The organism is Microcoleus sp. bin48.metabat.b7b8b9.023 (assembly GCF_013299185.1).
GTDB lineage: Bacteria > Cyanobacteriota > Cyanobacteriia > Cyanobacteriales > Microcoleaceae > Microcoleus.
In genome coordinates this window covers 1-56,471 of sequence record NZ_JAAFKG010000031.1, presented here as the reverse complement: position 1 = coordinate 56,471, position 56,471 = coordinate 1, and the positions used below count along the sequence as shown (strand labels likewise).

The window sequence follows — 56,471 nt, the reverse complement described above, 5'->3', positions numbered from 1 at the left end:
TTGGTGCGGCTTCTTGTTCCTGTCCAGGAATAATTTCGCCTTTGAAAACCCAAACTTTAATCCCGAGAATACCGTAGATGGTTTGAGCGGTGCAGTAGGAATAGTCGATGTCGGCCCGCAGGGTGTGCAAGGGGACTCTGCCTTCGCGCGTCCATTCGGTACGGGCGATTTCTGCGCCGTTGAGGCGTCCGCTGACTTGAATTTTGATGCCTTGAATGCCGACTTTTTGAGCGCGGGTGATTGCTTGGCGAACTACTCGGCGGAAGGATACGCGCCGTTCTAGTTGCTGGGCGATATATTCTGCGATCAGTGTGGCATCGGCGTCTACGCGCTGAACTTCAACGACGTTGATGCGAATTTGGCGGTTGTTGCCGAGTTGCTGCTGCAAACCGACGCGCAAAGTTTCGATACCTGCTCCGCCGCGGCCTACGACAACGCCCGGTCTGGCGGTGAAGACTTCTAGGTCGATTTGATCGGCTTTGCGCTCAATTCTGACCGAGGAAATACCAGCATTACTGAGGGTTTTGCGGACGTACTTGCGAATTTTAAAGTCTTCTTGCAAGAGTTCTGGATAGTTTTTCGGGTCAGCAAACCAGCGAGAGCGGTGCTCTTGGGTAATGCCGAGACGAAAACCAATTGGATGTATTTTTTGGCCCATAATATTTGATGAGTTAATTGGTAATTGGTAATTGGTAATTGGTAATTGATAGTTACCTGTTTTTTGAACTTTAAGCTGTCTGTACCTTTTACCAAATATCAAGGATGTAAAGCCCCTGCTCGAAGTCGGTGGATTGTTTGAGCGGCTGGGTTTAAATCCCGCTCTCAAAAACCTCGCTGTCAACTGTCAACTGTCAACTGTCAATTGTTTTTTAGTCTTCTAAGAGCGGAGCAACTATTACCGTAATGTGGCAAGTTGGCTTGCGAATTTGGTAGGCGCGACCTTGAGCGCGGGGTCTAAAACGTTTGAGGACTGGGCCTTGGTCTGCGTAAGCTTGAGAGACTACGAGTTTGGTTTTGTCCAATCCTGCGTTGTGTTCGGCGTTGGCTACTGCCGATCGCAAAACTTTAACGATTGGTTCGCAGGCGCGGTAGGGCATGAATTCGAGTAAAATCAGCGCTTCTTGGTAGCTTTTGCCGCGAATTTGGTCGAGGACTCGGCGCACTTTGAAGGGCGATGTCCGGATATAACGGGCGATCGCCTTAATTTCGGATGTGGTATCTATAACCATTTCGATTTGGGTAAGTAGGTAATTGGCAATTGGGGAAAAGGTAATTGGTAATTGAATGAAAAAATTTCGATTACCTATTACCTGTCACCTAATTTGGCTATCTTTTCGCCTTTTTATCACCACTTTTCGCGTGACCTCTAAAGGTGCGAGTGGGGGAGAATTCTCCGAGTTTGTGACCTACCATTTGGTCTGTCAGGTAGACGGGAACGTGCTGTCTGCCGTTGTGAACTGCGATCGTGTGACCTACCATTTGAGGCAGGATTGTGGAAGAGCGCGACCAAGTTTTAATTACTTGTTTTTGGCCTGCGGCGTTGAGTTTTTCAATCTTTGTCATCAGGTGGTCTGCGACAAATGGGCCTTTTTTTAACGATCGAGACATAATTTTGGGAATTGGGAATTGGGAATTGGGAATTGGGAATTGGGAATTGGGAATTGGGAATTGGGAATTAGAAAAGGTAAAACATTTTTTTCCATTCTTCCTTCCTTCTTCCTTCTTCCTTCTTCCTTCTTCCTTCTTCCATTAACTTTGTCTGCCGCCCTTGCCACGCTTGGAAGATTTGCGGCGGCGCCGGACGATTAAAGCGTCGCTGCGCTTGTTTTTGCGTCGAGTTTTGGCACCCAATGCTGGTTTTCCCCAAGGAGTCATAGGCCCCGGACGCCCGATGGGCGCTCTGCCTTCGCCACCACCGTGCGGGTGATCTACCGGGTTCATGACGCTACCGCGAACGGTTGGTCTGCGACCTTTCCAGCGGGTACGGCCTGCTTTACCGAGGCTGATGTTTCTGGCGTCTGTGTTGCCAACTTGACCGATCGTAGCGTAGCAGTCGGCGCGGACTTTCCGTTGTTCGCCGGATGGCAGTTTGAGGGTGACGTAGCTACCTTCTTTTGCCATTAGCTGAGCGCTGGAGCCTGCGGAACGGACGATTTGTCCGCCTTTTCCTGGTACTAGCTCGACGTTGTGGACGCTGGTACCGAGGGGAATGTTCTTCAGGGGTAGGGCGTTGCCAATTTCGATCGGCGCGTCTGGGCCTGAGACAATTACTGTACCGACGTTTAAGTTGAGCGGGTGCAGGATGTACCGTTTTTCGCCGTCTTTGTAGAACAAAAGGGCGATCCGGGCGTTGCGGTTGGGGTCATATTCGATCGCCTTGACGGTAGCAGGAATGCTGTGTTTGTCGCGGCGGAAGTCGATCGTTCTATAAAGCCGTTTGTGACCGCCTCCCCGGTGGCGGCAGGTAATGACGCCTCGGTTGTTGCGGCCTTGTTTGGTGTGCTTGTTGCCGGTTAGAGACTTTTCAGGCTCTGATTTGGTAATCTCAGCGAAGTCCGAGACGGTATGTTCCCGGGTGCTGGAGGTATAAGGTCGGTAAGAACGGATGCCCATAATCGCTTTTAGATTTTAGATTTTAGACTTGGGATTTTGGACTTGACAGTTTTGGATTTTAGATTTGGGATTAAGTTAACTTGCGAGTTTCCTGGATGGGAAGTTTGCATCAGTTAACTGGAATCTAAAATCTAAAATCTAAAATCCAAAATTGGCTAAACTTCTGGGAATAGGAGTTTGCGGATGGAGTCTCCGTCTAGCAGAGTTACTGTTGCTCGCTTGTAGCAAGGTTTAAAGCCGACGAATTTACCTACTCGGCGCTTTTTGCGCGGCGGGTTTTGGGTGTTGACGCCAATGACTTTGACCTTAAATAGTTCTTCGATTGCAGCTTTGATTTGAGGCTTGGTCGCTTTTGGTGCTACGTCAAATGTGAATTGATTTAATTCCATCATTCGGGTAGCTTTCTCGGTGAGAATCGGACGCTGGATCAAATCTGCGTAGTCGCGGGGGTCGATTTTACTCACCGTAAATCTCCTGAATTTTTGCTATGGCTGTAGAGGTGACGATTATTTTGTCAGCCGCGAGAACGTCGTAAACATTCAGAGAAGTTGCCAAGATGACGTTGACTAATTCGATGTTGCGTCCTGACAGGTAAACGTTGAGTTGCGGTTCTGGCAAGATTAACAGAACTTTTTTATGGGCGTCGATACCCCAACGGGCGATCGCACTTAGCAATTCTTTGCTTTTCGGTCTCGGAAATTGCTCTGCAAATTCTTCAACCACAATGATGTCTTCGGTACGGCTAAAGAATGCTGTCCGCAAAGCGAGACGGCGTTCTTTTTTGTTCATTTTGACTTCAAAGTCTCTCGGCTTCGGCCCGAAGATGACACCGCCGCCCCGCCACAACGGAGAACGGATAGAACCTGCTCTGGCTCGACCTGTGCCTTTTTGACGCCAGGGTTTGCGACCGCCGCCTCTAACTTCCGATCGAGTTTTGGTGCAAGCATTCCCTTGACGGGCGTTGACCATTTGCCGTCTCAAGGCTCTGTGAACGATGTGAGACGCATTTTCTTCTTTGGCTACGCGAAGCTCTAAAGTTGTTTCTCCAACTTCTTCGCCTTGCCAATTTCGCACTACACAGTTAACCATATCTTTTGTCCTTTGTCTGTTGTTAGTTGTCTGTTATTATTTGTTGATTGTCAGTTGTTGGTTGTTATTTGTTGATTGTCAGTTGTTAGTTGTTGCTAATAACAAATAACCAATAACAAATAACCAATAACCAATAACTACCACCCAACTTTTTTCTCAGGAACAACATTGACTAAGGCGCCAGCTTTTCCGGGAACTGCTCCCTTGATCAGCAACAAATTCTGCTCTGCATCCACCCGGACAATTGTCAGTTTGCGGACGGTAACTTGAACGTTGCCCATGCGTCCTGCCATTCTTTTACCGGGATAGACGCGTCCGGGAGTGGTTCCAGGTCCGATCGATCCAGGTTCGCGGTGATTCTTAGAACCGTGAGACATGGGGCCGCGTTTGAAGTTGTGGCGCTTTTGAAAGCCTGCAAAACCTTTACCGATGCTGGTACCGATGACATCTACGATTTGCCCCGGTGTAAAAGCGTCTGCTTTTACTTGTTGGCCTAATTCAAAGGAACTGGTATCTTCCAAGCGGTATTCGTGCAAGTGGCGCAATGGATTCGCCCCCGACTTGGCAAGGTGTCCCAATTCTGGCTTGTTGAGAGCCTTTGGTTTTACTTCTTCGTATCCAATCTGAATGGCAGTGTAGCCATCAGTTTGTTTAGTTTTGATTTGAGTTACTGTACAAGGCCCTGCTTGTATGACGGTGACGGGGATTGCTCTCCCTTCGGCGTCAAACACTTGAGTCATGCCTAGTTTAGTGCCAAGAATGCCTACAGACACGGATTTTTTTCCTTTTATTTACGCAAGAGGTTTCGGATTGCGAAGTTTACGTCAATCCGCTTGCTCTTGTGCAGAAACATCTATTTCAGTGTTCCTGCAATTAACTGTTATCAACCAACAGCCTTCCTCGGTGTTTAAAATTTGAGTTTTAAATTTGGGAGCGAGCTTGTGGAAGTCTTGCAAGGGTTGAGATTCTAGGTTTTTTACCTGTTCGATCTCCGACTTTGATTTCGGTCTTGCTTATTTGGGCTAGGACTTGGATAGCAAGCTACTCAGTATCCTTTGACAGCGCCAGTTCACAATAGTACATGAAGTGTTTGCTATTTGTCAAGGCCTATTTGATAACTTTGTCGCCTCAGCTTTAGCATTTATAATACTTTAAGCTCGCAACGGGCGATCGACCAAATTTAAAACAGCAGGCTAGACAAATTTATGGGACTGATTACAACTGGTGCGGATATGATTCGGGATTTGGAAAAGTCGGGGTCGCTAGCCCTGTACGTTCCTTTAGAGGGAGGATTTGAGGGCCGTTACCTGCGACGGCTGCGGGCTGCCGGCTACGGTGCGTACACAATTACGGCGCGGGGTTTGGGCGATTTGGCGATGTATTTGACCGGAGTTCACGGGGTGCGGCCGCCACATTTGGGCAAGAAAACTACTGGCAATGAAGGGGCTGTGGGTTACACCTACTACGTACCTCCGATGTTGCAAACTCAATTAGATAATTTGCCGCCGAAATCAAAAGGACTGGTGCTTTGGATTATTGAAGGGCAGGTTTTGTCGAGTCAGGAAGTTGAGTATTTGACTGTTTTGCCGACGCTAGAGCCGCGAGTTAAAATAGCAGTAGAGATGGGGGGCGATCGAGCTTTTAGCTGGAAGCCACTTAAAAACGCTTTAGTTGCAGCTTAAATTCGGGTATTTGCGATCGCAAATCAACTAAAAAACGCAGCGAGCAACATCAAGCTCAACCGCTTCGGCTCGCTGGTTTTGCTCTTTTTGGGAAAAACTTCTTAATTAACAGGAAAAATAGTATGCTTCAGAACCGCGATTACACAATCATCATTGACAAAAGCGGCAGTATGTACACCAAAGACCAGATGGGGGGAAAAAGTCGGTGGGCGCTGATGCAAGAATCGACTGTCGCACTGGCGAATAAATGCGAAGAACTTGACCCAGACGGCATCACAGTTTACGTTTTTTCTGGTCGCTTCAAACGCTACGAGAATGTAACATCAGCTAAAGTAGTGCAAATCTTCCAAGAAAACGAACCTTCCGGGACTACAAATTTGGCTGCGGTGCTGCTAGATTCTCTCAACAATTATTTTCAGCGCAAAGCATCCGGTAAGACCAAGCCAAATGGCGAAACCATATTAGTGGTGACGGACGGCGAACCGGACGATCGCAAAGAAGTGATGAAAACGATTATAGAGGCATCGCGGAAGCTCGATCGAGATGAAGAGCTGGCGATTTCCTTCATTCAGGTAGGGAATGCCCCGGAAGCGACTAAGTTTCTCAAGATATTGGATGACGAACTGCAAAGCGCTGGGGCTAAATTCGATATCGTTGATACAGTGACGATGGATGATATCGAAGGAATGACCCTGACGGAAGTATTGCTGAATGCAATAACTGATTGAGGAGGCTGTGCGTTGTTTGCGAGATTATATTTGTGCCTGGTTCCTGGGCAGGATTTTTTAAAGGGGGTTTTAAGTCATGGAATCGATCGATCGCTTGTTAGCTGAACTTAGGGCAGAATATCAAGCATCTCAAAAAAATCGCGACGTGCCAAGTCAGCCGCCAGTGGAAGCACAACCGCTTTCCCAACCAGCAGCAGCACCGTCAAATCAAACATTTAAAACAGCAGATATTAAGTATCCTGGTAATCTTGACAAAGATTTAGCTGAAATTAAGGCTGAATACGCAGCACAAAATAAAGCTCGGGAAGTGGCTGCACAGGAACCGCTTCAGCCTCTGCACGAAGCAGAAAATAAATCTCAGGAAGTGACTGCACTAACACCGAAACCCCCAGAAAAAATTGTGCCGTCAGAGTTAGACGTGCAAACGCACAGGCAAAAAGTTAGGCAAGCTCAGGTTTGGCTGAAAAATTTAGATAAAAATTCCGATGAGAGATATTGGTTCGATCAGTTTGCTTTTAAGTATAGTTCGAGGATAGATGCGGCGATCGACTATTTGCAAGCTGTCAATGAGTTTGATTGATCTGGTTAGTAGTGAGGACTTTAGTCCTGATTGGATGCGGACTAAAGTCCTCACAGGTTAGTAGTGAGGACTTTAGTCCTGATTGGATGCGGACTAAAGTCCTCACTACGAACCGAATGGTCGATCGTCTTTAGGCACAGATGTAGCATTCAGCAGAAATGAAGCCGATCTTTTTGCTGTACTTTCAGATAGCTTAATTTGTTTGAATTCAACAATACCATCGGCAATAAAAGAATCTCTCAACTCAGCTTTTTCTCCGCTGTTAAAAACAGTTTCGTAAAATACTTCGCGAATGCCGGCGGAAATAATTAATTTCAAACAATAAATGCAGGGTTCTAAAGTCACGTAAATACTAGCCCCAGCCGTAGATATCCCGTGTTTGGCAGCAGTGGCGATCGCATTTGCTTCAGCGTGAACCGCCCGCGACGGCAAAGTTTTGCTAGCGTCGCAACTGCTCAAACCCGGATAGCAGAAGCCTTGAGCCGTGCAGTGTACCGTACCTGAGGGGGAACCGTTGTAACCCGTAGCTAAAACTTGCCTGTTTTTAGCGATTACCGCGCCGACGGGAAAAGCCAGACAAGTCGATCGAGTCGCGGCCAATTTTGCCAACATTAAAAAGTATTCGTCCCAATTTGGTCTTTGATAAGTTTTCTTCATAAGCTGCTGTATTTTTTTCTGTTCCAAAACGTTTTTGAGTTGGTTCAAAGCATCTTCATAAGTCTGGAATTGAACTTCAGCAATTAGTGTAGGGATACCAAGTGGAAATCTTGATATAACTTTATCTTTTTCATAAATAATCACAATAGGAATGTTATTCGTTTCAGCATAAGCTAGCTCCATTCCCACACCAAAAGAGAAGGAACCAAGATAAGCAATAACTAAATCTGATGTACTTACCTGATGCTTGTCTCTTTCAAATACTTGGCTAGGACTAACATCAGGGTTATTGATAGGATCGGTATACATATGCGGAACATAAGCTTGAAAACCTATTTCCTGGCAAAGCAAACCAATGGCTTCATAGAAACTCTTGACTTCTGCTGGTTTCTCAATTCCTGTTAAAGCACCAGATATATATACTTTGTTCATTGATTTTTACGCTTTCTCAACAGTATTATTTTGGAACCGAGGTTGCTTTAGGAGTGGGTGCTATTTGTGTCTTTGGTGTGATGATTGGTGTTGGATCAAAAGAAGGTGGCGAAGAAGATCTCACAAATGCTATCCATCCTGGAATACCTGCCACAATTGCTGCTAATGCCCCGATAATCCCAGTCCAAACCATCGGCTCCCACTGTGGCCAATGCTTACCAACTAAACGGTAGCCGATAGATTTTTGTTTAAGCTCATCCTTGGCTGTTTGATATTCTGGTGATGCCTCTAACATTTTCCTAATATCCTCAGGGTGTCCTTGTCGCCAACGATTTTGTGGATCATCGTTGAACAACCAGTCACTAAGTTTTTTCGGTCTTCGACATCCTTCAGGAATAGCATCATTAACCTTGCCAGGAGACTCCCTAGACTGCGACGGAAAAGAAGATTTTGAACTCAACCTATGAATTCTTAAATATGCAATAGTCTCACCTACTTGAATCTGTATCTCATTGTCTGATAAATTATGGAGAGCTATAGCCATAACACCTCCATAATTAGGATTAACTCTTGTTCCAATATGTCCAAGGCCTTGTGATACTAGCTTTACTGTTGAATGAAGAGAGCCACATAAATAATTACCCAGAAATACTGATTCCTCAGTCCATATTATAGCAGTTTTTCGGCTCGGAATTTTAATAAATTTATTATTATCCTGATCTGTAAAAAGCAAGTCTTGTGGCTCTTGAGTCGGTTCAGCTATGTTAAATGTATAAGCATATTCACTTGCCCTGAGGCATAAACAGCAACCTCTGATGCTCTTTCTTCTCTCGTAGAAAGGATAAATCAATATACCTCTACCTAGCTCGTTGATAATATCCCACTCGCTTAGAACCGACATAAACTATTTCCTATGCTTTAACTTTACGACGCTTAGATTTATTGATCCTGAATATATTTTTTGCCAGTTGCAATGCAGCCAAAAGCCTTCTGGATTTCTAGCCCTAAGTAACCTGAATGTTCGGGCTGTATTGCCGGAGAATTAGCACAAATTTCTCGTAATAGCTTGAGAGGATCTCTGCCACTATAATGCTTGGTAATCTCGCCACTGCCAGGAGTTGTTTGGGAAACAACTATTGCTTTATCCTCCACTTTAATTAAGAAGTTTCCGACTGGATCGCAATCAGAATAAGTTGGATCAAAACAACGCCTACGTTCTGTATCAACAATTTTTTGGTAGTGCTGGTTGATAATCCGGTCAACTGAATCGAAAGTATCATCGTAGATATGGGCACTCTGACTAATGGTAATCAGTGGACCCATCTTTAGATCGTACTCCGATCGCTGAGCGATCGCGTCTCGAATATGTTCTTGCAATTTTCGCAATCCTATAGCGTTAGCGGGCCAAGCGCTAAACATATCGTTACTGCGGAAAGTAGCAGTCATTGACAGTTCGTTATCCACAACTCTTAGCCAGATATGGTTAAGGCATGGACTACCACCTGAATCGTGATCGGCTACATCCCACAGCGACATAACTGCACTAGCAGCGTCAATCTCACCTATTAATTTATTAATAACTTGTTCAATCTGGTCGCGTCCACCAAACCAAGAACGAAGACGCTGCCCATAAGTGTATTTAACACCTTCTCGTTTCACTGAATCATCTAATATTTGTGAAGTGTATTCTTGAACAAAAGGACGATCAATGGGCAGATAATTTGGTTCCGGGAAATAAAAGCCTGGTGGCTCATTTTTCACCACAGCTATTAAATCAATTAATTCTTGCCATTTGCCATCGTAGCCAGTCGGTCGAATTGTACCTGTTGTTTTGATGCGATGAATAATTTTAACCCAAGTTTCTGCAATAGTTGTTCCTTCTATCCGATGACCGTAACGCGGTCCAGGTTGAATAGTAGGAACGATTTCAGAGATAGGAAATTCTAAGTAATTACCCCAGGGTTCAAGTATGTTCTGTTGTGAATAAGACTTGACAGAGGCTACAGCTTCAGAAATGGATTTTGCTTCTACAGGTTCTTCTATAGATTGTCGTAATTGTTCCAAAGCATTAGCTGGAATTTCAATATCAATATACCCAGTAATGGGAGATTTAATCACCCAACATTTTCGTCCGGTATCACTGGTTCCTTCTGTAAACCCATTACGGAAGAAGTCCAGCAGGCACTTACATCCACCAGCATTGAGGTCTTCTTTTGTAGCGTTCATTATTACTAAAAAGCGGACATGGGGATTGAATAAAAGATTCCGAATCAGAAAGCTAATTCCACGAGTTGAACTGTACAACTGTCCAATCACAGCAAACTCATGGGGGTCAAGGCGTTTGGCGATCGCTTGCTTTACAGTCCACCCAGTCACTACAGCGGTTTGACCAGTTCCGCAAATCAGTTGATTTGGCTTGTGTAGTGGTTTGTACTGGAATAGGGTTGCCTGCTGACTCATTACTGTGGTCAAAAAAAACTGCTAGAACAGCTTAACAAACTTTGAGGACATTTTTGCTAAAATTTTACCAAGATTTTTATGAATGAACCGCATGGTAGAGGGTGCAGAGGGTGCAGAGGAGGAGAAGAGAGAGATTAAGCAATCATTAATTTCAATAAAATCTGAATATTTAGCAAAACAATTTAAGTTTTTTTAAATGAGTAGTTCACTGACAGCTACGCTAAAACCTGTAAGTACCCTTTGAGTGTTAACAACTTCATCTGGATTAAACAACAGCCAGCGTTCCCCTGCATTTACAAATATCAATCTCGCTTCAGGAAACAGCAACCAAACTTCTAAACATCCCGATGCCAAATATTCTTGACCTTTTGCAAATAACTCTTCGGCACTATCTTCAGGAGATGCAATTTCTGCAATGAGTGGGAAGCTTTGGGAAAATGATGTAAAATTTCCTGATGGTGGCAAAAGTTCAGGAGTGATGTAAGCGACATCGGGACGGAGACCATTTTTGCCAGTGTAGCAAAGTATTTCGGTAATAACTTCTCCTCCCTGTCCGCTGGAATTTTTATAATTTCTCCAGTCAGTAGCTAGATTAACTTGAGCGAGACCGTGTTTGAATGTCATTCCTGTTTTCTCTACTAAGTTGCCGTCAACCCACTCCATTTTATCACGAGGTCTGACTAAAAACTTTTCTAGAGGTATGACTTTATGGGAGTCTGATTTTGGCTGATTTTCTGCTGTATTTACTGATTTTGACGGCGGTTCTGTATCTAATTTTTGGTCGGCATTTTTAGGTATAGTTGTAGTAGCTGTCACGATCGCAACCTCTCTTTGAATATTTTAAGTTTACAGGAGATTAGCCTTTGATGACTGGATTAAATAAGGTAACTTCTATGATACTATCAAACCGTTTTTCTGAAGCCCTCACCTATGCCGCAGAATTGCACGCAACTCAAATCCGCAAAGGTTCTGGCGTTCCCTATATCGCTCATTTGTTGGGTACTGCTAGTATAGCTTTGGAATACGGGGCAAATGAAGATGAGGCGATCGCAGCTTTGCTTCATGATGCGATCGAAGATCGAGGTGGCCCGCCTACCCGCGAAGCCATCCGCAGCCGCTTTGGCGATACTGTGACAGCAATTGTAGACGGCTGTACCGACAGCGACGCGACGCCCAAACCCCCTTGGCGCGATCGCAAACAAGCTTATATCGATCGCATTCCTCAAGCTTCCCACTCCGTCAGATTGGTCTCGGCGGCTGATAAACTTTATAATGTGCGATCGATCCTGAAAGATTACCGTGAATTAGGAGACTTAGTTTGGGAGCGCTTCAAAGGCAAAAAAGATGGTACTCTTTGGTATTATAATGCTTTGGTAGCAGCATTCCGCCAAGCTAAATTAACGCCGATCGTTGAAGAATTAGACCGCACAGTTTTAGAATTAAACAAGCTTTCCGAAGACAAAAGGTAAAAGCCATAGGACTAAGGCCAACTGGCACATATGGTAAGGTGCGTCAGATCTGAAACCCTAGATAATCATTGTATAACTTCATCTGACGCACCCTACAATTCTAACAAATAACTAATAACCAGTAACTACTAACAAATAACAATGGCAAATGTTCGCTTAGAAAATATTACCAGACGCTACCAAAATGTCACCGCGATTGAAAACATCAGTTTCAAAATCCCGGATGGGGAATTTTGGGTATTAGTCGGGCCCTCCGGCTGCGGAAAGTCTACAATTATGCGGACAATTGCAGGTTTGGAAACGGCAACTTCTGGCAATCTTTATATTGGAGATAATTTAGTTAATAACATTCCGGCGAGACAGCGCGATGTCGCAATGGTATTTCAAAATTATGCGCTTTACCCGCACATGACAGTCGCCGAAAATTTGGCTTTTGGATTGCGGATGCGGAATGTCGATCCGAGTAAAATTCAAGCACGAGTCGAAATTGTAGCCCGATCGCTCTCGATCGATCGCCTCCTCAACCGCAAGCCGAAACAGCTATCAGGCGGACAGCAGCAGCGGGTAGCACTCGGAAGGGCGATCGCCCGCGAACCCAAAGTATTCCTTTTAGACGAACCGCTTTCTAACCTCGACGCCCAACTGCGAGACGACACTAGGGCCGAACTCAAACAACTCCATCAAAGGCTGGGAATTACCACAGTTTATGTCACCCACGACCAAGTGGAAGCGATGACTTTAGCTGATAAAATTGTAGTTTTAAATGGAGGCAAAATTCAGCAAATCGGAGACCCGCAAAGCATTTACGCTAAACCGGCTAACCGGATGGTTGCCACATTTTTAGGCAATCCTGCTATGAACATTTTACCTGCAATTTATGCTAACGAATCTTTTCAGGTAGGAAGTCAATCTTTAGCCTGTCCGCCCTCGATTCATAAAAGATTGCAGGCGAAAGAAGGACAAGCATTTGATTTGGGAATTCGTCCAGAAAGTATAGAAATCTTTACGCCACAAACAGCAGAAGAGGATGATTTCAATAGGGATATTTGGGCTTTAGAAAAAGTCCCTCTCGATGTAGAGGTAAAAGTAGTGGAACCTCTGGGGCGAGAAATTTTAATCCGGGCGAGTTTACCTGCGTTGGGTGCTGAAACTACTGTACAGTTACAAGTACCGGCGGGTGTTCGCTTGCGTCCGGGCGATCGGCTGACGGTACAGCTTGACTTCGATCGACTATTTATTTTTGACCCATCCACCGGCGAGGCGCTGTATCCCTAACCGCATTAAATCTCAAAGATCAAAATAGATTTGATTTATGCACTTGCAACCTCAGAAACCCGGTTTCTACGAATATTTCTCGTTTCTCGTTGCAAATTTTTCTCAGAAACCCGGTTTCTAGCCCCGGCTTTGGGCGATCGCACTCCCTAACTCCTGTTCCATCTCAAATCTCAAATCTCAAATCTCAAATCTCAAATCTCAAATCGCTCGACTGTTCCATCCACAGGCTAGGTGTCAGTCTTCTTCACAAAACTTTACACTTGACGTTTCGGAATTTACGCAGTAATGATAGAATGATTGTATTGCGAAAAAAAATCATCCCCCTAAAGGCGTACTTTTGTGAACGGGCATCGCGACCAACAACTTCGCATCTGCGCTCGAAAAGCGGCAATCCCGCCGCATAGGGATTAACTGGCGAACCAAAAACTCCGAAAAACTTTCTAGCGGCATTTCTTAGATGAATCCCGATAACCTGCCTCAAATGCTGCAAACTGGATTTCACCTAACTTTAGGTGCAACTTCCTTTTTACTTGAGACATTGCAAGATCCTCAGAAGCGAGAAGAAAATCTGGACAAACTTCGTCAGTCGGATTTAAGTCCACTAGCTTCGGAGTTGTTGGAAAAAGGAGAAATGACCGATCGAGAAGCCCGTAATTTTGTCGATACTATTTTCTCTCAACCAGGCGATCGGGAGAATGCACGCAGCGAGGAATCCGGATCGACACAGCAATCGGATACAGCAACTGACACTACTCCCGAGTTGGTTGTACAGCCTGATGTAAAACTAGAGATTCAAGAATTAACTGCACAGATGGCAGCGCTGAGGGCCGAATTGGAAAATTTGCGCGCCGAAAATTCCCATGATTAAAGAAGTAAGCATCTTTAACACAGCCGGAGTTTAGTTGGAAACAACTTATTGAAGAGAACTAAACTTTAGTCGTTATCCCAGTTTTCAGTACCGATTAAGTCGGCGATGCGATCGCGCAACAAGAAATCGCATTTTTCCAATTCTCCTTCTACGCAAGCCCATTCTCGGGGCGGAATGAACTGACACAGTGTGTAAATAGGCTGTTGCCTGCTGAGTACGCCTTCATGGACGAGGTGGCGTGCTTCGTCTTGGATAACATCTAAAGAGTATTGGATTCTGATAGTTGACTGAATCATAATGCGCCCTCAAGGTTTTACTACTAAAAAATTATGGCCCTGTTAATAATATAATCCAAACTTAGGATTATGGAAGTTAAATTTTTTTCTGTATACTGAGATACTGTTTGCCGATTAATTTGAAAAACTTATAGAGATGATGAGGGAGCAATGGGATCTGCCTGGGGATTTTGAGGGGTGGCAGATGTTGCAGGCTAAGAGGCGAATCTACGGCAAAGCTTTATTCAGGACTTAGAAAGTTGCGACAGATTCCCGGTTTCTGGATGCTGCGCCGCAAAAGCAAAATTTCTGACAGAAACCGGGTGGATCGATTTAAGTGCTGGTGAAGCCAAGGAAAGACTTGGCAGTCTGGCAGATCAAGCATTGCCCGTTTTGTTAATGCCGAATAGCAACTCTACAGTGAGAGATTGAGCTGCGGGCATTTGTCCGAAACAAAATATATAAGGAATAGTCGGAGGCAAGTGTGGCAAAAATTGTTCTAAAACGTAGGGGCTTCCGTAAACTACCACAGCTTGCAGTTCTCCCGTCTTTAATAAATTTTTAAACCAATCTTGAGCCGCTTGGGTTAACCCTGCACTACCTCGGAAGCAATTGCCCCGAATGAAAATTTGCAGCAGTGTCGGAGAAAAATGCTCTGCGCTTGAATTATGACTCAAATCGCCTGTCCGATCGTCAATTAGTTGCAATTCGTAACCAAACTGTTCGGGAATCGCGATCGCCGGGGTGTGTGTTCCCAAAAACTCGCAACCCAAAACATCATCTACAACAATCAAATTCCGCAAAATTTGCTTTTCCGAGGTTTTTTTAGCCACTAAAGGCAAAGCGCCACCAAATTTTAAAGAATCTCGCAAAATATCGGCAGCCGTCGCCCTTGCCTCTGCTGTTGCCAGCAAAATTAAGTCGCTAGAACTACCCCCCTTGCTCAGAGGCGGTTGAGGCGGGTCGAATTTGGGATTTGTGGCTGTTTGGTCGATCGACAAACCCACTTTAATTTTCGCTTTCCAAATTCGCTTGACAGATTCTTTGATTTGTGATATGTCGAGTCGCCCTTGAGTGACAGCTTCGCAGACAGCCAGAATCGCCCCTTCCGGGTCAAGCGGCATCAGCAAAACATCAGCACCAGCCTCGGCAGCCAAAACAGCAGCTTCATTAGGGCCGTACTTATTGGCGATCGCGCCCATCACCAAAGCATCAGTCACAATCAAACCATCAAATCCCAACTCTTGGCGCAGCTTTCCGATCAAGATTTTGCGAGAAAGAGTAGCCGGAAACTCGTCATCCCAAGCCGGAATCAGCAAGTGAGCACTCATCACAGCATCCACCCCGGAGGCGATCGCCCCTACAAAAGGAGGCAACTCAATCTGGGCCAATCGATCGGGCGAATGCGACAAAACCGGCAATTCCAAGTGAGAATCAACCGCCGTATCTCCGTGGCCGGGAAAATGCTTAGCCGTAGTCAAAATCGGGTGTTCGCCTGCGCCGCGAATAAAAGCACTTGCCAATTTGCTGACAATTTCCGGTGTCTCGCCAAAAGCGCGGACGTTAATCACAGGATTGTCAGGATTGTTGTTAACATCGACCACCGGTGCGAGAATCCAATTGAGACCGATCGCCCTAGCTTCGATCGCAGTCACAGCGCCCATTTGTTCCGCATAGCGATCTGCTTTACCCGCATCGTGCCGCGCAATTTCAGCAATAGCCATCGGCGGCCCGAACCAAGTCGCCCCGGCGAACCGCTGGCCGACACCTTCCTCAATATCGGCAGCCAGCAGCAGCGGAAATTTTGCCCAAGACTGCAATTGGTGCGATCGAACGGCCAATTCCGCAGCACTTCCCCCGACCAAAATCACCCCACCCACGCCCAAATTTTCCAGATAATAGCGGAGTTTGTCGGCCGTTGGTTCCCAGGCCCGATAGCGAATTTGGTGGTCAAACAAGTAGCCTGAAGCGCGCACCACGAACATCTGGGCTACAAGTTCGGGTAAGGAAAGATTGTCAATCATGGGAAATTGGGAATTGGGAATTGGGAATTGGGAATCGGGAATCGGGCATTGGGAATTGGGCATTGGAATCATAGATTTGGACACTCGCATTACATAATTCCAATGCCACCGGATTTGAGATTAATCCTCGTCTTCTTCTAAATCATCATCATCATCATCATCATCATCATTGGTCAATTTTTCGCCATCATCCGTCAATTCTTCGTTGTCAAACATACCTGGTTTGCGATCGGCAGAAAGCTGGTTCAGCAAGATCAGCATTTTATCACCCCGTTCCAAAGAACGATCTTCAAGAAATACCACTTCCGGAGTCCGGCGCAGTTGTATCCGGTGGCCTAGCTGGTTGCGGACGTAGCTAGTGGCAGATTTCAAACCTTCCATAGTCTCGGCCTTCGCCTCATCAGTACCGTAGATGCTGACAAAAATCTTTGTATGCTGAAGATCTCCGGAAACAATTACGTCGGTAACGCTAACCATACCCGCACCTACACGATCGTCCTTAATGCCGTTGAGCAACATCAGGCTGACTTCCCGTTTAATCATTGAAGCTACGCGCTCAATGCGACGACTTGTAGCCATAGCAATTATTCCCTACCTCTTCTATAACATACCGATCGGCTGTTTTTATCCCGATTGACAATTGTAGCGCGATCGGTGTCAAAATCGATTTAGTGTCCCGTGCCACCGGAAAGCTAAAGTCATGCGATCGACAACTCTGGAACAACTATCTGCTGCCGATGCCGAAGCCATCCTAAAATACCTTCCCGAACGAATTCGTGCCGCCCTGATTGCCCGTGCGGCTGAAATTGAATATCCGATCGAAATTGTTGTGTCCAGGCCAATTGCTAGCTTCCTCGATAGCGAAGCACTTGGTTTTGCCGATTGCAAACCGGTGCGCGTTCAACAGTTGACAGTTGACAGTTGACAATTGACAGTTGACAATTGACAGTTGACAATTGACAGTTGACAGTTTGAGAGCGACCTCTACCTATAAGTCAGAGGATTGGAGTTGAATAGTCTGATTTTCATTTCTCGGACTCCGGCGGGTGGCTTTCAACCAATTCTTTCTGGTAACTAAAGAATCTGAACTTGAAATCAGAGAATCATGACTCAAACTATCGCCACGCAACACCTTTCGACCGAAGCTATTCATCAGTTAGTCGATTATTTGCCTGACTATATAAAAGCTGCCCTCTTGTCCAAGTCCGCTGAACTTGAATGTCCTCTCGAAGCGGCAATCGAAATGGCAATCTCCAGCTTTTTAGACGAAGAATCCTTTAGCTTTGAGGATTGTTTGCTGGCCAAACGCATGAAAGATACTGTCTGAAATTTCATAGATATCGATCGCACTCCCAGTTAAGCTTAGGTTATGCCGATCGCCAATAAAAACATAAAAACTATGGATAAAGAATTTACCATCGGTCAAAAAGTCCGAGTTGTGGCGATGCCACCTTTCGTGAAAACTGCCGAACCGATGCCGATGCTGCGGCCTGCGAATGTAATTGCGATCGGGGCCCAGGGTGTTGTGATCGATCGGCGTCCCGGCAATTATTGGGGCATTCGCTTTGAAAAAGGTGCTTTTCTCTTAGACAGTCAGTACATTGAAGCTGATATCAGTTGACAGTTGACAGTTGACAGTTGACAGTTGACAGTTGTAAATGAGAATTGGCAATAGGGAATTGATAATGGGGAACTTTCAACCAATAACCAATAACCAATAACCAATAACTACTGACCACTGTCAACTATTCAAGAAGCTAACTTGGTCTCAAAACCCAAAGAATCAACCGAAAATTCCCCCAAAACTTCCTCTACAATAGGAGAGCCAAAATTACAACTTTGAGGCTTTCCCAAATAATAACCTTGACCGTAATCTACCCCAAGTTCCTTGAGTTTATCCATAACTGCTTGACTTTCCACATACTCGGCAATAGTTTTAATTCCCATGGCGTGGGCAATTTTGGTAATAGCTTCCACCATGACAATATCAATAGGATTCTCGGCAAGATTTTTAATAAAATTCCCATCTATTTTGATATAGTCAACAGGCAAATTTTTTAGGTAAGCAAAGGAAGACATCCCGCTACCGAAGTCGTCCAAGGCAAACTGGCAGCCGAGTTCCTTGAGTTTCCAAATTAAGCAGGCTGCTTTGCTGAGATTCGCGATCGCCACGGTTTCGGTAATTTCAAAACAAATTATTTCCGGCGGTATTTGATAGATAGAAAACTGCTCTTGAATAAAGTCGATGAATTTTTCTTCGTTAAGGCTGTCCCCAGAAAGGTTGATTGCATAAAGGCTGGGATGTTTTGTAAATGAAGCTTGTGAATTAGACAAGGAGCAGCAAGCAGGCAAGGTAGCTATTTTATCGCTGTCTGCGCCGGGGTTTTGGACTAAGAGATTTGCCGTGAAAATTTTAGATAAATTGCTAAATAAAGTGCGAATTACCCAGCGATCGATCGCGTGCATCAAGTTGTAGCGTTCGGCAGCCGGAATAAATGCCATTGGTGAGACTAACTGACCGTTCTCAAGCTGGAGGCGGAGGAGGATTTCGCAGTGGGTGCCGGTGGTGGGGAGCTCTCGCAAATGTACGATCGGCTGAGAGTACAAGCGAAAGCGATTCTCTTCTAAAGCTTGATTGATTTCGACTACCCACTGGGTTTCGCCGTGCTGTTTGATTAATTCCCGATCGCCCGCTTGATAAACCTGCACCCGATTGCGGCCTTTATTTTTAGCAGCATAGCAGGCTAGATCGGCCGCGCTCAACACCGCAGAAGTCGATACTGTTTTGGGATTAATTGCCACCAAACCGATACTGACGCCGATCGCAAAAGTTTTGTCCTGCCACGCAAACCGGAATTCCTGAATGTTTTGCAGTAGCAATTTTGCAACATCTAAGCCCTGTTCTGGCGGACAATTGTACAGGAGTACAGCAAACTCATCGCCGCCCAGACGAGCCAAAATATCTGTTTTGCGGATATTGCTTTTAAGTAGCTGGCTGACTTGGCGCAGCATTTCGTCGCCTGCAACGTGACCGCTGGTGTCGTTAACTATTTTGAAGCGATCGAGATCCAGGTAAAGCATCACGTGTTCTTGACCGTAACCTTGAGAACTGTGCAGGGCGTGTTCTAGCTGGTACTCAAATTCGTGACGGTTGACCAATTGCGTCAGCGGGTCGTGAGTTGCCTGCCAGGTGAGTTGTCGCGCTTGAGTTCGCACTTGGGTGACATCTCGAAATACAACGACGGCCCCGACAATTGTGCCGTTACTAGCGTGGATGGGGGCAACGCAATGGTCGATCGCAAATTCGCGGTTGTGGCGCGCAATCAGCAAGCTGTTGTGTCCTTGGTCAACAATCCGACCTTCGTACAAAGCAATTTGGGCGATATTTTCGATCGGCATCCGAGTAGTTTCGTCAACTATTCTCAACACGCCCGCTAGGGGCAAACCTTTAGCTTCTGAGGTTGACCAACCCGTGAGTTTTTCGGCAACTGGATTGAGGGTAGAAATGTAGCCGTTGCTGTCAGTAGCGATTACTGCATCGCCGATCGATTGTAGGGTAACTTGAGCTAGTTCTTTTTCCTTAAAAAAAGCTTGTTCCATGCGCTTGCGATCGCTAATATCGCGCTGCACGGACACCCAGTGAGTCAGGTTTCCCGACTCGTCAGCAACTGGTACGCTGTTGAGTTCCACCCAATAAGTGGAACCATCTTTGCGGTAGTTGATCAATTCCAAGCGCAGGGGTTCTCGGCGAGAGAAAGCGCGGCGAATTTTGGCAACTTGAGCGCCATCGCTGTCGGGCCCGCGCAGACAACTCGGTGTTTGGCCGATAATTTCTGCGGGCCGATAACCGGTCATTTGGGTAAAAGCTTCGTTGACATAGATGATGGTGGGATCGGAGATATCGCTGTATCCCGCATCCATAATCACGATCGCGTCGTTAGCGTTAACTACGGCAGATTCTAACAGTTGCAGCCGCACCTCTGCCTGCTTGCGGGTAACGATTTCCTGTTCCAGTCGGCTGTTAGTCAAGCTTAGAGATGCGATCGCTTTTTGCAATTCGCTAGTCTGTTCTTGGACGCTGGCGTGCAAAATATCGATCGCCCCGGACATTTCCATCGGGTCAAGTACGCTCAGTAAAGTGCTTTGAGTAACTATTCCCAGCAGTTCTCCGCCTTCGGCAGTGACTACTAACCTGCGGACTAAACGCTGCTGCATTTCCTGATGAGCCACCCAAAGCGAGTCTTCTGGCTTGAGACTAAATAAAGGGCTACTCATTACAGTTTCGGCGATCGTCTGCGACAAATCTATATCTAAAGCTTGAAATTCGACAATATCCCGTTCCGTGACTATGCCTACAGGAATTGGGAACGACACATTCATCGATAATTCTGTTGGCGCTGTAATTACCACGCAGCTAACGCGGTGCTGCGCCATCAACTCGGCTAAACTGATAACTGACGAGGTAACAGGCGCTTGAATAACTTGTGCAGTCATTACTTCTTTCACCAGGCGCATTTTTAAGATATTTGCCGGTTGCACCATCCCTTGGCGAATGCTTTCTGGCGTAATTACTCCTAAAAGTTGACCGTCACTGTCTAATACTGGCAAATGGTGAATTCGTTGTTGCCCCAACAGAATTAAGGCGCTAAAAATGTCTCTATCTTCACCTTTCGTCAGAGTTGCTGTCGGCTGCTGCATAACTTCTGCGATCGTAACATTTTTTAAGTTTTTGCCAGATGCAATCAAATCGACGAGATCCCTCTCAGTGAAGATTCCTTGCAATTGAGAATTTTGAGCAGATTGCGAGTCGGATTTTTCGAGGGATTGTTCGACGACAAAGACGCAGATACCTCTGGCGTCTCTGAGGGCGCTTGAGGTGAGGGGATTTGAGATTTCTGTGAGTTGCGGGTAGATATCGGTGGGTGGAATGTCTGGGTTTATAGAGCAACTTCCGCGCCGTTGGCCCATCAGGGTAATTACTTCTGCTAATGGGGTATCGGGCGCAACTGTCAAGGGGGAGCGGTCAATTACTTGATCTAAAGTCGGCAGATGCTTGGAGGAATCATTTTTTATCATAGGATTTAATTCATTTTGGCGATCGCGCGTTAACTCTGCAACCTTGCTAAAAAGCGCTGCTTTCCAATCAATATGTGGATTTTGACAGCGCTGCTGACACGTAATTAAAATTTTTTCTTAAAAATGCACCCCGAACTTAGGCAGGGAAGCTGGCCGATGACGGCTCTGGCTCTACCTATAAAGTTATAACCATATCTTGATTTTAAATGTAAATTTTCTGTCCCGTGACAGTTTTATTATAAATAATGTATTTCTAGGGAACTTTTTGGCAGATAATTAACTCAGACGATCGTCCATCGCAGCGGTAATTATATCCATCTTCGGCAAGAGACGTATGTTCGCTGTCCTGGCTAACCTAGAAAAGATTACTACAAAAACAGACCGTATTAAGTTCGGCAGTGTTAAGTTTTACGATATTAAGTTTTGCGAGCTTTTCTAGACCACCTGCCGGTTGCGGAGGATAATGAATATCACAGCAGGTCTGTGAATTCGATCGCAAATTTGCGAAAACGACCGTGGTAAGCTTGTAGATATAAACAGAAGAACTTAAACATCAAGTCTGGGGAGGAAAAGGGATTATGAAACGCCATTTACTAGCCACAACTTTTTTAATTGCTCCCCTACTGTTTGCCGGGCCCGCTAGTGCTGCAAATCCCGCTCAGGTCAAGCAGCTACTCTCCACTGGGCAATGCTTTGGGTGTGACTTGTCAGGAGCAAATTTGGCGGAGGCTCATTTGATTGGTGCAGATTTGAGAGAAGCGAATTTGCAAGGCGCAAACCTCTCCAATGCTAACCTCGAAGGCGCTGACTTGACCGGGGCTAACTTGACGGGTGCCAACTTAACCGCAGTTTTCCTGACTAACGCCAGTTTAAATGGCGCAGACCTCGATCGGGCAAATCTGACAGCCGCCATCATCAACACCGCTGACGTATCAGGCGCATCAATGGAAAACATGACCATTACTGATGCCAAAATCTACAATACCCAAATCGGCGTAGGCGGCAGCTACGATCAGTAAACTCATTTAACAAATAGTCGGGAACTCCCCCACCTCTGGTAATGAAGCAAGAGCGAAGCAAATTGCGGAATGGCTCATGTGGGGGATGAAAGACGCGGCTGTTTCCGCTATCGCTGCAACAGCCAATTCAGAGTATAATTGAGTTGGTCGTTGACCCACCCGCATGGCTGACCACAAAAGGCTTTTAGCCTGGGAACTAGCATGAGAAACGGGGAAAGAACAAATCCGCTGGCTGACCATTGTCGTAAGTCCTCCATGCGTTGTACGAATAGAAATCAAACAATCTCAGGAAGTGGGATTGCTGCCTGTGGAGGCTGTGTAAGACCAACGCTATGACGGCATAGTAGAGGCAACGGCTGTTGAGACGGGAAACTCCGAAGACGAATAAGACCGTCCTTGTTAGCTCCGGTTGGAAGCCCCAACTTCAGCGAAGCAAGTTGGGGTACTTCACAGAATGCAAACAGGCAATTTTCAATTGAAAAACCCGGTTTCTGTAGAGAAACCGGGTTTTTAGTCTTTAGGTTGGTAGTGAGGACTTCAGTCCTATCTTATTGGATGAGGACTGAAGTCCTCACTACCAACCTGATTGGAGTTATTTTAAATGTGACGAACCCTACCACTAAAACCCCAAATCCACAGCAATTCGATGGGCACAAGCAAACCCAGAAAATGCCACCGCATTTAAACCCTGTCCGGGAAACGTGCTATCGCCCACACAATACAAACCAGGCATAGAAGTTCGATTAAACGGCATCCCCAACAAACCCATTAACTTCTGGCGGGGAATCGGCCCGTAAGTTCCATCTTCGCGGCCCAAAAAGCGGCGGTGAGAACGCGCCGTCCCAACTTCCATATAATCCAAACCAGCATCTAAACCCGGAAAAATCTTTTCTAATCTGTCAATAATTCTGCCGCCTGCCTCTTCTTTTTTCTCCTCGTATTCCTGCTGAGAAAGTCCTTCCCATTCTTCCATCCAGCTAGAAGTAAAAGCATGAACGATATGATATCCTGCCGGAGCTAAATCTGGGTCGAGTACCGTTGGAATTGATACTAAAATAGTTCCTTCTGGGGCTTCCATTTTGTCCCAATCTTCTAACAAAATGTGGTGGCAGGCAGTACCAGCAGGGATGACGCTGGCTTCTACTCCTAAATGCAAGCTCAAGAAACTGGGGGCTTTTTGATAGCGCTGCTGCCATTTCTTCTCGCTAGCTGGCATCTCTTCGGCAGGCAACAATTTCTCGAAAGTATCCCAGCGCGTCGCATTAGAAACTATCCGTTTGGCTCGGTAAACTTCGCCAGTTACTAGCTCGACTCCGACAGCGCGACCGTTTTCTGTGATAATTTTTTTTGCTTTAGCTTTGTACTGAATTGTCCCGCCGCATTTTTCTAATCCTTCTACTAATTTTTGGGCAATTTGACCGACTCCGCCTTTGGGATAATTGATACCGCCGTAATGTCTGTCGGAAAATACCATTCCGGCGTTAATCATCGGCGTTAAGTCTGCGGGTACTACAGACCAGTAGTAGCATTCCATGTCGATAAATTTCAGCAAAGTCGGGTCTTTTATGTAGCGCCGCGCAATGTCGCCAGTATTTTGAGGGAGATATTTTACTAATCCCAAACAGGCTAAAGGATTCTGAAAAAAGACTCGAACTAGATATCCAGGTTCTTCTAGGGATAGCAATTCCATGCCGTTGAGGCAGTTGAATACGCTCCAGCATTCGCCGTAAAATTTCTGGATGCCTTCGCGCTCGTGAGGAAACCTGTCAATTAATTCTTGCAAGTATTTGTCATAAGGCTGGGGAACTTCCAGATCCAGACCTGAGGGTAGGTGATAGTGAAGCTGTACCGGGTCGGGAATTGTTTCTAGGCTGACGTTGACGGCTTTGAGGGCGCGGGTGAGGAGGTTGGTGGTGCCGCGCTGTCCGAACCCAAATATCATGGAGGCTCCAACATCAAATCTGTAGCCTTCTCGATCGAAATATCCAGCACTACCCCCCGGAATTGTGTAGCTTTCGAGTACCAAAACTTTGGCTTTCTTGGCTGCTAGCTGGGTTGCAGTCACGAGTCCGCCAATGCCGGAACCGATGACTATCACATCAAACTCTTGCTCTGTCGGGCGGGAGTTGGCGGAAAATAACTGGGATTGGGTAGGAGCTGACATTTGGTTAAAAATCTTAATATTTATACAATTTTACAGTCGATCGCTCCAGAAGGAAGAAGGAAGAAGGAAGAAGGAAGAAGGAAGAAACTATGCCCTATGCCCTATGCCCTATGCCCTATGCCCTATGCCCTATGCCCTATGCCCAATTCCCTATGCTCCTACGTCAAAAAAATGCGGGAACAGTCTACCATTGCCGACTGCCCCCGTCTGCCGATCCTTTGAGAGGAGAACACTAAAAATTACTATAGCCTTGTTGCTAATTTATGTCAATACTGTTGAAAAAATATTTCAATAAAGTGACGAAGGTCTACAAACAAAGAGACTTATAGCCTTTCTCAGAAAGATGAGGTAAATAAGGCATAGGGCATGGGGCATAGGGCATGGGGCATAGGGCATAGGGCATAGGGCATACCTCACTTTTTCGAGAACCGCTATATAGGATTTTAGATTTTAGATTAAAGAATGGAAGATTGTGATAAGTTGCACAGAGCGATCGTTAGCGAAGCCCGCCCTACGGGGGCTACGCCAACGAAAACGATCGCACCGCATCAAATCCTTCAAATCTAGCAATTTCCCCAATTTCCTCATGCCCCTGCAACTGCGCGTTTACGTTCCGCCCCACCCGTTAATTAAACATTGGCTGGCTGTCGCCCGCGACGCCGCCACCCCATCGGTACTTTTTCGTTCTGCGATGACAGAATTGGGACGCTGGCTCGCCTACGAGGCAATTCGAGATTGGCTACCGACAGTGGAAACAACGGTGCAGACGCCTTTGAGCCCATGTCCGGCGACTTTTATTAACCCGGAAGCTCCGTTAGTTGTGGTACCGATTTTGCGGGCGGGTTTATCACTGCTGGAAGGAATTCAGACGGTTGTGCCGCTGGCTTCGGTTTACCATCTGGGTATGGCGAGGAATGAGGAGACGCTGGAGCCGACTTGTTATTTGAATAAATTGCCGGCGCAGTTTAACCCGGAAACGCGGGTGATAATTAGCGAGCCGATGCTGGCGACTGGCGGGACGATTGTGGCGACAATGCAGGAATTGATTTCACGGGGAGTTAACCCGAGTTTGATTCGGATTATTTCTGTGGTGGCTGCTCCTCCGGCTTTGAAGCGGCTGAGTACGGAGTACCCGAGTTTGGTTCTTTACACGGCAACGATCGACGAAATAGTCAACGAACAGGGGTTTATTGTACCTGGTTTGGGTGATGCGGGCGATCGAACTTACGGCACTTGAACCAGGGAATTTTGGATTTGGGATTTGAGATTTTGGATTTTGGATTTTGGATTGACAGATAACTGTGGGGCTTCTATCCGTGTTTGGGTGAGGTGAGCAGTTTCTGGAATTGGTTGCGGAATCTCCGGAAAAAAAGATGGGTCTGGTTTGGTAAAAGCAGGCACAGAGAAAGTTAAGATCGAAAGTAGAAGTCAAAAATAAATAGCGTTTAGCACTCATTGCCCGTGAAACTTGATTCTGTACCGCCAAACTTGTCTGATTCTGACTCAGAAACCCCCAATTCTGATTTGCCACCACAAGTACAACTACAAAAACTTAAAGATACTTCTGAGATTTGTGCTGCTTTAACCCCTGAGCAGGCAGAAATTTCAGTGAGTGCAAATCCCGATATCTGTCAGGAAGAAAAGCAACTGAAGCCGAAGCATTGGGCAATTTTTGCTTCGACTTTTGCCACTATTTTTTTTGCGGAAGTTGGAGATAAAACTCAAGTTGCGATTTTGTTGATGACGGCTGAATCTCGGAATCCTTGGATTGTGTTTGCGGGTGCGGGTTCGGCTTTGATTGCAACGAGTTTGTTGGGGGTTTTGCTGGGAAGGTGGCTGGCGACTCGAATTGCTCCGCAAACTTTGGAGAGGGCTGCGGGAGTGATTTTGCTGGCGATTTCGGCGGTTTTACTTTGGGAAGTGCTGGGTTAAACGATGTGCGTTTGTAGTGCGGACTTCAGTCCGCTTCGGCGGTTTTACTTTGGGAAGTGCTGGGTTAAACGATGTGCTTTTGTAGTGCGGACTTCAGTCCGCTTTATTATGCTGCGGACTGAAGTCCGCACTACAAACGGTTTTTGTGACGGTAATCAACCGGACACGATCTGACTGATAGTTAACAACATGGGTATGTGGAAAGAAATCGGGTTTCTCGAAGTTTGTGAGTAAATTGTAGATTTCTAAATACCTAACTAAGAACTAAAAAAAATATGGATTGGCAACTTTTAGGAATAACCTTTATTACGGTGTTTTTGTCAGAATTGGGTGACAAAAGTCAATTAGCTGCGATCGCCCTTGGTAGCAGTTGCAACTCGCCGCGGGCTGTATTTTTCGGTACGGCGTCGGCGCTGCTGTTGGCGAGTTTCCTTGGTGTTTTGGTTGGACAAGGTACGGCGGAGGTGTTACCGGAGAGGTTGGTAAAGACGATCGCTGCGATCGGATTTGCGGTGATGGGCTTGCGCCTGCTGTGGCCAAAATCAGATGAGGCTGAAGCTTCCGAGTAGGATTTGCGATCGGGAAACTTGATATAGTTGACGATCGCTAAAATTCCCAAAAATTAACGGCGGGCGTAAATTCACGCCCGCCGCTACAGATTGAGTTTTTTCTCAATTCAACCTTTGAGGATTGTGTGAATTAAACTTGGTTTTGGTAGCACCAGCCCAGCAGCGTACCGCCGACAGCCAACTTTAGCGCTTCCAAAACAAAATATCCTTGGTGGAGTGAATTCATTGCGGCGGGCACTTCTGCTGCGGAGTCGAACAGATTTAGCTGAATTCCCAAAGCGCTCATTTGAGGTGTGAGGCCGTAGGTGTCAATCAGGGCGATCGCCAGAAGTACCAAAGATAATACGATCGCTGTGCGGCTGCGCTTGCCCGAGTCACCCATTAAATTGCTCAAAACCATCAAACCCGTTGCTACCAAGCCCGAACAGATTAACTCAACGCGGTTGAATCCCCAGAACATTAAATTTCCGGCTGCTGCAAAATCAGAAGATACCATCATGCCAGATACATAGAGACTCGGCATAATAACTAGATCGATAATCAGGCTACCGCTGAGCCAGAAAATCAAGGCTACCATGACAATTGCTTGCCAGCGGGGTCTGATTGATTCCACTCTCGACGATGTAATAGCTGTCATATAAATTAGAACCTCTAAAATTTTCTTCTGCCTTTTCTAGAGCTTAACTAACTTTTTTCTCAAATCGTGTTAAGTATTTTTAAATTAATGGTAACTTTTGTGTAACTGAATTAGAAGAATTGTTAAGCTGGTAGGTGTTTCTGTTGGAAGGCTTCGGTAGCTGGCGATCGCACAGCAATAGTTTAAACGTTGTGGCGATCGCAAACAACTATTGATAATTACTCATAGCAATATACCGATAAAATTTATGTGTTATTATTATTACAGTTAAATTGCCAAATATCAAAGATATTAGCCAATGATTGAAATAAACAAAATTCTGGAATTGAGTGCGGCAATAGCCAATCAATTTAAACCAGAAAAAATGATTTTGTTCGGCTCTTACGCCTATGGGAATCCCACGAGCGATTCGGATGTTGATATGTTGGTAATTTTATCTTCAGAAGGTAATAATTTTCGCAAAACTTGGGAAATACTAAGTAAAACTCAACCGAAATTTGCTCTAGATTTATTAGTGCGAACTCCTGCTGAAATTGAACAACGACTAGCTTGGAATGATTTATTTGTCAGGGAAATTATCGAAAAAGGAAAGGTGATTTATGAATCGGCTGACACTTGAATTCATCGAAAAGCTTGCAAACAAATACGGTTGAGGTTTGGTTTGACTCGACAATACCTAAATTATGCTTTAATTTTATTTTAATTCTTCAGTCTGCGGAGGCAGACATCGTTTATACATACCTGGTTTCAACCGCAGACTCTTATAAATTTATAGCCTTTCTCAAAAAAGTGATGTATGCCCGCTAATCCTATGCCCTATGCCCTATGCCCTATGCCCTATCCCCATGAGTACCTCATCTTTCTGAGAAAGGCTATAATATATGCCTAAATTTCAATTCTCATCTTGGCTTCCCCGTCTCCCTACTCAAGTGTGGATTCTCGCCGCCGGCAGATTCCTCTCCCAAAGCGGTAGCGGCTTTACTTTATTTTACGCGCCGATCTTTTTTGTCGATCGCGTCGGCTTGTCTGCAACTGCTGTTGGGATTGGTTTGGGTAGCGGTTCAATCTCGGGAATATTCGGCCGCATTTTGGGCGGTTCTTTTTGCGATTCCCAATTTTGGGGAAGGCGGCGAACTTTATTGCTGGCGGCAATGATTTCGGCTGTCGCTTCTTTTCTGTTGGCGGCGACTCATGATTTTCCAGGTTTAGTTGCTGCTAATTTATTGATGGGTTTTGGTGTGGGTTTGTATTGGCCTCCAACCGAAAGTATGGTTGCGGATTTAACTGAGGGCGCACAGCGACAGGAGGCTTTTGCTTTGACGCGGCTGGCTGATAATTTGGGTTTGCAAGTTGGGATTATTTTGGGCGGTGTTTTGATTGCGGTAACGGGGAATTATCGATCGCTCTTTATTATCGATGGTATCTCGTTTTTAGTGCTGTTTGCGGTGGTTTGGGGCGCAATTTCAGAAACCTACAAACCAGCTAACTCAACGGATACAAGCAAAAAAAATCTCAAAAATGGCTGGATGGTGGCGCTGGGCGATCGCACTTTGCTAGTCTATGCTTTAGTCAATACTCTGTTTACTCTCTACATTTCCCAAATTCAAACCACGATGCCGTTGTATTTTAGTAAGTTTGTGCCGGCGGGGACATCGGGAACAGGCTTTTCTACGGGTACAATTACGGTTTTGTTTGCTTTTAGCACATTTTTAACTGTGGCTTTGCAGATGCCGGTGGTTAAGGCTTTGAGGCGGTTTTCTCATCCGCAAGCTTTGATGATTTCGGCGCTGCTGTGGGGAATGGGGTTTATTGCGATCGGCTTGACGGGAATGGCTGCAACTGGCAATCTATTTTTAGCGGTTGTTGGCTTGACTTTTTTGTCGGTTGCTACTGTTGCTTATACACCTTTTGCTTCGGCTTTGGTGGTGGATTTAGCGCCGGAGTCTTTGCGCGGCGTGTATTTAGCGGTTAATTCTCAGTGTTGGGCTATAGGCTATTTAATCGGCCCGCCACTGGGCGGTTTTGCTTTGGATCGAGGTAAATGGGGGGCGGATAATTTCTGGTTGGGCTTGGCTATTAGTGTGATACTGGCGATCGCAATTTTGCAAAAGGTCGATCGAATGTTAAAAAAAAGTAGTCATTAGTCATTAGTCATTAGTCGTAGGGTGCACCGCCACAAAGAATCCCTTAAAAAAATAGACAATCTCACAGCGACGCACCTTACCATTAGTTATTATTTGTTGGAAATAACAAATAATTAATCACAAATAACTAATAACAACTAACTCATTTATTTTCTCCGATCGCCCAATTTGCGGTAAACCGCCCTCAAATCAACCTGATGGTGAGCCAAAGCAACCAAAGCGTGATAAAATAAGTCCGCAACTTCCCCGGCGATTCCGTCTTTATCGTCATCTTTGCAAGCCATCACAACTTCCGCCGACTCTTCACCAATCTTCTTGAGAATCTTGTTATCCCCGCCCTCGAACAACTTGCAAGTATAAGAAGTTTCGTTAGGATTGTCGCGTCGATCGCAAATTACGTCAAATAATTGAGATAACATATCCCCCGGCGGCGCCACAATTTCCCCGTCAACTTGGTGAAAACAACTTCTTTCACCCGTGTGACAAGCAATATCTCCCACTTGTTCGACAGTCACCAGCAAAGCATCGCTATCGCAGTCGTAACGCAGCCCTTTGACATTTTGAACGTGTCCCGAAGTCGCCCCTTTCGGCCACAATTCGGCGCGAGAACGACTCCAGAACCACGTTTGACCGGTTTCCATCGTTTTTTGCAGCGACTCCCGATTCATCCACGCCATCATCAACACTGTCCCGTCTAAGTAATCTTGGACGATCGCAGGTACTAAACCGCGATCGTCGTAACGGATCTTTTCAATTGGGATCGATCGGCTCAAACTAGACACATCATTAACAGACATAATTTTATTGCAGCTTTTCATATAAATTAACGCTTTCGTGTCGGATATTTTTTTTTTAATTAACCGCAGAGAGCGCAGAGGACACAGAGAGAAGAGAGGAGATTAGGCAAGTGATGGGCAAATTGTCAAGAACTATTTTACAATTTATTACAATTGAGAGCTAGGAGTGCTAGTGCGACAAATCCTAAAAAACCCGAGCTAGTATTGCTACTGATTGGTTTGTATCCTAAAATCTACTACTATAGTTTCCTTGAATCGGCTTAGCCTTTAACCAGAAGTCGCTATATTAAGTATCCTACCAACAACAGACCTTCACTAAGGAGAAAACATTGGTTTCTACAACCTTGAAAACCACCAAATCAGAAGAAATATTCGCCGCCGCCCAGAAATTGATGCCCGGTGGCGTTAGTTCCCCCGTCCGCGCCTTCAAATCCGTAGGCGGACAGCCCATTGTCTTTGACAGGGTAAACGGAGCCTACATTTGGGATGTTGACAGCAACCAATACATTGACTACGTAGGCACTTGGGGCCCCGCCATCTGCGGCCACGCCCACCCCGAAGTCATCAAAGCCCTCCACGAATCCTTAGAAAAAGGTACGAGTTTCGGCGCACCCTCGCTGTTGGAAAACGTACTCGCCGAAATGGTCATCGATGCCGTTCCCAGCATTGAAATGGTGCGATTTGTCAATTCCGGTACCGAAGCTTGTATGGCCGTTTTGCGACTGATGCGAGCCTTCACCGGGCGCGACAAAGTGATTAAATTTGAAGGCTGCTATCACGGGCACGCCGATATGTTCCTAGTAAAAGCCGGTTCCGGTGTCGCAACTCTCGGGCTTCCAGACTCTCCGGGCGTACCGAAATCCGTTACCGCCAACACCCTCAACGCTCCTTACAATGATTTGGAAGCAGTCAAAGCTTTATTTGCCGAAAATCCCGGCGAGATATCAGGTGTAATTCTGGAACCAGTTGTAGGAAATGCTGGTTTTATTACTCCAGATGCAGGTTTTCTTGAAGGTTTGCGCGAAATTACCAAAGATAACGGCGCTTTGTTGGTGTTTGACGAAGTAATGACAGGTTTCCGCATCGCCTACGGCGGAGCTCAGGAAAAATTTGGTGTCACCCCAGATTTGACAACTTTGGGTAAAGTTATCGGCGGCGGTTTGCCCGTGGGCGCTTACGGCGGAAGGCGCGATATTATGGGGATGGTGGCTCCCGCAGGCCCGATGTACCAAGCTGGTACGCTTTCGGGAAATCCTTTGGCGATGACTGCTGGGATTAAAACTTTGGAATTGCTGCAAAAACCCGGCACTTACGAACAGTTGGACAGGATTACTAAAAAACTGTCGGAGGGATTGCTGAAAATTGGTAAGGAAGCGGGACACGCTGTTTGCGGCGGCCAAATTAGCGGGATGTTTGGCTTATTTTTTGCGGCGGGCCCAGTTCACAATTATGACGATGCGAAGAAGTCGGATTTGACGAAGTTCAGCCGTTTTCATCGCGGAATGTTGGAACACGGTATTTATCTGGCTCCTTCGCAGTTTGAGGCTGGGTTCACTTCTTTGGCCCATACTGACGAAGATATCGATCGAACTTTAGCAGCCGCCCGCGAAGTAATGGCAAGTATTTAAGGCTTTGCAGTCAAGAATGCAAGTTCTTAAAACTCAGAGATAAAAAATTAAAGTCCTGACTATTTTTTGCAGTCAGGACTTTGATTTTCAAAGGCTACCCAATCGGCGTTAAAAGCCTCTCGGGGCTGAAACAATAGGCGAGAAATCCGGTTTCTTCGTATATTTCTCGTGACTCGTCACAAAATCTCGTAGAAACCGGGTTTCTGAGGATTTTTTATTTTTTCGATAACCTATTTAATGACAACTGTCAACTGTCAACTGTCAACTGTCAACTGTCAACTGACTAATTTACTCATTAAGAAATTCACCTTCACAGATAATCGAGTCTCTGTTCTCCAAATCCTCTTGATTCCAAATCGCATTTAATGCTGCCGAACTTAAGGAACTTGAGATCGTATTTAATGTGGTGTTGTAGTATTCTACAGCATTATTAAGTTCCATCTGTGGGGCTTCTTTGAAATAGGAATTAATATCAGGCGTGCAGCGCTGGGCCTGATAGTACAAATAAGCTTCAGCATTAATACACATTACGTGGTAAAAATCCCTATTTGCTGTTGCAATATCTCCCAATTTGTACAGCGCTAAACCCCGATTGAGATAAGCTTTAACATAGTTGGGGTCGAGTTCCACTGCTTTGTTAAAGTCTTCAATCGCCATCTCCATTTGTTTTAATTTATAGCGAACGCATCCTCTGTTATAATAGGCATAAACATTGTTGTGGTCGATGCCGAGTGCTGTGTTATAATCGGCGATCGCCTGGGTGTTGTCTCCTAATTGGTGATAACAGAGTCCGCGATTTATGTAAGCTTTGATATATCTGGGATTCAACCTTAGCGTTTCGTTAAAGTTCTCCGTTGCTGCTTGTTTTTCTCCCAAAAGGTAGTAAGCACGCCCTCGGTTGTAATAGGTTTTATAATTTTGCGAATTGATAGAGAGAGCTCGATCGTAGTCTTCTATTGCTTCTTCGTAATGTCCTAAATTAGCAAGTACGAGTCCCCGATTGTTGTAGATAGCGTGGCTGTCAGGCTTGTTTACTAAAGCACAGTTGAGATCGTCAATGGCTTTTTCGTTTTCTCCCAGATGGCGCCAAGCATTGCCGCGATTTAAATAGGCCTCGAACAAATGAGGATTGATATCTAGTGCTTGGCTGAGGTCTGCGATCGCCTTTTGGTAGTCTTTCATATAATAGTAAACCAAGCCCCGATTGTTGTAAGCTTTGGCATCGGCGGGATTGACTTGCAGTATCTGATCGAAGTCCTCAAGCGCCGCTTCGTAGTTGCCTTGCTTGGCGCTGTGCAACCCGCGCTTATAAAAATGGTTGAGGTTCGATTCTTTGATGTTCATAGGTCAACTTTCATTCCTTGCTGGATTCTGGATTGATTCCTTTGCACTCAGTGTTGAGTTCGACAGGGGTTAATCTGTTGAAAGAGCCTCCACACAGCACGCAGATTAACTTCTAACTGATTCCAGGAAATATACCCAAAACAGGATTTTAGGTTTATCTTAACACGGTGGTTTTTTGTTGATTACATACTACCAATGTCTACCGCTATCTTCAAGGAATTTACAAGAAATCGTTTACTATACGAAAGCAGCAATTAAATCCTGTTAAAAGAGCCTGTACCTCGGCTGCATTTACTTTGTAAGTTCGATTTTTTACCGGATAGACTTCAATCTAAAATCGAGTTTTCGTTGGCAATCTCTGTCTTTCGATGGCGGTGCAATAAGCCGATCGCAAAATTCAGCTTGACGCGGCTGCGATCTTACAGATCGCTGCACGTACTTCATCAAGAGTAAAATTTATATCTTGATTGTCAAACTTTGTCTCAGTATTTCCCGCACCCAGTCTCTACAAACTTTGGTTGGGTAATTACCAATTCTCGATTACCAATTACCAATTCTCGATTTAACGATTGATTTCCTCTTCCACATAAACTCTCAATTTCTCCAAATCTGGAAGTTCGACCAATTCTTTTTCCTTTTCCTGAACAGAGATAGGCACCCTGACAGGTGTGCGCTGTTCTATCCAACAACTCGCCAGCGGCAAAGTTTGTTCCAAATCTTCCAAAGGCCTGGGAATTACCATTACGGCGTTCAACTCGCCAATGCGCTCAGCTTCGTACATCCCGGCTTCTACGGCTACTGCGACATCTGCGACTGCACCGCGAATAATTGCTGTGCACAAACCGGCGCCAATTTTTTCGTAGGCGGCCAAGTGTACGTCGGCGGATTTGAGCATAGCATCGCAAGCGCCGACCATTGCCGGAAATCCCCGCGTTTCTAGCAAACCGATCGCCTGATTGCTCAGTCGAGAAAAACTGCCGCTTTCCGACAGTTCAGTCAGGCGAAAGCCGATCGGCAAAACCACTTCCAAATTAGCCAAAGGCCTAGCAATCACCAACTTAGAAACAAACTGTCCGAACTGTTCGGCTGTCTGAGCTCCTGCTTCCACAGCCAAACGCACGTCGGAAATTCTGCCCCGGACGATCGCCGTACAGTGACCGGAACCTATTTTCTCGTATCCTACTAAAATGACCCCTGCGGACTTCAGCATCATGTCAGCAGTCCCGACAATTGCCGGAAAACTCTTGGTAGATACCAAACCCAAAGCGGTGTCTTTGAAATATTCCTGGCGCTGCGATCGCTCGGAGTGACTGCTGTTACGATCTATTTGTCCGTCCATCTTTGATTACCCTTAGAAACTTCCAAACATAAAATTTTGTTGATAGTTTTAGTGTCTCAGATGAGAAGACAAACTGCACGAGCTGCAAGATACATATTTATGCTGCAAGACCTTAAAAATTGCTGAGCTACCAATAATATGAGCTTACCTATTTATATTTTTTGATTCTGCCTTTAGCATAGCTGCATTTTGCACAAATGACCACGCCCCAAAATTAATAGCAGCCCGACGCCATTCGTGGAGAGCAAAACAATTTATACCCCAGTTCAACCTCCCAGATGCAATGCTGCAAGTAAATCTAAAATTCTTCAATTCTTCAATCGACCAATCGCTATCCGGTACCGCCCGAGAGAGTTTGACCGTTTTCCTGCGATCGATTAAAAGCTTGTCGGTGCGGAAACAGCGTCCCCAGCAACTGATTGATGTGAGCTTGACCGTACAGAATAGTTGGAACTTCTCCTGGTTGGGGCGGCGGATTTGCCGCAGTTTCTGGTGATGGATCTGGGGCTGTCTCCGGCGGTGTTTGAGGCTGTGTTTGGTCGGGTTCGGGCGGGTCGATCGGGCGATCGACGGTTGGTTCAACTGGTGGCGTAGTGGCTGTGGTGGTTTCCGGTGCCGCGGTTTGAGCTTCTGCGGTTGGTTCTGCGGCGACTTGGCGGCTGGTATCTCCGATCAGAGAACCTGCTGGCAAAATTTGCATTTGGTCGATCGCAGGATTAATCAGCGTTGTTCCCGCGCCAATACAGGCATTTGCGCCGATCGTCCCCGCACCTACCACCAAAACTCCTGCACCCAGCATTGCGCCCGCCTCGATTTCGAGACTACCTTCACGGGCGTGAAGAATGACTCCCATACCGATACAGGCACCGGCGGCGATCGAGATCCGGCTACCCGGATCTGCTTGGAGGATGACTCCTGGGGCGATCGCCACACCTTCATTCACAACTACATCGCCACTCAGGAAAATCTGAGAGTTGCTACTTAATTGCAGTGGCGATAAATACATTCAACTTCACCTTGGAATGAGCTATGATTTTAGATAAAACGACTTTAATTTATCGCTTTTTAGAATGATTATTTTAACTCTATCAATCTAATAAACGATTATTTACTAATAATTAAAAGCTCGATTTGGACTTACACATTACCAGAAAGAATTGGTTGAAAGCCGGAACCATTTTCAGGAGAAATTCAAATCAGACGATTCATTACTCCAATCCCCTTCCTTCTTTTGTCAACTGTCAACTAAGAGGGCGGGCACGGGGGCACCGCCCCTACCACCGATCGACTGTCAACTCTCTACTGTCAACTGTTAACTGATTCTCCCGCTAGCCCAACGCGAGCACTTAACGGGAGAAAGCAGCTAATTACCTGACAAATTATGGGCGTTGGATAATTTCTTCGAGTACCCGGCGCTTGGCCTTGGAGTCGATACCGAGCAAGCGGACGTAATCGCCACTGTGTTCTGTCATACAGCTTTCGAGAGCCGAAATTACTTCGGATTCGCGGTTGGTGGCGATCGGCGCGCAACTGCTCCAAGAACCGGTGCGGAAACGGCGCGCGTCGGCGTGTTCCGTGCCAATTTTGTAGCCTTGGGAGAGCAGGTTGCGGATTTGGTCGATCGTCTTGCCGGTCAACTTTCCACTTCCAGCCGAACCAGTCGTCGTGGCTTTGAATCCTGATGTTGCACCCGGTTTAGCCGATTGAGCCACAGGGCCGTCGGGACGCTGAATCAGTTCTTCAACTACGCGGCGCTTAGCTTTCGGGTCAATCCCGATCAAGCGCACGTATTCGCCCGGATATTGGTTCATCACAGATTCTAAAGCGGCGATCGCCTCAGATTCGTTTCTGACTTGCAGCGAAGCCCCGCTTTGCCAAGAACTGGTACGGAAGCGGCGGGCGTCGGCGTGTTCTGTGCCCACCTTAAAGCCTTGAGATAGCAAGCCGCGAACTTGAGCCACTGTTTCCGCGCTCAATTTGCTGGATGCGGAACCGCCATTTTGGTAAGCAGTTTGTGCAACTTTACCGTTAGATTTGTGAGTTGTGGCGCCGTTACCGTTAGAGCCGTTTTCTCCCGGTCTTTGGACGATTTCTTCGAGTACGCGACGCTTGGCTTTGGTGTCAATCCCGATCAAGCGGACGTATTCTCCTTGGTGATCGGCCATACAGGCCGACAAAGCTGCGATTACTTCAGAGTCGCGAGTTGAGGAAATTGGGCCGCAAGTGCGCCAAGAACCGGTACGGAACCGACGGGCGTCGGCGTATTCCGCTCCCACGCTGTATCCTTGGGCTAGCAAATTGCGGATGCTATCGGCTAGAGAGGAACTCAATTGGGTGCCGGCATAGGTAGAATAATTCATTTGAGTGATATTTGAGTTTTTAGCTTGCTCGTTGCGAATTGGTGCTAGACAAGCGATGTTGTCAGCGCAGCGATAACCCGTTCTCAGAGCGTCATTGATGCCGATGACGTGGGTCGCAAATTTAACATCTGAATCTTGAACGTCAGGCAGGCGATCGGCTTGCTGCTGATTAGTGATGATGGCTCCCGAAGGTATGTACTTACCGGGGGGAATCTCCACATCTTGAATTAATACGTGCATCATGACAATGCAGCCGTTGCCCACTCTGGCATTGAACACCGTAGAGCGAAAGCCGATAAAGCAATCGTCGCCCACGTATGCCGGGCCGTGAATTAAAGCCATGTGGGTGAGGGAAGTATTTTCCCCGACCCAAACGGAATAGGATTTGTCGTCATCTCCTGTGACTCGACCTTGTTCTAGGCCGTGAATCACTACTCCGTCTTGAATGTTGCTTCCCGATCCGATATTAAACGGAGTGCCTTCATCAGCGCGGATAGATGTCCCGGGGGCAATCATCACATTTGAACCGATATGTACATCCCCAATAATGTTAGAAAAGGAATGTACGTAGGCGGTGTCATGAATTTTGGGCTCAGCCAAGTTTTTCGACCAAGGCGTCGGGGGAGCCGCAACGCTGCGGACTGCCATAAATTAAGTTCTCCTAAACTGAAAAAATTTTTGTTAGTTGTTAGTTGTTAGTTGTTAGTTGTTAGTTGTTAGTTGTTAGTTGTTTACTGTCAACTGCTTTCCCTGTCAACTGTCAACTGTCAACTGTCAACTGCTTTTCGAGTCAACTGTCAACTGTCAACTGTCAACTGTCAACTGCCAAACTAGCGGTACGGGTCGTCTTTTTTACTGTAAATGAGGCGATTTTCTACATTGACAGTATCTATAATGCCTACTACTAGAGCATCGATCGGACGGTCTTCGCTCCCGGGCGCGATCCGGGCCCCGCTGCCGCGGGTGACTAAAACCCATTCATCTATACCAGCGCCCACACAGTCAGCCGCTACTTCATAGCCGGGAACTGGCGAACCTTCCTCATTGATGAATTGCAGCAGTAGAAATTTCGATCCTCTCAGCGTCGGCTCTTTTTGGGTACTGACAACTGTGCCGAGAACTTTGGCCATTTGCATTTTAGGTAATTGGTAATTGGTAATTGGTAATTGTCATTTTTTTTTCCGTCACTTGTCTTTTTTTAGTTAGCTTTATTCAGTCCCATGTCTTCATTTTAGATTTTTTCGTCTAGTAACTAATGACTAATGACTCGTGACTAATGACTCATGACTTATGACTAATAACCAATATCCCACGCTTACCTCAATTAAAAATTAAAAATGCTAAATCAAAAACATCGCGATTTTTAATTTTTGATTTTTAATTTTTAATTACCAAACGCCCCAAACAGCCTTGAGCCTATCTTAAGATCTGTTGAGAGGACGAATGCCGCTCACGCCTTCGCGGAACTGTTCTACAGCTTCGGTGTAGCGAATTGGTAGGACGTACTCCAAGTTTTCGTGAGGGCGAGCGATAATGTGGGTGGACATCACTTGTCCGCCGTTAACGCGCTTCACTGACTCTACTCCAGCGGCTACGGAAGCTTGCACTTCCGAGACATCTCCTCTTACAATGACAGTAACGCGAGCGCTACCGATTTTTTCGTATCCTACCAAGGTGACGCGGGCTGCTTTGACCATCGCGTCAGCGGCTTCTACTACTGCGGGGAAGCCTAAGGTTTCGATCATGCCAACTGCAATTGCCATTGGTTTTACTCCTAATTGAATATTTGGGGAACTAAACTGTTAATTTTTGACGATCGCGCTGCTTTTCGTCAAACGTTTCGTCAAACGAATTTTCAGCGCGCTAAGAACTTAGTAGCCTCGGAACTGCTCTACTGCTTCTGTATAACGAATTGGTAGAACGTATTCTAGGTTTTCGTGGGGGCGAGCGATGATGTGGGTAGAGACGACTTCTCCGCCGTTCACCCGCTTGACGGATTCCACTCCTGCTGCAACTGAGGCTTGGACTTCCGACACGTTGCCGCGCACAATTACGGTGACGCGAGCGCTGCCGATTTTTTCATAGCCCACGAGGGTAACGCGAGCAGCTTTAACCATAGCGTCGGCAGCTTCCACAACAGCGGGAAAACCTTTTGTCTCAATCATTCCCACGGCAATTGACATTTTTGAATCTCCAAGTTGAGGATTAGCGGAATTACCGTAACAAATCTTTGAGAAATCTAAAAATTTGGACGGGGAGGCCCACATTATTTAGGAATGCAGTGTAAAGCTTCCTATCCTTATAGAATAGGGGAAGCTGTCCACCTTGACAATATAAACTAACATCATAATGTTTAATAACAAAAATTAAATTTTTTTATGTTACTTATAATTATTTAATATTTATTTAATAATCTTAATATAAACTGGAGCAGATGCGAAGGGCGAGCTAGCAGTGAAGTAAGTATAAATACCTGTAAACTAGAGTTCGGTGGGTAGGGGCTGGGGATCTCGGTGTCGGTCAACTTCGGGATTTCCCAGGGGGGATCGCGGGTAAACAGACAAAAAAGACAGTCTTGACCGAGATGCGGGCTTTTTTTTTTGAGTGCCGACCCCCAGCAGCCTGTAATTTGGTATTCAGAGAATACTAAGTTTTGATGCTTTAATGTATAGTTAATTTTGGGTGCAAATTATTTTGCTAAAGCTATACGATCGGGTTTAGTCAAAGTTTTACGTTGTGGCGCGATCGCCCGGAACTGCCTTTGTATAAAGGTAGCCGGTAATTTGAAGTTTAACGGATAAATTAAGTCAGTAACTCAGCCCTAAAGGGACTGAGCTTGTAAGAGAAATCGACCAAGCTGTGCTGACCAGCCTAAGATCTTAGAGGTCTACGTTATTGGAGTCACGACACCGGCGAATGCGACGCTAGTTTTGGGCTCTGTCATCTGCAATTAAACAGTATTAAAGTCACTGATACAGTGTTGCAGGTATAAAAAGCTCTTATAACATTGGCGAAGCGAACATTACCCCGAAAGGGAGGCTCTTACCGGAGCAAACATTATGCGTACAGGGTTGCGAGATTTGAGGTGGTAACTGTCCCGCCGAAAGTACATTACAAAAGTACACCAAGTCAAGCAACTCCAAGGCGGTAATGGAGAAAAAAAGATTCAGGGCGGTTGAAACCACCGGGGCGTTTCCCTCTCAGGTCTGAAAACACTGAGTTTCCCACTTACCGACTTTATTTTTATGACAGAATTTCTCCTCCAAACCTGTTGGTGGATACCTTTATATGGCTTAATAGGCGCGATTCTAACTTTGCCGTGGTCTACGGGAACCGTTCGCACAACAGGGCCAAGACCTGCGGCTTACTTCAATTTACTGATGAGCGTGCTGGCTTTCATCCACGGGTCAGTGATTTTTACAGCAACTTGGGATCGAGCGCCCCAACACTTGCTCCTCCACTGGGTGCAAGCAGCAGATTTAGATTTGTCTTTTGCCATAGAAATCTCCACGACCAGCGTCGGAGCAATGGAACTGGTGACAGTTCTGAGTTTGCTAGCACAAATTTACGCACTGGGCTACATGGAAAAAGACTGGGCGCTAGCTCGATTTTTTGGGCTGCTCGGTTTTTTTGAAGCGGCAATTAGCGGGATTGCGATTAGCGACTCGCTGCTGCTAACTTACGGTTTGCTCGAAGTGCTGACGCTTTCAACTTATTTGCTAGTCGGATTTTGGTACGCTCAACCGCTGGTAGTGACGGCGGCTAGAGATGCGTTTTTAACCAAGCGTGTAGGAGACGTACCGCTGCTGATGGGAGTAGTAACGCTTTCAACTTTAGCCGGAAGTTTAAATTTTTCCGATTTAGAAGAATGGGCGGAAACTGCAACTTTATCTCCTTTAGTAGCGACTCTTTTAGGCTTGGCTTTAATTGCCGCACCTACAGCTAAGTGCGCTCAATTTCCGTTTCACCTGTGGCTCGACGAGGCGATGGAAGGGCCCAACCCGGCTTCGATTATGCGGAATACGGTAGTTGTGGGTGGTGGGGCTTATGTTTTGATTAAACTTCAGCCTGTTTTAGCGCTATCGCCGATAACTGGTTTGGTGCTGGTGGTTTTGGGTGCGGTGACGGCGGTTGGGGCTTCCTTAGTGGCGATCGCCCAAATCGATATCAAAAGAGCACTATCGCATTCTACCAGTGCTTCTATGGGTTTAGTGTTTATCGCGGTGGGGCAGAATCACGTTGACATTGCATTGCTGCTGCTGTTCGCGCACTCGATCGCCAAAGGACTATTATTCATGAGCATAGGCTCAGTAATTGTCACAACCAACACTCAAGATTTAACAGAAATGGGTGGGTTGTGGTCAAAGATGCCCGCCACAACAATGGCTTATTTAGTCGGCGCTGCGGGGATGGTAGCCCTATTACCGATGGGCAACTTCTGGGTAATGCGACGGTGGCTGAACGGTTTTTGGACAGTGCCATTGTGGTTGGTAGTTGTGCTGCTGTTAGTTAACGGTTTAACTGCGCTCAATTTAACTCGCGTATTCGCCTTAGTATTTGTCGGAAAACCGCAGCCCAAAACTCGCAGAGCTCCGGAAGTCGGTTGGCCGATGGCTTTGCCGATGGTAATTTTGACGGTGATTGGGCTGTTGGTGCCTTGGATGTTGCAGCAGTGGCAACTTTTAATTAGTTGGACTGGGCCTTGGGCAGAAACTGGGGATTTTGATACTTTAAATTTGCTGCTGAAGACTCTAGATATTCCGCTGTTGGTGTTATCTGGCTTGATTGGGGTTGGCGTTGGCGTGGCGATTTATTGGTACAACGTTTTACCTCGACCGGTACGACTGCCGGTGCCAGCGGTGCAGGATTTGTTTGCTTACGACTTTTATATCGATCGAGTTTACCGCTTGACTGTGGTTTGGGCCGTCGCTTCTATTGCGAAAATCAGCGCTTGGACTGATAAGTATGTAGTAGACGGGGTGGTGAATTTGTTTGGTTTTGCCACAATTTTCAGCGGTGAAGGTTTGAAGTACAGCGGCACGGGTCAATCGCAGTTTTATGTGTTGACTATTGCTGCGGGAGTTGCTGGGTTGCTGGCGCTGATTATTTGGCAATTCTAAACCGCAGATGTTGGTGGATAAACGCGGATCAACGCAGATAAATTGTTTTTGGTTTGTCTGCTTTGTCCCTAGTTTTATTCAAAGTCGATCGGCCACAATTCTCCAACCGGAACTTCCCAACCGGGTAAAAGTTCTGGTATTGAAATCGTGTCGCCGTCTGTCAATACAACTGGCTCGGCTTGGGGAGTGTAAATCGTTACTGTATGTTTGTCGGGGTCGATTAACTACCAGCCGGGAAGTCTAAGGGTATATTTAGAGGGGATTAATCTCAATTGCTGCGCGAAGTACCCCGAATAAATTACCGTAGGGATGTCCAGAAGCGTCGGGTGTCGCGGACGGAAACCGACAATTAGACATTTCAAGTACCTTTAACTTTGATGTACTTTGTCTTACATTAAATCCAAAGAAATGGTACATTAAGGCAGGTCGAAAAAAGGAAGTTAAAAAATGCAACTCACGTACAAATACCGCCTCAAACCTACAAAAGCCCAACTAACAACTATTGTGGCTCATTTAGAACTCTGCCGTCGGCAGTACAACTACCGACTCGGCGAAAGATTTAGGTGGTGGGAAGCCACGAGAACACCTATCAACGCCTGCCCATTGATTGTTTCGATAGTCCCGATTGAGGAAATTTATCAAAATATTCCCTTAACTAGGGTGCAAACTAGGAACGGCAGAAAAAAGGATGAGTCAGGCAATTCTTTGACCAATAAAGGTGATGTTTTCTCGAACATTGAAAGCGGATATGTACAGTGGCAAACGATACAACTTGCCGACCTGAAAAACACCAAAAAACTATTTCCTGACTACAAAGCGTTGGATTCTCAGGTTTTGCAAGATGTCGTCAACAGAGTTGAAACTTCCTTTTCAAATTTCACCACGCCAGATAAAAACGGCAATCGTAGAGGGAAGCCCAGATTCAAAGGGCTTAACTACTACAAATCCTTCACTTATCCTCAACTAGATAACTTAGATATTGTCAAGGACGAGCAAGATAGGATTTGTATTAGTCTCGTCAAAATAGGTCAAGTGCCTATGGTTTTCCACCGTCCAATACCAACAAAGTTCAAAGTTAAGACGGGTACAGTTATCAGAGAAGCGGATGGGTGGTATATTTCCCTAACGCTAGAAGATAAAACGGTTCCCGTAACGGTTGCAGAAATTCAACCGACGGTCGAAAATTCTGTTGGTATTGATTTGGGAATAACCAATTACGTTTACCTATCCAATGGGGAAAGGGTTGAGAATCCTAGGTTTTTAAGGAAGTCGGCTGAGAAATTAGCAAGACTTCAAGCGAAGTTAGCTAATAGAGTTAAGGGTTCTAAGCCTTGGAAAGTTATCAAGGACAAGATTTCCAAACTCCATCAGTTCGTAGCTAGAGCTAGATTAGATTTTCAATTCAAAACTGCACATGAGTTACTTAGCAAGTGTGAAGTTTTAGTTGTTGAAGACTTGAGTGTTAAAAATCTAACTAGACGCGCCCAGCCTAAAACTGACATTGAGAATGGCAATTTGGTTTATTTGCCGAACGGCCAGTCAGCAAAAAGTGGCTTGAACAAATCGATGCTTGATGCTGCTCACGGAAAATTCGCCAGCGTTCTCAAATATGTTGCTGGGAAGTTAGGTAAAACTGTTCTATTTGTTGACCCCAAAGGAACTTCTCAACATTGCTGGGATTGCCTCAACAAAGTTCCGAAAGAATTATCAGATCGGTGGCATTCTTGTCAGTGTGGAGAATCCTTGGATCGAGATGAAAATTCAGCCAAACTTATAAAGAAGATTGGATTGAGTTACGAAAGTGGCGGGGGAACTCCGTCACTCAAAAAAGCCTTTGAAAAAAAGGAAAAAGAAGCCTGCGGTCTAACTGTACTCAGTTGACCGTCAGGTTAGTTCACATATAGTTCTAAATATTGTGTAATAAGGGAAAGTTTTAATTAATGCTCAGTGCTTTAATCTGGATACCAATGTTGGTCGCCGCCCTGATTGGGTTTTGGCCCGGTGCGATCGCCTCTAAAATAGTTCGGAATGCCGCGATCGCCATTGCGGGTGTAACTTTTATTCTATCGGTGTTTGTGGCAGCTCAGTTTGATGCCAACAGCAGCCAATTACAGTTTTCGGAATTTATTCCTTGGATCGATGATTTGGGATTTAATTACAATCTCGGCGTTGATGGTTTGTCTCTGCCCTTGGTAATTTTAAATACCCTACTGACAGGAGTAGCGATTTACGCTACGGATGAGGCGATCCGCAGACCTCGACTTTATTATTCTTTGATGCTGTTAATTAGTGGTGGCGTCACGGGAGCTTTTTTATCTCAAAACTTGCTGCTATTTTTCCTGTTTTTCGAGGTAGAACTAATTCCGCTTTACCTGTTAATTGCAATTTGGGGAGGCGAGCGCCGAGGCTATGCAGCGACTAAGTTTTTAATCTATACGGCATTTTCGGGAATAGTATTGCTGGCTGCTTTCTTGGGTGTAGTTTGGCTGAGCGGTGCTTCTAGTTTCGATATGGTTGGTGCAGCCGGTGCATCGCATTTGGAAGGAGGCTCGCCCTTGCCTTTGGTCAGACAAATTGTATTGCTGGCTGGGATATTGCTGGCCTTTGGAATTAAGATTCCCTTGGTGCCTTTTCATACTTGGCTTCCGGATGCTCACGTAGAAGCTTCGACTCCGGTTTCAGTGCTGCTGGCGGGGGTGCTGTTGAAGCTGGGAACCTACGGGATGCTGCGCTTTGGTATGGGTTTGTTCCCGGATGCGTGGGCGGTGGCTGCACCTTGGTTGGCGAGTTGGGCGGTGGTGAGTGTGCTTTACGGGGCTAGTTGCGCGATCGCCCAAAAAGACATGAAAAAAATTGTAGCGTACAGTTCGATCGCGCACATGGGCTACATTTTGCTAGCTAGCGCCGCAGCTACTGAGATTAGTATGATAGGAACTGTGTTGCAAATGGTTAGCCACGGTTTAATTTCAGGGTTGCTATTTTTGAGTGTCGGGATTGTTTACAAAAAATCCGGCAGTCGCAACATAGATGTGCTCAAAGGTTTGTTCAATCCCGATCGCGGTTTGCCGGTAATTGGCAGTTTAATGATTGTCGGCGTGATGGCGAGTGCCGGCATTCCCGGGTTGTCGGGATTTATTGCTGAATTTTTGATATTTAGGGGCAGTTTACCAGTGTTTCCCATCCAAACTTTGCTCTGCATGATCGGGACTGGTTTGACTTCAGTTTACTTTTTAATTATGGTCAACCGCGCCTTTTTCGGCCGCCTTTCCGATTTGGTAGTCAATTTACCGCAAGTGCGCTGGGGCGATCGCATTCCTTCGCTAGTTTTAGCAGTAATCATCGCCATCATGGGAATACAGCCCGGAGTTTTAGTGGCTTTGAGTGAGAAAACTGCGATCGGCTTAGTATCGACAGTACCCGCACAAGTTAAACAAGTTGCTCAAAACTTAGAGTGATATCTTTCATAGGTATGTAGTTGCGCTTCAGCGCCGGCCGGCGCTAAAGCGCAACTACATACCTAAAACATAGTTATTCAATGTAGTTGTGCGTTGACTCGCTCTCATGAACCCTCAAGCGCAACTACGAACCAAAGCTAAAACATAGTTATTCAATTAAGGTTCAAATCAAATGACAAGTACAGTATTAAAACCATCTTCCCATCCTCTAGCAGCCTACATTGACATCTTGGAATCAGGCAAAGCTTTGCTTCCAGAATCTACCGAAAATGTAGTAGAAGTTGTCGGCGTACTCAAAAGTTACGGTGTAGTTCTAGATGCCTATTCCCGCAATTTAAACTACATCGCCGAAGAACAATTTTTAGTGCTTTTCCCATTTTTCAAATATTTCAACGGAGAAGTGACTGCGCCGAAATTAATGCGCTATTTGTGGCACGATCGCATAAATTTTGAGTATGCCGAATATTGCATGAGAACCATGATGTGGCACGGCGGCGGCGGTTTGGACAGTTATTTGGATACTCCAGAATTTAGCAATTTGGCCGAAAAGGCGATCGCAGCTAAACTCAAAGGCAACTTTTTGATGCAGGGACTGCACAAAGCATTCCCGGAGTTTTTGCCGGAACAAGTGCGGATGTTGGCTTATTACACGGGTTTGGGGCAGTTTTGGCGAGTAATGAGCGATTTGTTTATCGATTTGTCCGATCGCTACGAAGCCGGTACAATTAAGTCGATCGCAGAGATAGTAGATTTCGTCTTAGCCGGTTTAGTAAGCGCCGCAGCGTTACCAATCACCTACAGCGTCAAGATTCGCGGCGAAGTCTACGATATTCTGCCCGCATCTGCCAACTTAACCTTTTTAGCAGATGTAGCAGTACCTTATGTAGAAGCAGTTTTCTTTAGAGGAACAGCTTTTTTTGGCACAGTTTCCTACAACGCGCAAGCACATCAAATCCCAGAAGAACAAAAAGAATTTGCCTACGGGGCTTTGTTTGCAGATCCTTTACCCATCGGAGGTGCAGGAATTCCGCCAACTCAATTGATGCAAGATATGCGGCATTATCTCCCGGATTATTTGCACGAAATTTACCGCACTAGCTGTCGCGGCGAAGACGATGTGCGCGTGCAAATTTGCCAAAGTTTTCAGAAGTCAATGTTTTGCGTAACAACAGCCACTATTTTCGGTTTAGCACCTCATCCCATGAACACCTCCGATCCTGAGGAGAAAAAAGCTAATCGGGCTTATTTAGAAGGTTGGATGGATCGATTTGGCACTTCTCGCTTGGATTGGGCAAATCAGCCAACTATCAGGGCTTGTCAGTTGTTCCCGGAAAGATGAAAGAGGCTGGGTGTCTGTTGTTACGATCGGGAGCGGAGGCAATCTCGATCGCACTTCAGCACGCCACATCTATGAAAAGCTGGGCTTCGGGCTGTTAGCTCTTCTTGAACCTCTAGATTCACATTGCCAAAGGTTGTAGCATTGGTTAGTATGATAATACAGTCATACTCGTCAGTCGCATGAACTTAGTAAGTTATGAGCAAAAAAGTCAGTATTACTTTGGATGACCAAATTCTAGATTTTGTCGATCGGCTAGCAAGCAATCGTAGTAGTTTCATAAATGAAATTCTCTGGAAGGAAAAAAGGAGGATTATGATGGAAGAGCTGGAAAATGCTTATAAAGAGCAGGCTAACGATCCTGATTTTCAAGAAGAGATTTCTGTTTGGGATGTTGCGGTAGGCGATGGTTTAAATGCCTAACGGGACATTAACTTATAAACGAGGAGAAATATGGTGGATCGATCTAGAACCCACGACCGGTCATGAAACCGGTAAGCAGCGTCCTTGTCTAATTTTGCAGAATGATGTTGGCAATCAAAATGGGACAACTACAATAGTTGCCCCTTTATTGCCTGGGAACAAAACTTTTCCATTCGTTGTGAATGTTGTTCCAACCCCGCAAAATGGACTAAACGGAGAACGATACATAAACTTAAGTCAAATGAGAGCTGTAGATGCTCTGAGAATTAAAAACAAACAGGGAGTTTTAGAAGATTTTTATTGGGAAGAAATTGAGAAGGCTGTCGGTATTGAGCTGGGTTTTAGTTGGGTATTTAAAGAGGGATGATTGAGGTTTCGTTTTCTCGCTCGTTTAGGAATGAGAATTAAATAACTTACCATTTGATGATTATTGTGGGATGGGCGTCCCGCCCGTCCTCATCTGGACGGGCGGGACGCCCATCCCACTTTCAAAAGTATAAATTATTTAATTTGCGATTCTAAGTAGTCAAGTTATTAATTTTTTTTCCTAACCAAGGTTTGTAGTGCGGACTTCAGTCCGCTTTATGCTGCGGACTGAAGTCCGCACTACAAACGACTGCTTCTCCGCAGTGAGGGCAGTCATAAAATAGATACCAAACAAGTCGTTTGTCAAAGACAGACTGACCGAAAAACATCTGTATGTCTTTGCCGCAATTCCCGCACAGTCCGTATAAATCGCAATTTATAATTTCCAAATTACCTAGATTCGGACAAGAAGACTCAGGCCGTGAGAATCAGTTCCACAAGTTCCCAGCAAACCATGGGTTTCAGCTAAATCTTTGACTAAAGCAGTTTGTTTGGGACTCGGTTTCCAAGGATTAGGATTGCCGTAAGCATAGTAAACTTCTACGCCGTCAATGCCAAGACGGGCTGCTTCTGGAATTAGTTGATCTGCGATCGATCGATACCGACAAGGATGTGCTAGAACTGCTAAACCTCCTGCTTCCTGAATCGCTTCAATTACCTTGGCTGCGGAATAAGAAGCGTGGCCTTCAGTGCCTTTACCTCGCAAGTAAGGTGTGAGACTGGGATGTTCAGGATCGAAGGCGTAAGCGAGAATGTGTACGTCGTTTTTGAGCAATTCAGCGTTAATTTCAGCGCCCGTCCAAAGAGTCGGCGCTGCGGTACTCCTGTCGGGATGCTTTAATTTCCAGTTATCCAGCCAAATTTGAGCTTGAACGTAGCCTTTGGTGCTGTGGTGATCGGTGATAGCGAAGCCTTTGAGGCCGCCTGCTATGGCTAGTTCCATCAACTTCTCTGGCTGCAATCGACCGTCGGAGTAGACTGTGTGCATATGGAAGTTATAGGAACCCGGACAGCTACCGGCATCAATTGTCTGCCAGACTTGTTTGAGTGCCGAGATATTCTGGGATTCTGGTTTGAGGCTAGAACTTGTTGAGGGAGCGAGATTGACCGTCATAAGCATTATTATAAAAAAAACTAGCTTTGTTAACTATATCTAATTTTTTCTTTAAATGTTGGGGGCGAATCCCCGCAGGTACTTTCAACAGTTGACAGTTGAGAGTTGACAGTTGAGAGTTGACAGTTGAGAGTTGACAGTTGAGAGTTTGAGAGAAACCTCTACCCTTAAGTCTGAGGATTGAAGTAATGAACAGTCTGAGTTTAATTTTTCCCGGGCGGGCGGGCTTTCAACCAATTCTTTCTGGTAAAGCATTAGTCGCACTTTAAACCTGCGGCGGTGGCTGTCGGAAATTCGATCGGCACAAACGTCACACCAAATTGTTCTCTAGGACACGGAACAATGTGCGCTAAAGCTTTAGGAGGGTTTTTTCGATTTCCCGTTGTCAAGTCAAACTCAATTATACCCGTGGCACCATCAGCTTTAAAGTCTGGAGATGCTAGGGTTTTTTGCATTCCTTCACGGCTGGGTTCTGGCTGTAATTCTAGGGATTTAATCAGCGTTTTAGCTGCATCGTAGGTTAAAGCCGATCGAGTATTGACTGGGCCTCCCCACAATTTTTCAGCATTAACTGGAAACTTTTTATCAAAACTGATTAACGGATGCCAAAACACGGATACGGCGAGTTTTTTTACAGACTTTAGCTGTTTTGCTGCTTCTAAAGTTCGCGGATCGTACAGAGTCCAAGGGCCAACAATCCACTTGAGATCGTCGTTGATTTTGATCGTATCGAGGGCGTGTTCGAGAGAATTAGTGACTTGACCGTCGGGAAAGAGAGCTATGGCTGTTATTTTGGCTTTTTCAACTTCTTTGATTGCTGCTTCGGCGTTAAAATCATTTTTAGATAAATCGAAATTACTGGATCTAAAAGTCGAACCTCCTTCGGCTTCAAATTGCTTTTTAAATTCTTCCCACAAGGAAGCGCTAAACGGACTATTGGGATTGTAAAAAACCGCAACTCTTTTTTGACCGACTTTAATCAGTTGATTTGCTAAGCCTTCAGCTTCTTTGCTAGTTGTTGGGGCTGTCCGAAAGAAAAATTTCCGAGGTTTGCGCGTTAGTTCTTCTGTTGTGCTTCCCGGAGAAATGGCGACCAGTTTATTTCGATCGTAAATATCTACTGTTTCTACCGTCATGTCACTGGTGTAGTGTCCGATGACTGCTAGAATATTTGGTTGAGTGACTAGGTAATTTGCCCTTTGAACTGCGTAGGATTTGATATTGGCGTCATCAGCAATGATTACTTTGAGACCTTTTCCTTTAATCGATTTTGCTTCGAGAAAGCCTTGACCGGGAAAATCTCGATCGCTGTTATTTCCAGACAGAAGACCTAAATTCACTTCGGTTTGAGCTTGACCAATACCGCGCAGCAGTTCTTCGGCTAAACTTGCATTGACTATAGTTCCCGTCCCGTCCCGATCTCGGCGAATGGGAACAACAATTGCGATCGTATAATACTCTGCACCTATCGCCTCCAGCAGAGCATTGTTGGTGTAAATTAAAGTTTCTGGATCTCTGCGGTCTTCCCGCCAGGACTGTTTGAACAATTTTAAAGCTTCAGGATAATTTCCGCTGGCAAATTCATTTATTGCCCTTTGTTTTGACCAAAGGGCGGAGGTTTCTACTAGGAGTCTTTCGCCGGAACTTACACGTGGGGAGGGTGTAGGTGAGGATGTAGGTAGGGTTGGTTGCGGCGAATTTGTCTGGATTATGGGAAATTTTTTGATGTTTGAAATTACGATCGCCCCTGCCGCCATTACCGCAACACCCAACAGCAGCCAGCGAAAGCGCGATCGCCCCTGCGGCGGAGTTTTGCCTGACTCGGGTTTTTGGCTGGGTGGTAAATTCGGGTTTGGCGAAACTTCAGTAGCATCAGACGAGATCGAATTCGGCTGAGGTTCGGGTAATAGAGGCGATCGCATATCGTCTAAGTCTTGCAAAACCTCCGTTACAGATTGATATCGATTTATATAGTGGAAGCGAACCATGCGATCGAGAATATTTTTAAAATTATCGCTCACTGGTAGCGGAGTGCGATCGCACGTCGAGTCATGCCAGATTATTTCACCAGCACCATCGTAGTTTTTGAACTCTGTGGGATGCTTTCCGGTGAGAGCTTGAATCACGATCATCCCTACAGAGTAAATATCATTACAAGCATGGGCAGTACGTCCATTTGATTGTTCGGGAGACATATAACCGCTGGTGCCGATCGCCTGCGATGTGAATATTTTACCTGTAGAGTCAGCAGTAAAAGTGCTGATTTCTTTGACAGCCCCAAAATCAATTAAAACAATTTTGTTATCTGTTGTGCGCCGAATTAAGTTAGAAGGTGTAATATCGCGATGAATAATATTTTGTTTATGAACGAACTTTAAAATTTCCAGAATTTCCAGCAACAAGGCGATCGCCCGATCCTCTTCCCAGTGTGTATCTGGAGTGAGTTCTTCCTTGAGCTGATGTCCTTCAATGTATTCTTGAACCAAGTAAAAATGGTCATTTTCTTCAAAGTAAGCGAATAATTTGGGAATGCACGGGTGATTGCCGAGACAACCCAAAGCACTAGCTTCCTTGTTAAATTGCGTCCTTGCCTTCTCCAAGACGTGCAGAGCGTTCGATGAAGGAAAAGAAATTTCCTTAACAACGCACTCGGGATTTCCGGGTTTGGCTAGATCCTTAGCCTTGTAAGTAATCCCAAACCCTCCCAGTCCCAATTGCTGGATAATTTGGTACCTTTCGTGAAGGATATACCCTGGCTCTAGACACATATATTTTTCAGCACCTGTTGACTGGCTCCGGTCTTTGATGTTGATTATACGCTTTTTTGTTCCTAGATACACTGTGGCAACATATCAAGTTCGTCTCTGCCCATATCAAAAACATGATAACTTTCAGCAATTTATCATTTCCAGTTGTCACTGACCAATCAATAATGATGATTGATAACTAATGACTAATAACTAATGACTAATAAGGATCTATTCGATACAACTTCATATAAAAATGGTATCAGTCATACCTCATCTTTTGGAGACAAGCTATATATCAAATCCAGTATCTATAGCCTTTCTCAAAAAGATGAGGTACGTCAGAGAGCTGGTATAACCGCTTAGACGTATAGGGTTCGCATCCCAACAACATACCTCATCTTTCTGATAACCGCTATATATTCTCTCTGTGTCCTCTGTGCTCTCTGCGGTTAAATTATTTTCATATGGCCGCAAACTATATTACCTGTTCGATGGTATAAATATGATAATAATTAATCGCAAAAACAAATTCCCAGGCATGACCTGGGAAGGTAAAACTTTAATAAAAATAATGTTGTTTTAATAAATTGAATTTGCCAGAAAGCGGCGATAATTTGGGTAATAATTGAGCAGCGCTGGTAGATTTGAGAGCGGACTGCGGGGCGGGCATTCCGGTTCCGGTGCCGCACCCGATCGCATTTTCCAATCTCAATAAAACACTTGCGTTCATGTTTGATCACCCGTTATGCTTGGCTGCTGTTGCGAGTCTGGCTTGCCAGATCCAACAGTTGTGCCCAACGTTTTTGGACTTGTTTGGGGGTGCAGTTGAGTGCAGTGGCGATCGCCTTGTCGCATTCTTGATTCCGCTTCATTGCTAACAGTTGTTGTTGTTCGGGCGACAGTTGAGCGCGAAATGTTTCCCATTTGTCGGAAGTCATGCCCAGTTTTTGATCGACATCAGCACCCAGCCATTCGTGGACGAGTTTCCAGTTTTGAGTGCGGGCAAATTTTTCGACGTGGTACTTAAACCGTTGTTGCAAGTAGTCGCGCTGGCGGGAGGACAAACCGAGAACGCGATCGATTTCCGAAGCCGAAAGATCTTGCAATTTCAAAGTCAAGTAGCTCACACATTCGGGCTGATTTTGGGATTCCAGATAGGCGATCAATTCGGTGACTACTCGATCGCGCAACACAGCATCAGCCGGATCGACAGTTTCCGAAACCATTTGTTCGCGCACTTGTTGCAGCGCCGGAGAGCGGCTGTACATTTCTGCATCTTCTCCCTTGCCGGATTCTACAGCCATTTCAATGTCGATCGCAGTTTCGGGAGGTTGGCCCTTAGCAAATCCTTGAGCGCGAAGCACGATCAGGCGTTGGCGGTTGCGGCCGGGTAAACCGATTTGGCGCTTGGCGTATTGTTCGGTAAAAGCCATGTACTCAGCCAATTCAATCTGAGTGCGGGGCTGGTAGGTGGCGTCGAGTTGGTGTTCGCGGCGGAAGGCGCGCAGAGATTCGATGTAAAAGCCTTGCAAAAAGTCTTCAATCATGTTGTAGCGAGCTTGGAAGTTCAAGTTCGATCGGAAAGAAGCAACATGACGGTAAATCATTGATGCGAGGTGAGAGTGCAGTTGAACGCGGCCTTGTTTGGAACCGAGGCGATAGAATTCGAGAGTTTTTTGCAACCGGTGTTCGGCCAAGGTGATTTGCCAAGCTTCAACTTCGCCGGAAACTTGGATGCGATCGCTTTTTTGGCAAATCCGTTCGACTTCCTTAGCAATTCGCATCGCCACTGCTTGAGCGCTGCGGCTGGCAGTTTTCATTTCTGCTTCCAACTCTTTGAGGGCGAATTCAGCCAAAGCCAGGACATCGATGCTGGAAACTGTATTGATTTCGGCGGTTTGTTCGGTGGAGGTAGCCGGAATGAAGTTGAGGTTAGAAACAGTGTTGCAGTTGACGGGGTTGGTGGCAGTTGTGACAGTCATGGCGTTTATCGGGTGGTAGCGCACAGCGTGCGAGGACATTTTTCAGGGAGCGAGGCGGCAGTTGCTGGCGGTTTCGCTTGGCACGGCTGATTCAACTCTCTATGTATTGAATATAGGGAAATACAGATAGGCACAGTGATGCCAGTGTTCCACTCTCTCATGCAACATTTTTTGGCTGCCGAATCTGATTTTAAGCGGTGGCTGTTGAGGATTGATTTTATTGCCTTCAAAGCCTGACTGTACAAGCATTCTGAGCTGTTATGCGGGTGTGGCGATCGCGACAAAGATTGACGGTGTTCCGGGGCCGCTGAGTGGACAATTTAGCAACTGGCCTTTTGAGGGGGTTTTCGGCGTCGGAGATTGCGGAATTGAGACTCGGCAGAATGTAGCGAACTGCACTATCTTCAGAACCTACGCTACAGCAGTTGGGAAACCCGGTCAATTTAGAAATTTTCTTTTAAAAGGGGCAACGGCTTTTTTTGAACGAACCGCGAAGACGCAAAGGACGCAAAGGAAGACAATAGAAGAGTATTCACCCTGCTTCTCTCTCCAACACCAAAGTCACCGGGCCGTCATTATCTATAGATACTTGCATCATGGCTCCAAACAAGCCTGTTTCGACTTTTAACCCGCTCTGGCGCAACTTTTCGACAAATTTGTCATAAAGTTTTTCGGCGGTTTCTGGGGCGGCAGAGCGATCGAACGAAGGGCGCCGACCTTTGCGACAGTCGCCGTAGAGCGTAAACTGACTGACAACGAGCAACTCGCCGCCGATGTCTTGTACGGATTTGTCCCAGCGGCCGCCGTCCCTGGCTGAGTCGGGAAACAAACGCAATTCTAGGCATTTTCGGGCCATCCAGTCGAGTTCTGCTTCGGTGTCGGTGTCTGCAATACCTACAAGCAAGTTGAGTCCGCAGCCGATTTTGCCGATAATTCGATCGTTCACTTGGACTTGAGACGATTTGACTCGCTGGATTATGACTCGCATGGGAAATTTAAAACAGTCCTGGACATATATAAGAATGAATTCTTAGGTACGTAGTTGCGCTTAAGCGCTCTTTCCGATATCCCGGAAAGAGCGCTTAAGCGCAACTACATACCTGATTTCAAAAGCGAAGACAGCGCAACTACGTACCTGGATTTAATGTGACAGTTGCGTCCAGGTTAGTTTTTCCCGAATCCTTTGCCGCGATTGGGTGCAGGCGTGCAGAGACAATTTTCGATTTGCGATCGCAAAGTCTCGATATCCAAACCCTGACCGATGAGAACAAGCTGGTTTTTTGGCTCACCTTTCCACTCGTCGTCATCTATTGAAAATCGCTTGCCGCTCAAGTGGAAAATATGCCGTTTCGGACTTTCTTCAAACCACATAATCCCTTTCGCACGAAACACGTTTGTTGGCATTTGGTGGTCTAAGAAATATTGAAATTTCCTCAGAGAAAACGGCTTGTCACTCTGGAAAGAAATTGAGGTAAATCCGTCATTGTCTAAATGGCCGGAGTGATCGTGATGATCGTGTTCGCTATGATCGTGATGACCGTGATCGTGATGATCGTGATGACCGTGATCGTGATGACCGTGATCGTGATGACCGTGATCGTGATGGTCGTGATCGTGATGATCGTGACTGCTAGCAGTTTCCTCAGATTGGAAATATTTGTCAGATTCAAACAATCCGACGCTAAGGACTAGGGGTAGGGGAACTTGCGATTTTACTGTTCGCAAAATTCGAGCACCTTCTTTGACATCGCGAATCTTAACTTCCAGCAAATCTAAATCTGCTTCTTCAACCAAATCTGTTTTGTTGAGAATAATAATATCGCCGTAAGCTATTTGACTGTAGGCTGCTTCTGAGTTGAACAAATCTAAGCTGTAGTTGGCTGCGTCTACTACTGTAACTATTGAATCTAGACGGGTCATGTCGCGCAGTTCTGTGCCTAAAAAAGTCATCGCTACTGGCAGCGGGTCGGCGAGTCCGGTGGTCTCGACTACTAGATAGTCGAGCTTTTCTTGACGTTCTAAAACTTTGTAAACTGCATTAACCAAATCTTCGTTAATCGTGCAGCAGATGCAGCCGTTGTTCAGCTCGACCATGTTGTCGTCTGTAGTAACAATCAGTTCGTTGTCGATGCCGATTTCACCAAATTCATTGACTAAAACTGCTGTTTTCAAACCTTGCTGGTTGGTCAGGATGTGGTTGAGCAGGGTTGTTTTGCCACTGCCGAGAAATCCTGTAATGATTGTAACGGGCAATCCGTGTTTGGGAGCTTCCATCGCCGTTTCTGTCTCGGACTGAGTTGTAGATTGCATAGCTTGACTGTCAAATAATGTCGATCGCACTTTCCTTGTGGTTCTTATTGTATCTTATTTAAGCTCAGCCCCCATCAACCCGGTTTCTGGGAGAAATTTTGGGTTTGGCGGCATGGCATCTACGCATCAACCGCAAATAAGCTTCAGAGTACGAATGCTATTGGCTTACAGCCTGTTTTTCCGGTAAATCCAGCGGCGACAAATTTGGGGCAGACAATCGCTTCGTGCGATCGACCAATTCCCCCTGCTCTATGATGGTTTTTGCGATCGCGCTACTTAATTCAGTTGACAGTTGACAGTTGACAGTTGACAGCGACCTCTACCTAAAAAGGTAATTGCTCAACTAGGGGAAAAAATGGAGCCATTAATAGAGAGAGCTTGTTGAATAGATTGATAAGCAGTTAAACCCTGACGCTTCCCAGTATTAACAACCGAACGAACGGCCGCAAACAAA

Annotated in this window: 56 protein-coding genes (1 of these 56 running past the window's edge); 22 read left to right on the top strand and 34 right to left on the bottom strand. The window is 45.8% G+C overall.

Annotation, left to right across the window (positions count from 1 at the left end; genetic code table 11):
• The 8 genes from rpsC to rplC all read right to left on the bottom strand — a co-directional run.
• A protein-coding gene (rpsC, locus tag QZW82_RS18255; RefSeq protein ID WP_293133893.1) for a 30S ribosomal protein S3 crosses the window boundary here: on the bottom strand, positions 1-658 show its 5' portion. The gene continues 71 nt to the left of window position 1, outside the view; the window shows 658 of its 729 coding nt (coding positions 1-658); its start codon is at positions 656-658; the stop codon falls past the left edge of the window.
• A 211-nt stretch (positions 659-869) separates the two neighbouring features.
• Entirely contained in the window at positions 870-1,229 is a 360-nt protein-coding gene (rplV, locus tag QZW82_RS18250; protein ID WP_193973606.1) for a 50S ribosomal protein L22, read from the bottom strand.
• A 97-nt stretch (positions 1,230-1,326) separates the two neighbouring features.
• The gene (gene rpsS / locus QZW82_RS18245; RefSeq protein ID WP_041623488.1) at positions 1,327-1,608 is read right to left on the bottom strand and encodes a 30S ribosomal protein S19; all 282 of its coding nucleotides are present in this window, start codon (positions 1,606-1,608) and stop codon (positions 1,327-1,329) included.
• Entirely contained in the window at positions 1,593-1,775 is a 183-nt protein-coding gene (locus QZW82_RS18240) for a hypothetical protein (protein ID WP_293133904.1), read from the bottom strand. Before QZW82_RS18240 ends, rpsS begins: the two co-directional genes overlap by 16 nt.
• Entirely contained in the window at positions 1,750-2,613 is an 864-nt protein-coding gene (rplB, locus tag QZW82_RS18235; RefSeq protein WP_293133907.1) for a 50S ribosomal protein L2, read from the bottom strand. The genes QZW82_RS18240 and rplB overlap by 26 nt, the downstream gene beginning before the upstream one ends.
• 155 nt (positions 2,614-2,768) lie before the next feature.
• Positions 2,769-3,077, bottom strand: a complete 309-nt coding sequence (locus tag QZW82_RS18230; protein ID WP_293133910.1) for a 50S ribosomal protein L23 — start codon at positions 3,075-3,077, stop codon at positions 2,769-2,771.
• Positions 3,070-3,702: a 50S ribosomal protein L4 gene (rplD, locus tag QZW82_RS18225; protein WP_293133912.1), complete on the bottom strand. Its 633-nt coding sequence runs from the start codon at positions 3,700-3,702 to the stop codon at positions 3,070-3,072. Before rplD ends, QZW82_RS18230 begins: the two co-directional genes overlap by 8 nt.
• 137 nt (positions 3,703-3,839) lie before the next feature.
• Complete coding sequence (rplC, locus tag QZW82_RS18220; protein ID WP_293133914.1) at positions 3,840-4,475, bottom strand: 50S ribosomal protein L3; 636 nt, start codon at positions 4,473-4,475, stop codon at positions 3,840-3,842.
• Between the two features lie 432 nt (positions 4,476-4,907).
• Here rplC and QZW82_RS18215 point away from each other — a divergent pair, with 432 nt between their 5' ends.
• The 3 genes from QZW82_RS18215 to QZW82_RS18205 all read left to right on the top strand — a co-directional run bounded on the left by QZW82_RS18215 (position 4,908) and on the right by QZW82_RS18205 (position 6,692).
• Positions 4,908-5,384, top strand: coding sequence for an NAD(P)H-quinone oxidoreductase subunit N (locus QZW82_RS18215; protein WP_293133916.1), 477 nt, complete (start codon positions 4,908-4,910; stop codon positions 5,382-5,384).
• A 122-nt stretch (positions 5,385-5,506) separates the two neighbouring features.
• Complete coding sequence (locus QZW82_RS18210) at positions 5,507-6,112, top strand: VWA domain-containing protein (RefSeq protein ID WP_293133918.1); 606 nt, start codon at positions 5,507-5,509, stop codon at positions 6,110-6,112.
• 76 nt (positions 6,113-6,188) lie between these two features.
• Positions 6,189-6,692 carry a hypothetical protein gene (locus QZW82_RS18205; RefSeq protein WP_293133920.1) on the top strand — a complete coding sequence of 168 codons (504 nt, stop codon included), beginning with the start codon at positions 6,189-6,191 and terminating at the stop codon, positions 6,690-6,692.
• A gap of 105 nt (positions 6,693-6,797) precedes the next feature.
• Here the strand turns inward: QZW82_RS18205 and QZW82_RS18200 are convergent, their stop codons facing one another.
• The 4 genes from QZW82_RS18200 to QZW82_RS18185 all read right to left on the bottom strand — a co-directional run bounded on the left by QZW82_RS18200 (position 6,798) and on the right by QZW82_RS18185 (position 11,057).
• Positions 6,798-7,349: a dCMP deaminase family protein gene (locus QZW82_RS18200; RefSeq protein WP_293133989.1), complete on the bottom strand. Its 552-nt coding sequence runs from the start codon at positions 7,347-7,349 to the stop codon at positions 6,798-6,800.
• Between the two features lie 457 nt (positions 7,350-7,806).
• Positions 7,807-8,682: a hypothetical protein gene (locus QZW82_RS18195; RefSeq protein ID WP_293133922.1), complete on the bottom strand. Its 876-nt coding sequence runs from the start codon at positions 8,680-8,682 to the stop codon at positions 7,807-7,809.
• A gap of 38 nt (positions 8,683-8,720) precedes the next feature.
• Complete coding sequence (locus QZW82_RS18190) at positions 8,721-10,241, bottom strand: thymidylate synthase (protein WP_293150719.1); 1,521 nt, start codon at positions 10,239-10,241, stop codon at positions 8,721-8,723.
• A gap of 192 nt (positions 10,242-10,433) precedes the next feature.
• Entirely contained in the window at positions 10,434-11,057 is a 624-nt protein-coding gene (locus QZW82_RS18185) for a Uma2 family endonuclease (RefSeq protein WP_293150716.1), read from the bottom strand.
• Positions 11,058-11,134: 77 nt separating this feature from the next.
• Between QZW82_RS18185 and QZW82_RS18180 the strand changes: the two genes are divergently transcribed.
• The 3 genes from QZW82_RS18180 (at position 11,135) to QZW82_RS18170 (ending at position 13,853) form a co-directional block, all read left to right on the top strand.
• Positions 11,135-11,710, top strand: coding sequence for an HD domain-containing protein (locus tag QZW82_RS18180; RefSeq protein WP_293150713.1), 576 nt, complete (start codon positions 11,135-11,137; stop codon positions 11,708-11,710).
• Between the two features lie 141 nt (positions 11,711-11,851).
• Entirely contained in the window at positions 11,852-12,985 is a 1,134-nt protein-coding gene (locus QZW82_RS18175; protein ID WP_293150710.1) for an ABC transporter ATP-binding protein, read from the top strand.
• A gap of 457 nt (positions 12,986-13,442) precedes the next feature.
• Positions 13,443-13,853, top strand: a complete 411-nt coding sequence (locus tag QZW82_RS18170) for a hypothetical protein (protein ID WP_293150707.1) — start codon at positions 13,443-13,445, stop codon at positions 13,851-13,853.
• A gap of 65 nt (positions 13,854-13,918) precedes the next feature.
• Here QZW82_RS18170 and QZW82_RS18165 read toward each other — a convergent pair whose 3' ends face one another.
• The 3 genes from QZW82_RS18165 to rbfA form a co-directional block, all read right to left on the bottom strand.
• A complete protein-coding gene (locus QZW82_RS18165) occupies positions 13,919-14,149 on the bottom strand; it encodes a DUF4327 family protein (protein WP_293150704.1) in 231 nt (76 codons plus the stop codon).
• Positions 14,150-14,505: 356 nt separating this feature from the next.
• Positions 14,506-16,152, bottom strand: a complete 1,647-nt coding sequence (locus QZW82_RS18160; protein WP_293150844.1) for a glycoside hydrolase family 3 N-terminal domain-containing protein — start codon at positions 16,150-16,152, stop codon at positions 14,506-14,508.
• Positions 16,153-16,272: 120 nt separating this feature from the next.
• Positions 16,273-16,731 (bottom strand): 30S ribosome-binding factor RbfA, encoded by a 459-nt coding sequence (rbfA, locus tag QZW82_RS18155; RefSeq protein ID WP_293150699.1) that lies wholly within the window; start codon positions 16,729-16,731, stop codon positions 16,273-16,275.
• Between the two features lie 121 nt (positions 16,732-16,852).
• Between rbfA and QZW82_RS18150 the strand changes: the two genes are divergently transcribed.
• The 3 genes from QZW82_RS18150 (at position 16,853) to sipA (ending at position 17,773) form a co-directional block, all read left to right on the top strand.
• On the top strand, positions 16,853-17,077 hold the full coding sequence (locus QZW82_RS18150; RefSeq protein ID WP_293150696.1) for a hypothetical protein: 225 nt from the start codon (positions 16,853-16,855) through the stop codon (positions 17,075-17,077).
• Positions 17,078-17,257: 180 nt separating this feature from the next.
• Positions 17,258-17,479, top strand: a complete 222-nt coding sequence (locus QZW82_RS18145; protein ID WP_293150693.1) for a hypothetical protein — start codon at positions 17,258-17,260, stop codon at positions 17,477-17,479.
• Between the two features lie 72 nt (positions 17,480-17,551).
• On the top strand, positions 17,552-17,773 hold the full coding sequence (sipA, locus tag QZW82_RS18140) for a regulatory protein SipA (protein ID WP_293150690.1): 222 nt from the start codon (positions 17,552-17,554) through the stop codon (positions 17,771-17,773).
• Here sipA and QZW82_RS18135 read toward each other — a convergent pair.
• Both QZW82_RS18135 and QZW82_RS18130 read right to left on the bottom strand, forming a co-directional pair.
• Positions 17,766-17,891, bottom strand: a complete 126-nt coding sequence (locus tag QZW82_RS18135; protein WP_293150687.1) for a hypothetical protein — start codon at positions 17,889-17,891, stop codon at positions 17,766-17,768. The genes sipA and QZW82_RS18135 overlap by 8 nt on opposite strands.
• A 10-nt stretch (positions 17,892-17,901) precedes the next feature.
• On the bottom strand, positions 17,902-21,228 hold the full coding sequence (locus tag QZW82_RS18130; RefSeq protein ID WP_293150684.1) for an EAL domain-containing protein: 3,327 nt from the start codon (positions 21,226-21,228) through the stop codon (positions 17,902-17,904).
• Positions 21,229-21,806: 578 nt separating this feature from the next.
• Here QZW82_RS18130 and QZW82_RS18125 point away from each other — a divergent pair.
• Positions 21,807-22,247, top strand: a complete 441-nt coding sequence (locus tag QZW82_RS18125; RefSeq protein WP_293150681.1) for a pentapeptide repeat-containing protein — start codon at positions 21,807-21,809, stop codon at positions 22,245-22,247.
• A 619-nt stretch (positions 22,248-22,866) separates the two neighbouring features.
• Here QZW82_RS18125 and crtH read toward each other — a convergent pair.
• Positions 22,867-24,411: a carotenoid isomerase gene (gene crtH / locus QZW82_RS18120; RefSeq protein ID WP_293150678.1), complete on the bottom strand. Its 1,545-nt coding sequence runs from the start codon at positions 24,409-24,411 to the stop codon at positions 22,867-22,869.
• A 586-nt stretch (positions 24,412-24,997) separates the two neighbouring features.
• Here crtH and upp point away from each other — a divergent pair.
• The 3 genes from upp (at position 24,998) to QZW82_RS18105 (ending at position 26,912) form a co-directional block, all read left to right on the top strand.
• Entirely contained in the window at positions 24,998-25,648 is a 651-nt protein-coding gene (gene upp, locus QZW82_RS18115; RefSeq protein ID WP_293150841.1) for a uracil phosphoribosyltransferase, read from the top strand.
• Between the two features lie 224 nt (positions 25,649-25,872).
• Positions 25,873-26,343 carry a TMEM165/GDT1 family protein gene (locus QZW82_RS18110; protein ID WP_293150675.1) on the top strand — a complete coding sequence of 157 codons (471 nt, stop codon included), beginning with the start codon at positions 25,873-25,875 and terminating at the stop codon, positions 26,341-26,343.
• Between the two features lie 275 nt (positions 26,344-26,618).
• Positions 26,619-26,912, top strand: coding sequence for a TMEM165/GDT1 family protein (locus QZW82_RS18105; RefSeq protein WP_293133962.1), 294 nt, complete (start codon positions 26,619-26,621; stop codon positions 26,910-26,912).
• A 130-nt stretch (positions 26,913-27,042) separates the two neighbouring features.
• On the opposite strand, the gene QZW82_RS18100 is transcribed toward QZW82_RS18105, so the two are convergent.
• Entirely contained in the window at positions 27,043-27,549 is a 507-nt protein-coding gene (locus QZW82_RS18100) for a DUF4149 domain-containing protein (RefSeq protein ID WP_293150672.1), read from the bottom strand.
• 298 nt (positions 27,550-27,847) lie between these two features.
• Between QZW82_RS18100 and QZW82_RS18095 the strand changes: the two genes are divergently transcribed.
• Together QZW82_RS18095 and QZW82_RS18090 are read left to right on the top strand one after the other, a co-directional pair.
• A complete protein-coding gene (locus QZW82_RS18095) occupies positions 27,848-28,168 on the top strand; it encodes a nucleotidyltransferase domain-containing protein (protein ID WP_293150669.1) in 321 nt (106 codons plus the stop codon).
• A 262-nt stretch (positions 28,169-28,430) separates the two neighbouring features.
• Positions 28,431-29,693: an MFS transporter gene (locus QZW82_RS18090; RefSeq protein WP_293150666.1), complete on the top strand. Its 1,263-nt coding sequence runs from the start codon at positions 28,431-28,433 to the stop codon at positions 29,691-29,693.
• A 146-nt stretch (positions 29,694-29,839) separates the two neighbouring features.
• On the opposite strand, the gene hisIE is transcribed toward QZW82_RS18090, so the two are convergent.
• Positions 29,840-30,490 (bottom strand): bifunctional phosphoribosyl-AMP cyclohydrolase/phosphoribosyl-ATP diphosphatase HisIE, encoded by a 651-nt coding sequence (gene hisIE / locus QZW82_RS18085; protein WP_293150663.1) that lies wholly within the window; start codon positions 30,488-30,490, stop codon positions 29,840-29,842.
• A gap of 329 nt (positions 30,491-30,819) precedes the next feature.
• On the opposite strand from hisIE, the gene hemL reads away from it, so the two are divergent.
• On the top strand, positions 30,820-32,118 hold the full coding sequence (gene hemL, locus QZW82_RS18080; protein ID WP_293150661.1) for a glutamate-1-semialdehyde 2,1-aminomutase: 1,299 nt from the start codon (positions 30,820-30,822) through the stop codon (positions 32,116-32,118).
• A 288-nt stretch (positions 32,119-32,406) separates the two neighbouring features.
• Here hemL and QZW82_RS18075 read toward each other — a convergent pair whose 3' ends face one another.
• From QZW82_RS18075 to QZW82_RS18045, 7 genes are all read right to left on the bottom strand, one after another.
• Positions 32,407-33,462, bottom strand: coding sequence for a tetratricopeptide repeat protein (locus QZW82_RS18075; RefSeq protein WP_293150658.1), 1,056 nt, complete (start codon positions 33,460-33,462; stop codon positions 32,407-32,409).
• Between the two features lie 562 nt (positions 33,463-34,024).
• Positions 34,025-34,801, bottom strand: a complete 777-nt coding sequence (locus tag QZW82_RS18070; RefSeq protein ID WP_293150656.1) for a BMC domain-containing protein — start codon at positions 34,799-34,801, stop codon at positions 34,025-34,027.
• A 331-nt stretch (positions 34,802-35,132) separates the two neighbouring features.
• A complete protein-coding gene (locus tag QZW82_RS18065; protein WP_293150654.1) occupies positions 35,133-35,807 on the bottom strand; it encodes a carbon dioxide concentrating mechanism protein in 675 nt (224 codons plus the stop codon).
• A 373-nt stretch (positions 35,808-36,180) separates the two neighbouring features.
• Positions 36,181-37,809 carry a ribulose bisphosphate carboxylase small subunit gene (locus QZW82_RS18060; protein WP_293150652.1) on the bottom strand — a complete coding sequence of 543 codons (1,629 nt, stop codon included), beginning with the start codon at positions 37,807-37,809 and terminating at the stop codon, positions 36,181-36,183.
• 182 nt (positions 37,810-37,991) lie between these two features.
• Positions 37,992-38,297, bottom strand: coding sequence for a EutN/CcmL family microcompartment protein (locus QZW82_RS18055; RefSeq protein WP_293150650.1), 306 nt, complete (start codon positions 38,295-38,297; stop codon positions 37,992-37,994).
• Between the two features lie 285 nt (positions 38,298-38,582).
• Positions 38,583-38,924, bottom strand: a complete 342-nt coding sequence (locus QZW82_RS18050) for a carbon dioxide-concentrating mechanism protein CcmK (RefSeq protein ID WP_006635058.1) — start codon at positions 38,922-38,924, stop codon at positions 38,583-38,585.
• A 108-nt stretch (positions 38,925-39,032) separates the two neighbouring features.
• The gene (locus QZW82_RS18045) at positions 39,033-39,344 is read right to left on the bottom strand and encodes a carbon dioxide-concentrating mechanism protein CcmK (RefSeq protein WP_006635059.1); all 312 of its coding nucleotides are present in this window, start codon (positions 39,342-39,344) and stop codon (positions 39,033-39,035) included.
• Positions 39,345-40,406: 1,062 nt separating this feature from the next.
• On the opposite strand from QZW82_RS18045, the gene QZW82_RS18040 reads away from it, so the two are divergent.
• The 6 genes from QZW82_RS18040 to QZW82_RS18010 all read left to right on the top strand — a co-directional run bounded on the left by QZW82_RS18040 (position 40,407) and on the right by QZW82_RS18010 (position 47,862).
• Positions 40,407-42,281, top strand: a complete 1,875-nt coding sequence (locus tag QZW82_RS18040; RefSeq protein WP_293150647.1) for an NAD(P)H-quinone oxidoreductase subunit F — start codon at positions 40,407-40,409, stop codon at positions 42,279-42,281.
• Between the two features lie 447 nt (positions 42,282-42,728).
• Entirely contained in the window at positions 42,729-44,162 is a 1,434-nt protein-coding gene (locus tag QZW82_RS18030; protein ID WP_293150645.1) for a transposase, read from the top strand.
• A gap of 59 nt (positions 44,163-44,221) precedes the next feature.
• Positions 44,222-45,736, top strand: coding sequence for an NADH-quinone oxidoreductase subunit M (locus QZW82_RS18025; protein ID WP_293150643.1), 1,515 nt, complete (start codon positions 44,222-44,224; stop codon positions 45,734-45,736).
• Positions 45,737-45,908: 172 nt separating this feature from the next.
• On the top strand, positions 45,909-47,075 hold the full coding sequence (locus QZW82_RS18020; RefSeq protein ID WP_293150641.1) for a CO2 hydration protein: 1,167 nt from the start codon (positions 45,909-45,911) through the stop codon (positions 47,073-47,075).
• A gap of 195 nt (positions 47,076-47,270) precedes the next feature.
• On the top strand, positions 47,271-47,495 hold the full coding sequence (locus tag QZW82_RS18015) for a hypothetical protein (protein ID WP_293150638.1): 225 nt from the start codon (positions 47,271-47,273) through the stop codon (positions 47,493-47,495).
• On the top strand, positions 47,488-47,862 hold the full coding sequence (locus QZW82_RS18010) for a type II toxin-antitoxin system PemK/MazF family toxin (protein ID WP_293150635.1): 375 nt from the start codon (positions 47,488-47,490) through the stop codon (positions 47,860-47,862). Before QZW82_RS18015 ends, QZW82_RS18010 begins: the two co-directional genes overlap by 8 nt.
• Positions 47,863-48,255: 393 nt before the next feature.
• Here the strand turns inward: QZW82_RS18010 and QZW82_RS18005 are convergent, their stop codons facing one another.
• From QZW82_RS18005 to QZW82_RS17975, 7 genes are all read right to left on the bottom strand, one after another.
• The gene (locus QZW82_RS18005) at positions 48,256-48,975 is read right to left on the bottom strand and encodes a PHP domain-containing protein (protein WP_293150632.1); all 720 of its coding nucleotides are present in this window, start codon (positions 48,973-48,975) and stop codon (positions 48,256-48,258) included.
• A gap of 84 nt (positions 48,976-49,059) precedes the next feature.
• Positions 49,060-49,230 carry a hypothetical protein gene (locus QZW82_RS18000; RefSeq protein ID WP_293150629.1) on the bottom strand — a complete coding sequence of 57 codons (171 nt, stop codon included), beginning with the start codon at positions 49,228-49,230 and terminating at the stop codon, positions 49,060-49,062.
• Positions 49,230-51,743, bottom strand: a complete 2,514-nt coding sequence (locus QZW82_RS17995) for a bifunctional serine/threonine-protein kinase/ABC transporter substrate-binding protein (RefSeq protein WP_293150626.1) — start codon at positions 51,741-51,743, stop codon at positions 49,230-49,232. The genes QZW82_RS18000 and QZW82_RS17995 overlap by 1 nt, the downstream gene beginning before the upstream one ends.
• Before the next feature lie 541 nt (positions 51,744-52,284).
• Positions 52,285-52,455 (bottom strand): hypothetical protein, encoded by a 171-nt coding sequence (locus QZW82_RS17990; protein WP_293150623.1) that lies wholly within the window; start codon positions 52,453-52,455, stop codon positions 52,285-52,287.
• A 13-nt stretch (positions 52,456-52,468) separates the two neighbouring features.
• Complete coding sequence (locus tag QZW82_RS17985) at positions 52,469-53,707, bottom strand: HetZ-related protein (protein WP_293150620.1); 1,239 nt, start codon at positions 53,705-53,707, stop codon at positions 52,469-52,471.
• Between the two features lie 532 nt (positions 53,708-54,239).
• Complete coding sequence (gene dtd / locus QZW82_RS17980) at positions 54,240-54,695, bottom strand: D-aminoacyl-tRNA deacylase (protein ID WP_293150617.1); 456 nt, start codon at positions 54,693-54,695, stop codon at positions 54,240-54,242.
• Between the two features lie 176 nt (positions 54,696-54,871).
• Complete coding sequence (locus tag QZW82_RS17975) at positions 54,872-56,017, bottom strand: GTP-binding protein (RefSeq protein WP_293150614.1); 1,146 nt, start codon at positions 56,015-56,017, stop codon at positions 54,872-54,874.
• Positions 56,018-56,471: the final 454 nt, after the last annotated feature.

What these genes read in the sequence shown, in the direction of transcription:
- QZW82_RS17990 (WP_293150623.1), bottom strand. Translation starts at nt 52,455, where the DNA reads ATGAACGCAAGTGTTTTATTGAGATTGGAAAATGCGATCGGGTGCGGC.
- QZW82_RS18170 (WP_293150707.1), top strand. Translation starts at nt 13,443, where the DNA reads ATGAATCCCGATAACCTGCCTCAAATGCTGCAAACTGGATTTCACCTA.
- QZW82_RS17985 (WP_293150620.1), bottom strand. Translation starts at nt 53,707, where the DNA reads ATGACTGTCACAACTGCCACCAACCCCGTCAACTGCAACACTGTTTCT.
- rplB (WP_293133907.1), bottom strand. Translation starts at nt 2,613, where the DNA reads ATGGGCATCCGTTCTTACCGACCTTATACCTCCAGCACCCGGGAACAT.
- QZW82_RS18125 (WP_293150681.1), top strand. Translation starts at nt 21,807, where the DNA reads ATGAAACGCCATTTACTAGCCACAACTTTTTTAATTGCTCCCCTACTG.
- QZW82_RS18150 (WP_293150696.1), top strand. Translation starts at nt 16,853, where the DNA reads ATGCGATCGACAACTCTGGAACAACTATCTGCTGCCGATGCCGAAGCC.
- QZW82_RS18045 (WP_006635059.1), bottom strand. Translation starts at nt 39,344, where the DNA reads ATGTCAATTGCCGTGGGAATGATTGAGACAAAAGGTTTTCCCGCTGTT.
- upp (WP_293150841.1), top strand. Translation starts at nt 24,998, where the DNA reads ATGCCCCTGCAACTGCGCGTTTACGTTCCGCCCCACCCGTTAATTAAA.
- rplD (WP_293133912.1), bottom strand. Translation starts at nt 3,702, where the DNA reads ATGGTTAACTGTGTAGTGCGAAATTGGCAAGGCGAAGAAGTTGGAGAA.
- QZW82_RS18075 (WP_293150658.1), bottom strand. Translation starts at nt 33,462, where the DNA reads ATGAACATCAAAGAATCGAACCTCAACCATTTTTATAAGCGCGGGTTG.
- QZW82_RS18005 (WP_293150632.1), bottom strand. Translation starts at nt 48,975, where the DNA reads ATGACGGTCAATCTCGCTCCCTCAACAAGTTCTAGCCTCAAACCAGAA.
- QZW82_RS18065 (WP_293150654.1), bottom strand. Translation starts at nt 35,807, where the DNA reads ATGTATTTATCGCCACTGCAATTAAGTAGCAACTCTCAGATTTTCCTG.
- QZW82_RS18180 (WP_293150713.1), top strand. Translation starts at nt 11,135, where the DNA reads ATGATACTATCAAACCGTTTTTCTGAAGCCCTCACCTATGCCGCAGAA.
- dtd (WP_293150617.1), bottom strand. Translation starts at nt 54,695, where the DNA reads ATGCGAGTCATAATCCAGCGAGTCAAATCGTCTCAAGTCCAAGTGAAC.
- QZW82_RS18030 (WP_293150645.1), top strand. Translation starts at nt 42,729, where the DNA reads ATGCAACTCACGTACAAATACCGCCTCAAACCTACAAAAGCCCAACTA.
- QZW82_RS18060 (WP_293150652.1), bottom strand. Translation starts at nt 37,809, where the DNA reads ATGGCAGTCCGCAGCGTTGCGGCTCCCCCGACGCCTTGGTCGAAAAAC.
- QZW82_RS18025 (WP_293150643.1), top strand. Translation starts at nt 44,222, where the DNA reads ATGCTCAGTGCTTTAATCTGGATACCAATGTTGGTCGCCGCCCTGATT.
- QZW82_RS18015 (WP_293150638.1), top strand. Translation starts at nt 47,271, where the DNA reads ATGAGCAAAAAAGTCAGTATTACTTTGGATGACCAAATTCTAGATTTT.
- QZW82_RS18205 (WP_293133920.1), top strand. Translation starts at nt 6,189, where the DNA reads ATGGAATCGATCGATCGCTTGTTAGCTGAACTTAGGGCAGAATATCAA.
- rpsS (WP_041623488.1), bottom strand. Translation starts at nt 1,608, where the DNA reads ATGTCTCGATCGTTAAAAAAAGGCCCATTTGTCGCAGACCACCTGATG.
- QZW82_RS18105 (WP_293133962.1), top strand. Translation starts at nt 26,619, where the DNA reads ATGGATTGGCAACTTTTAGGAATAACCTTTATTACGGTGTTTTTGTCA.
- QZW82_RS18050 (WP_006635058.1), bottom strand. Translation starts at nt 38,924, where the DNA reads ATGGCAATTGCAGTTGGCATGATCGAAACCTTAGGCTTCCCCGCAGTA.
- QZW82_RS18055 (WP_293150650.1), bottom strand. Translation starts at nt 38,297, where the DNA reads ATGCAAATGGCCAAAGTTCTCGGCACAGTTGTCAGTACCCAAAAAGAG.
- QZW82_RS18195 (WP_293133922.1), bottom strand. Translation starts at nt 8,682, where the DNA reads ATGTCGGTTCTAAGCGAGTGGGATATTATCAACGAGCTAGGTAGAGGT.
- QZW82_RS18210 (WP_293133918.1), top strand. Translation starts at nt 5,507, where the DNA reads ATGCTTCAGAACCGCGATTACACAATCATCATTGACAAAAGCGGCAGT.
- QZW82_RS18130 (WP_293150684.1), bottom strand. Translation starts at nt 21,228, where the DNA reads ATGATAAAAAATGATTCCTCCAAGCATCTGCCGACTTTAGATCAAGTA.
- QZW82_RS18070 (WP_293150656.1), bottom strand. Translation starts at nt 34,801, where the DNA reads ATGGACGGACAAATAGATCGTAACAGCAGTCACTCCGAGCGATCGCAG.
- QZW82_RS18040 (WP_293150647.1), top strand. Translation starts at nt 40,407, where the DNA reads ATGACAGAATTTCTCCTCCAAACCTGTTGGTGGATACCTTTATATGGC.
- QZW82_RS18215 (WP_293133916.1), top strand. Translation starts at nt 4,908, where the DNA reads ATGGGACTGATTACAACTGGTGCGGATATGATTCGGGATTTGGAAAAG.
- rplV (WP_193973606.1), bottom strand. Translation starts at nt 1,229, where the DNA reads ATGGTTATAGATACCACATCCGAAATTAAGGCGATCGCCCGTTATATC.
- crtH (WP_293150678.1), bottom strand. Translation starts at nt 24,411, where the DNA reads ATGTCAGCTCCTACCCAATCCCAGTTATTTTCCGCCAACTCCCGCCCG.
- QZW82_RS18165 (WP_293150704.1), bottom strand. Translation starts at nt 14,149, where the DNA reads ATGATTCAGTCAACTATCAGAATCCAATACTCTTTAGATGTTATCCAA.
- QZW82_RS18190 (WP_293150719.1), bottom strand. Translation starts at nt 10,241, where the DNA reads ATGAGTCAGCAGGCAACCCTATTCCAGTACAAACCACTACACAAGCCA.
- QZW82_RS18100 (WP_293150672.1), bottom strand. Translation starts at nt 27,549, where the DNA reads ATGACAGCTATTACATCGTCGAGAGTGGAATCAATCAGACCCCGCTGG.
- QZW82_RS18010 (WP_293150635.1), top strand. Translation starts at nt 47,488, where the DNA reads ATGCCTAACGGGACATTAACTTATAAACGAGGAGAAATATGGTGGATC.
- sipA (WP_293150690.1), top strand. Translation starts at nt 17,552, where the DNA reads ATGGATAAAGAATTTACCATCGGTCAAAAAGTCCGAGTTGTGGCGATG.
- QZW82_RS18160 (WP_293150844.1), bottom strand. Translation starts at nt 16,152, where the DNA reads ATGATTGACAATCTTTCCTTACCCGAACTTGTAGCCCAGATGTTCGTG.
- QZW82_RS18145 (WP_293150693.1), top strand. Translation starts at nt 17,258, where the DNA reads ATGACTCAAACTATCGCCACGCAACACCTTTCGACCGAAGCTATTCAT.
- hisIE (WP_293150663.1), bottom strand. Translation starts at nt 30,490, where the DNA reads ATGTCTGTTAATGATGTGTCTAGTTTGAGCCGATCGATCCCAATTGAA.
- QZW82_RS18175 (WP_293150710.1), top strand. Translation starts at nt 11,852, where the DNA reads ATGGCAAATGTTCGCTTAGAAAATATTACCAGACGCTACCAAAATGTC.
- QZW82_RS18000 (WP_293150629.1), bottom strand. Translation starts at nt 49,230, where the DNA reads ATGCTTTACCAGAAAGAATTGGTTGAAAGCCCGCCCGCCCGGGAAAAA.
- QZW82_RS18200 (WP_293133989.1), bottom strand. Translation starts at nt 7,349, where the DNA reads ATGAAGAAAACTTATCAAAGACCAAATTGGGACGAATACTTTTTAATG.
- QZW82_RS17995 (WP_293150626.1), bottom strand. Translation starts at nt 51,743, where the DNA reads ATGTGTCTAGAGCCAGGGTATATCCTTCACGAAAGGTACCAAATTATC.
- QZW82_RS18020 (WP_293150641.1), top strand. Translation starts at nt 45,909, where the DNA reads ATGACAAGTACAGTATTAAAACCATCTTCCCATCCTCTAGCAGCCTAC.
- QZW82_RS18095 (WP_293150669.1), top strand. Translation starts at nt 27,848, where the DNA reads ATGATTGAAATAAACAAAATTCTGGAATTGAGTGCGGCAATAGCCAAT.
- QZW82_RS17975 (WP_293150614.1), bottom strand. Translation starts at nt 56,017, where the DNA reads ATGCAATCTACAACTCAGTCCGAGACAGAAACGGCGATGGAAGCTCCC.
- QZW82_RS18090 (WP_293150666.1), top strand. Translation starts at nt 28,431, where the DNA reads ATGCCTAAATTTCAATTCTCATCTTGGCTTCCCCGTCTCCCTACTCAA.
- rbfA (WP_293150699.1), bottom strand. Translation starts at nt 16,731, where the DNA reads ATGGCTACAAGTCGTCGCATTGAGCGCGTAGCTTCAATGATTAAACGG.